Annotated in this window: 50 protein-coding genes, 1 other RNA gene and 1 pseudogene (2 of these 52 running past the window's edge); 15 read left to right on the top strand and 37 right to left on the bottom strand. The window is 67.8% G+C overall.

The features are described from left to right. Positions 1-1,026, top strand: a pseudogene (locus tag AK36_RS10740) (anhydro-N-acetylmuramic acid kinase) (its annotated part extends 84 nt beyond the left edge of the window); the annotation flags it as partial. A gap of 90 nt (positions 1,027-1,116) precedes the next feature. Here AK36_RS10740 and erpA read toward each other — a convergent pair. The 3 genes from erpA to rplM form a co-directional block, all read right to left on the bottom strand. Then, a complete protein-coding gene (gene erpA, locus AK36_RS10745; protein WP_011883284.1) occupies positions 1,117-1,488 on the bottom strand; it encodes an iron-sulfur cluster insertion protein ErpA in 372 nt (123 codons plus the stop codon). Positions 1,489-1,695: 207 nt separating this feature from the next. Beyond that, complete coding sequence (gene rpsI, locus AK36_RS10750) at positions 1,696-2,088, bottom strand: 30S ribosomal protein S9 (RefSeq protein ID WP_011883283.1); 393 nt, start codon at positions 2,086-2,088, stop codon at positions 1,696-1,698. A gap of 11 nt (positions 2,089-2,099) precedes the next feature. Continuing rightward, on the bottom strand, positions 2,100-2,528 hold the full coding sequence (rplM, locus tag AK36_RS10755) for a 50S ribosomal protein L13 (RefSeq protein ID WP_009687896.1): 429 nt from the start codon (positions 2,526-2,528) through the stop codon (positions 2,100-2,102). Between the two features lie 311 nt (positions 2,529-2,839). Here rplM and AK36_RS10760 point away from each other — a divergent pair, with 311 nt between their 5' ends. Together AK36_RS10760 and AK36_RS10765 are read left to right on the top strand one after the other, a co-directional pair. Continuing rightward, a complete protein-coding gene (locus tag AK36_RS10760) occupies positions 2,840-3,181 on the top strand; it encodes a DUF1090 family protein (protein ID WP_045578531.1) in 342 nt (113 codons plus the stop codon). 570 nt (positions 3,182-3,751) lie between these two features. Then, positions 3,752-4,216: an OsmC family protein gene (locus tag AK36_RS10765; protein WP_072465471.1), complete on the top strand. Its 465-nt coding sequence runs from the start codon at positions 3,752-3,754 to the stop codon at positions 4,214-4,216. A 68-nt stretch (positions 4,217-4,284) separates the two neighbouring features. On the opposite strand, the gene rnpB is transcribed toward AK36_RS10765, so the two are convergent. From rnpB to pyrC, 3 genes are all read right to left on the bottom strand, one after another. Continuing rightward, an RNA gene (rnpB, locus tag AK36_RS30335) (RNase P RNA component class A) lies at positions 4,285-4,696 on the bottom strand. Positions 4,697-4,708: 12 nt separating this feature from the next. Beyond that, a complete protein-coding gene (locus AK36_RS10770) occupies positions 4,709-5,590 on the bottom strand; it encodes a DUF3025 domain-containing protein (protein WP_014722450.1) in 882 nt (293 codons plus the stop codon). Beyond that, positions 5,587-6,651, bottom strand: a complete 1,065-nt coding sequence (gene pyrC / locus AK36_RS10775) for a dihydroorotase (RefSeq protein ID WP_034194154.1) — start codon at positions 6,649-6,651, stop codon at positions 5,587-5,589. The genes AK36_RS10770 and pyrC overlap by 4 nt, the downstream gene beginning before the upstream one ends. Positions 6,652-6,860: 209 nt before the next feature. On the opposite strand from pyrC, the gene AK36_RS10780 reads away from it, so the two are divergent. Together AK36_RS10780 and AK36_RS10785 are read left to right on the top strand one after the other, a co-directional pair. Beyond that, positions 6,861-7,772, top strand: a complete 912-nt coding sequence (locus AK36_RS10780; protein WP_045578532.1) for a class II glutamine amidotransferase — start codon at positions 6,861-6,863, stop codon at positions 7,770-7,772. A 627-nt stretch (positions 7,773-8,399) separates the two neighbouring features. Then, the gene (locus AK36_RS10785) at positions 8,400-13,637 is read left to right on the top strand and encodes an autotransporter outer membrane beta-barrel domain-containing protein (RefSeq protein ID WP_045578533.1); all 5,238 of its coding nucleotides are present in this window, start codon (positions 8,400-8,402) and stop codon (positions 13,635-13,637) included. Between the two features lie 116 nt (positions 13,638-13,753). Here the strand turns inward: AK36_RS10785 and AK36_RS10790 are convergent, their stop codons facing one another. From AK36_RS10790 to AK36_RS10815, 6 genes are all read right to left on the bottom strand, one after another. Further along, on the bottom strand, positions 13,754-14,479 hold the full coding sequence (locus AK36_RS10790) for an amino acid ABC transporter ATP-binding protein (RefSeq protein WP_011883277.1): 726 nt from the start codon (positions 14,477-14,479) through the stop codon (positions 13,754-13,756). Next, entirely contained in the window at positions 14,476-15,153 is a 678-nt protein-coding gene (gene gltK / locus AK36_RS10795; RefSeq protein WP_011883276.1) for a glutamate/aspartate ABC transporter permease GltK, read from the bottom strand. Before gltK ends, AK36_RS10790 begins: the two co-directional genes overlap by 4 nt. Next, positions 15,153-15,893 (bottom strand): amino acid ABC transporter permease, encoded by a 741-nt coding sequence (locus AK36_RS10800; protein WP_045578534.1) that lies wholly within the window; start codon positions 15,891-15,893, stop codon positions 15,153-15,155. The genes gltK and AK36_RS10800 overlap by 1 nt, the downstream gene beginning before the upstream one ends. 84 nt (positions 15,894-15,977) lie before the next feature. Beyond that, positions 15,978-16,871: a glutamate/aspartate ABC transporter substrate-binding protein gene (locus AK36_RS10805; RefSeq protein WP_011883274.1), complete on the bottom strand. Its 894-nt coding sequence runs from the start codon at positions 16,869-16,871 to the stop codon at positions 15,978-15,980. A gap of 252 nt (positions 16,872-17,123) precedes the next feature. Continuing rightward, on the bottom strand, positions 17,124-18,410 hold the full coding sequence (locus AK36_RS10810) for a Glu/Leu/Phe/Val family dehydrogenase (RefSeq protein WP_011883273.1): 1,287 nt from the start codon (positions 18,408-18,410) through the stop codon (positions 17,124-17,126). 602 nt (positions 18,411-19,012) lie between these two features. After that, a complete protein-coding gene (locus tag AK36_RS10815) occupies positions 19,013-19,966 on the bottom strand; it encodes a LysR substrate-binding domain-containing protein (protein ID WP_011883272.1) in 954 nt (317 codons plus the stop codon). 202 nt (positions 19,967-20,168) lie between these two features. Between AK36_RS10815 and purB the strand changes: the two genes are divergently transcribed. Then, positions 20,169-21,557 carry an adenylosuccinate lyase gene (gene purB / locus AK36_RS10820; RefSeq protein ID WP_011883271.1) on the top strand — a complete coding sequence of 463 codons (1,389 nt, stop codon included), beginning with the start codon at positions 20,169-20,171 and terminating at the stop codon, positions 21,555-21,557. Between the two features lie 109 nt (positions 21,558-21,666). Here purB and AK36_RS10825 read toward each other — a convergent pair whose 3' ends face one another. The 4 genes from AK36_RS10825 to edd form a co-directional block, all read right to left on the bottom strand. Further along, positions 21,667-22,170: a gluconokinase gene (locus tag AK36_RS10825; protein WP_011883270.1), complete on the bottom strand. Its 504-nt coding sequence runs from the start codon at positions 22,168-22,170 to the stop codon at positions 21,667-21,669. Between the two features lie 13 nt (positions 22,171-22,183). Next, positions 22,184-23,545 (bottom strand): GntP family permease, encoded by a 1,362-nt coding sequence (locus AK36_RS10830; RefSeq protein ID WP_045578535.1) that lies wholly within the window; start codon positions 23,543-23,545, stop codon positions 22,184-22,186. A gap of 220 nt (positions 23,546-23,765) precedes the next feature. Continuing rightward, a complete protein-coding gene (eda, locus tag AK36_RS10835) occupies positions 23,766-24,392 on the bottom strand; it encodes a bifunctional 4-hydroxy-2-oxoglutarate aldolase/2-dehydro-3-deoxy-phosphogluconate aldolase (protein WP_011883268.1) in 627 nt (208 codons plus the stop codon). 19 nt (positions 24,393-24,411) lie between these two features. Then, positions 24,412-26,268 (bottom strand): phosphogluconate dehydratase, encoded by a 1,857-nt coding sequence (gene edd / locus AK36_RS10840; protein ID WP_014722444.1) that lies wholly within the window; start codon positions 26,266-26,268, stop codon positions 24,412-24,414. A 295-nt stretch (positions 26,269-26,563) separates the two neighbouring features. On the opposite strand from edd, the gene AK36_RS10845 reads away from it, so the two are divergent. Continuing rightward, entirely contained in the window at positions 26,564-27,412 is an 849-nt protein-coding gene (locus tag AK36_RS10845) for a MurR/RpiR family transcriptional regulator (protein ID WP_011883266.1), read from the top strand. 87 nt (positions 27,413-27,499) lie between these two features. On the opposite strand, the gene AK36_RS10850 is transcribed toward AK36_RS10845, so the two are convergent. The 9 genes from AK36_RS10850 to AK36_RS10890 form a co-directional block, all read right to left on the bottom strand. Beyond that, positions 27,500-27,922 (bottom strand): CopD family protein, encoded by a 423-nt coding sequence (locus AK36_RS10850; RefSeq protein ID WP_014722442.1) that lies wholly within the window; start codon positions 27,920-27,922, stop codon positions 27,500-27,502. 17 nt (positions 27,923-27,939) lie between these two features. After that, positions 27,940-29,211 (bottom strand): glutamate-5-semialdehyde dehydrogenase, encoded by a 1,272-nt coding sequence (locus AK36_RS10855; RefSeq protein ID WP_011883264.1) that lies wholly within the window; start codon positions 29,209-29,211, stop codon positions 27,940-27,942. Between the two features lie 138 nt (positions 29,212-29,349). Further along, on the bottom strand, positions 29,350-30,444 hold the full coding sequence (holA, locus tag AK36_RS10860) for a DNA polymerase III subunit delta (protein ID WP_011883263.1): 1,095 nt from the start codon (positions 30,442-30,444) through the stop codon (positions 29,350-29,352). A gap of 18 nt (positions 30,445-30,462) precedes the next feature. Further along, on the bottom strand, positions 30,463-31,017 hold the full coding sequence (locus AK36_RS10865; protein WP_014722440.1) for an LPS-assembly lipoprotein LptE: 555 nt from the start codon (positions 31,015-31,017) through the stop codon (positions 30,463-30,465). Between the two features lie 38 nt (positions 31,018-31,055). Next, entirely contained in the window at positions 31,056-33,650 is a 2,595-nt protein-coding gene (gene leuS / locus AK36_RS10870; RefSeq protein WP_034194161.1) for a leucine--tRNA ligase, read from the bottom strand. Positions 33,651-33,931: 281 nt separating this feature from the next. Then, a complete protein-coding gene (locus tag AK36_RS10875; protein ID WP_034194162.1) occupies positions 33,932-34,387 on the bottom strand; it encodes an ExbD/TolR family protein in 456 nt (151 codons plus the stop codon). Positions 34,388-34,409: 22 nt separating this feature from the next. Then, positions 34,410-35,105 carry a MotA/TolQ/ExbB proton channel family protein gene (locus AK36_RS10880; RefSeq protein WP_034194163.1) on the bottom strand — a complete coding sequence of 232 codons (696 nt, stop codon included), beginning with the start codon at positions 35,103-35,105 and terminating at the stop codon, positions 34,410-34,412. A gap of 19 nt (positions 35,106-35,124) precedes the next feature. After that, positions 35,125-35,922, bottom strand: a complete 798-nt coding sequence (dapB, locus tag AK36_RS10885) for a 4-hydroxy-tetrahydrodipicolinate reductase (RefSeq protein WP_011883258.1) — start codon at positions 35,920-35,922, stop codon at positions 35,125-35,127. 66 nt (positions 35,923-35,988) lie between these two features. Then, complete coding sequence (locus AK36_RS10890) at positions 35,989-36,795, bottom strand: outer membrane protein assembly factor BamE (RefSeq protein WP_014722437.1); 807 nt, start codon at positions 36,793-36,795, stop codon at positions 35,989-35,991. A 142-nt stretch (positions 36,796-36,937) separates the two neighbouring features. Between AK36_RS10890 and fur the strand changes: the two genes are divergently transcribed. Beyond that, positions 36,938-37,366: a ferric iron uptake transcriptional regulator gene (fur, locus tag AK36_RS10895; protein ID WP_011883256.1), complete on the top strand. Its 429-nt coding sequence runs from the start codon at positions 36,938-36,940 to the stop codon at positions 37,364-37,366. 94 nt (positions 37,367-37,460) lie between these two features. Here the strand turns inward: fur and AK36_RS10900 are convergent, their stop codons facing one another. From AK36_RS10900 to AK36_RS10910, 3 genes are all read right to left on the bottom strand, one after another. Continuing rightward, positions 37,461-37,991: an ureidoglycolate lyase gene (locus AK36_RS10900; protein ID WP_011883255.1), complete on the bottom strand. Its 531-nt coding sequence runs from the start codon at positions 37,989-37,991 to the stop codon at positions 37,461-37,463. Between the two features lie 14 nt (positions 37,992-38,005). Then, positions 38,006-39,013: an allantoicase gene (alc, locus tag AK36_RS10905; protein WP_011883254.1), complete on the bottom strand. Its 1,008-nt coding sequence runs from the start codon at positions 39,011-39,013 to the stop codon at positions 38,006-38,008. A gap of 108 nt (positions 39,014-39,121) precedes the next feature. Continuing rightward, a complete protein-coding gene (locus tag AK36_RS10910) occupies positions 39,122-40,444 on the bottom strand; it encodes a C4-dicarboxylate transporter DctA (RefSeq protein WP_011883253.1) in 1,323 nt (440 codons plus the stop codon). Positions 40,445-40,656: 212 nt separating this feature from the next. Here AK36_RS10910 and AK36_RS10915 point away from each other — a divergent pair, with 212 nt between their 5' ends. After that, positions 40,657-41,379 carry a FadR/GntR family transcriptional regulator gene (locus tag AK36_RS10915; RefSeq protein WP_014722435.1) on the top strand — a complete coding sequence of 241 codons (723 nt, stop codon included), beginning with the start codon at positions 40,657-40,659 and terminating at the stop codon, positions 41,377-41,379. 169 nt (positions 41,380-41,548) lie between these two features. On the opposite strand, the gene gap is transcribed toward AK36_RS10915, so the two are convergent. Beyond that, positions 41,549-42,559, bottom strand: coding sequence for a type I glyceraldehyde-3-phosphate dehydrogenase (gap, locus tag AK36_RS10920; protein WP_011883251.1), 1,011 nt, complete (start codon positions 42,557-42,559; stop codon positions 41,549-41,551). A gap of 87 nt (positions 42,560-42,646) precedes the next feature. Further along, positions 42,647-44,719, bottom strand: coding sequence for a transketolase (gene tkt, locus AK36_RS10925; RefSeq protein WP_014722434.1), 2,073 nt, complete (start codon positions 44,717-44,719; stop codon positions 42,647-42,649). A gap of 214 nt (positions 44,720-44,933) precedes the next feature. On the opposite strand from tkt, the gene speE reads away from it, so the two are divergent. From speE to AK36_RS10940, 3 genes are all read left to right on the top strand, one after another. Next, positions 44,934-45,791 (top strand): polyamine aminopropyltransferase, encoded by an 858-nt coding sequence (gene speE / locus AK36_RS10930; RefSeq protein ID WP_011883249.1) that lies wholly within the window; start codon positions 44,934-44,936, stop codon positions 45,789-45,791. 133 nt (positions 45,792-45,924) lie between these two features. Next, positions 45,925-46,341, top strand: a complete 417-nt coding sequence (locus tag AK36_RS10935; protein ID WP_011883248.1) for a VOC family protein — start codon at positions 45,925-45,927, stop codon at positions 46,339-46,341. Positions 46,342-46,358: 17 nt separating this feature from the next. After that, entirely contained in the window at positions 46,359-47,126 is a 768-nt protein-coding gene (locus AK36_RS10940) for a 16S rRNA (uracil(1498)-N(3))-methyltransferase (protein WP_011883247.1), read from the top strand. Positions 47,127-47,288: 162 nt separating this feature from the next. On the opposite strand, the gene AK36_RS10945 is transcribed toward AK36_RS10940, so the two are convergent. The 3 genes from AK36_RS10945 to AK36_RS10955 form a co-directional block, all read right to left on the bottom strand. After that, the gene (locus tag AK36_RS10945; RefSeq protein WP_011883246.1) at positions 47,289-47,852 is read right to left on the bottom strand and encodes a barstar family protein; all 564 of its coding nucleotides are present in this window, start codon (positions 47,850-47,852) and stop codon (positions 47,289-47,291) included. 16 nt (positions 47,853-47,868) lie between these two features. Continuing rightward, on the bottom strand, positions 47,869-48,300 hold the full coding sequence (locus AK36_RS10950; RefSeq protein WP_011883245.1) for a ribonuclease: 432 nt from the start codon (positions 48,298-48,300) through the stop codon (positions 47,869-47,871). Between the two features lie 376 nt (positions 48,301-48,676). Beyond that, positions 48,677-51,019 (bottom strand): NADP-dependent malic enzyme, encoded by a 2,343-nt coding sequence (locus AK36_RS10955; protein WP_011883244.1) that lies wholly within the window; start codon positions 51,017-51,019, stop codon positions 48,677-48,679. Positions 51,020-51,119: 100 nt separating this feature from the next. On the opposite strand from AK36_RS10955, the gene thiL reads away from it, so the two are divergent. Genes thiL through AK36_RS10970 form a run of 3 tightly spaced genes read left to right on the top strand, consistent with a single transcriptional unit; the run spans position 51,120 to position 53,221 of the window. After that, on the top strand, positions 51,120-52,154 hold the full coding sequence (gene thiL, locus AK36_RS10960; RefSeq protein ID WP_045578536.1) for a thiamine-phosphate kinase: 1,035 nt from the start codon (positions 51,120-51,122) through the stop codon (positions 52,152-52,154). After that, positions 52,144-52,689 carry a phosphatidylglycerophosphatase A family protein gene (locus AK36_RS10965; protein WP_034194167.1) on the top strand — a complete coding sequence of 182 codons (546 nt, stop codon included), beginning with the start codon at positions 52,144-52,146 and terminating at the stop codon, positions 52,687-52,689. Before thiL ends, AK36_RS10965 begins: the two co-directional genes overlap by 11 nt. Positions 52,690-52,720: 31 nt before the next feature. Continuing rightward, positions 52,721-53,221, top strand: a complete 501-nt coding sequence (locus AK36_RS10970; protein ID WP_011883241.1) for a CinA family protein — start codon at positions 52,721-52,723, stop codon at positions 53,219-53,221. Between the two features lie 275 nt (positions 53,222-53,496). Here the strand turns inward: AK36_RS10970 and pyrF are convergent, their stop codons facing one another. From pyrF to araH, 4 genes are all read right to left on the bottom strand, one after another. Next, on the bottom strand, positions 53,497-54,324 hold the full coding sequence (gene pyrF, locus AK36_RS10975; protein WP_011883240.1) for an orotidine-5'-phosphate decarboxylase: 828 nt from the start codon (positions 54,322-54,324) through the stop codon (positions 53,497-53,499). A gap of 39 nt (positions 54,325-54,363) precedes the next feature. After that, complete coding sequence (locus AK36_RS10980; RefSeq protein ID WP_045578537.1) at positions 54,364-55,425, bottom strand: aldose 1-epimerase; 1,062 nt, start codon at positions 55,423-55,425, stop codon at positions 54,364-54,366. Between the two features lie 73 nt (positions 55,426-55,498). Continuing rightward, complete coding sequence (locus AK36_RS10985) at positions 55,499-56,296, bottom strand: SDR family NAD(P)-dependent oxidoreductase (RefSeq protein WP_034194169.1); 798 nt, start codon at positions 56,294-56,296, stop codon at positions 55,499-55,501. Between the two features lie 23 nt (positions 56,297-56,319). Next, on the bottom strand, positions 56,320-56,841 hold the 3' portion of the coding sequence (gene araH / locus AK36_RS10990; RefSeq protein ID WP_011883237.1) for an L-arabinose ABC transporter permease AraH. The gene runs 495 nt beyond the window's last position; the window shows 522 of its 1,017 coding nt (coding positions 496-1,017); its start codon lies beyond the right edge, outside the window — the gene reads right to left on this strand; its stop codon occupies positions 56,320-56,322.

The following is a 56,841-nucleotide window of genomic DNA, read 5'->3' on the forward strand; positions in this document are numbered from 1 at the left end:
GTCGTGCTCGCCGAAGCGTTCGTCGGCTTCGCGCAATCGCTGCGCGACGCGCTGTTCGCGCTACAGCAGCCGGGCGACGACGAGATCGACCGCGAGTCGGTCGCCGCGAATGCGCTCGTCGCGCGCTATGCGGTGTGCTGCCACGAGCTGCAGCGTACGGCCGGCCTGTCGCGCGACGACGTGCGCGCGATCGGCGTGCACGGCCAGACGGTCCGGCACCGTCCCGAACGCGGCTACACGCGTCAGCTGAACAATCCGGCGCTGCTCGCCGAGCTCACGCATGTCGACGTGATCGCCGACTTCCGCATGCGCGACGTCGCGGCCGGCGGCCACGGCGCGCCGCTGGCGCCGGCGTTTCATGCGACGGTGTTCGGCGCGCCGGGCGACACGCGCGTCGTCTGCAACCTCGGCGGCATCAGCAACATCACGATCCTGCCGGCTGAAGGCAGCGACGTGCGCGGCTTCGACTGCGGGCCGGCGAACGCGTTGATCGACGCATGGGCGACGCGCCAACTCGGCAAGCCGTACGACGACGGCGGCAAGTTCGCCGCGCGCGGCACCGTGCATGCGGCGTTGCTCGACGCGCTGCTGGACGAACCCTATTTCACCGCGCCGCCGCCGAAAAGCACCGGGCGCGACCTGTTCAGCGCGGCGTGGCTCGACGCGAAGCTGGCCGGCTTTGCGCAGGTTGCGCCGGAGGACGTGCAGGCGACGCTGACCGCGCTCACCGCGGTGTCGGTCGCTCGCGAGATCGCGCGGCACGCAGCCGGCTGCAAGGCCGTGTTCGTCTGCGGCGGCGGCGCCCGCAATCCCGTGCTACTCGACGCGCTGCGTCGCGCGCTGCAGGAAGCCGGCGTATTAGCCACGGTAGACACGACGGCCGCGCTCGGCGTGCCGCCGCAACAGGTCGAGGCGCTCGCGTTCGCATGGCTCGCGTACCGCTTCACCGCGCGCCTGCCCGGCAATCTCGCGAGCGTGACGGGCGCGGCCGGCGAGCGCGTGCTCGGCGCGCTGTATCCGCGCTGATCCGATGACGAGCACGGCGCGCGGACATGAAAAACGGGGCATCAAGCCCCGTTTCTTATTCCGGCGAACCGGACAGGATCCGAGTCGCGCTCAGACCGAGAACGACGAGCCGCAACCGCAGGTGGTCGTGGCGTTCGGGTTCTTGATCACGAACTGCGCGCCGTTGAGGTCGTCCTTGTAGTCGATCTCGGCGCCGACCAGATACTGGTAGCTCATCGAGTCGATCAGGAGCTGGACGCCGTTCTTGTCCATCACGGTGTCGTCCTCGTTGACTTCCTCGTCGAACGTGAAGCCATACTGGAAGCCCGAGCAGCCGCCGCCTTGCACGAACACGCGCAGCTTCAGGTCGGGATTGCCCTCTTCGTCGATCAGTTGCTTGACCTTGTCGGCCGCGGCGTCGGTGAAGACGAACGGGACCGGCATTTCGGCCGTCGTTGCTGCGGATTCGTTAACAGCGTTCATGCGAACTCTCCAAAAAGCTTTAGCCGCTATTGTAGGGCGGATCAGAAGATCGTGCCGATGTCCATGAAATCAATAGGTTCTTGTTGATTTCGGTAAAGCGAACGCCATGGGCACCCGCGTCGAGCGGGCATAAAAAAACCGCCAGCGTGAAAGCTGGCGGTTTTTTCGGCGGACACCGCCCGAAAGCGGCGTGGCCATGAAGCAGAATTAACGCTTCGAGAACTGCTTTGCGCGGCGTGCCTTGCGCAGACCGACCTTCTTACGCTCGACTTCACGCGCATCGCGCGTGACGAAGCCTGCGTTCGACAGCGACGGCTTGAGCGTCGCATCGTAGTCGATCAGTGCACGGGTGATGCCGTGACGCACTGCGCCTGCCTGACCCGTTTCACCGCCGCCGTTGACGTTGACCTTGATGTCGAACGTCTGGCCGTGGTTCGTGAGTTCCAGCGGTTGACGCACGATCATCAGCGACGTTTCGCGCGAGAAGTAGTCAGCGATGGGCTTGCCGTTGACGATGATGTCGCCCTTGCCAGCCTTGATGAAGACACGTGCGACTGCGCTCTTGCGGCGGCCCGTACCGTAGTTCCAGTTACCGATCATGTGGGCTCCCCTTAGATCTCGAGCGCCTTCGGCTGTTGAGCCGAGTGCGGATGCGTCGCTTCTGCGTAGACCTTCAGCTTCTTGATCATCGCGTAGCCGAGCGGGCCCTTCGGCAGCATGCCCTTGACCGCCTTCTCGAGCGCACGGCCCGGGAAGCGTTCCTGCATCTTGCCGAACGTCGTTTCATAGATGCCGCCCGGGTAGCCCGAGTGACGGTAGTACTTCTTGTCCAGCGTCTTGTTGCCCGTGACCTTCAACTTGCTCGCGTTGATGATGATGATGAAATCACCAGTGTCGACGTGCGGGGTGAACTCAGGCTTGTGCTTGCCGCGCAGACGGCGTGCCACTTCGCTGGCAACACGGCCGAGAACCTTATCCGTCGCGTCAATCACGTACCATTCGCGCGTCACCTCATGGGCTTTTGCGGAAAACGTCTTCATGATCGATCCAAAAAAAATGCTTTGCCCGATGTGTTCTTCCTGCTTGTCTGAGTGCGCTTCGAGGCGCGGTGCAGGCTCTCCCTGTTCTTTTTCCGTGGGCATGAATGCGGAAAAGCCCTGAATTATAAAGGAAATACCACAGGGCGGTCAAAGAGAATCCGTGGCCCGCGCCGGCGGCGCCCGAAATCGGCGAAAATTCCGGCGTGCCGTGCCGCACCGGGCGATCCGAGCGCCCGGCGGCGCACCCGTCGCGCGTTGCACATGACCTTGCCGCGCGCGACCGGCCGACCACGAAAAAACAACAAGCAAGCATGATGAAACAAGGACTTATGCCCATTTTCGCGGCCGCCCTGCTGGCGGCCGCCGTCCCCGCGAGCGCCGCCCAGCAGGCCTGCGAGGCCAAGCTCGCCGCACTCGACGCGCGCATCGCCGACGCGCGCGAATCCCATACCGAGGAACGCGTCGCCCGCCTGCGCGCGGTGCGCGAGCGCGTACGCCATTTCTGCGCACACGAACAGGGCGACGTTTCGGCCAGCGACGCCCAGGCAACGCCGACGCAGCCGACGCAGCCGACGCAGCCGACGCAGCCGACGCAGCCGACCAGCACGCCGGCACGGCCGGCGCCGCGGCCGGCGGCGAGGCAGCCCGTCTGATCGGTGTCGAACCGCTGTCGAGCGGGGGCCATAGCGGCCCTGAGCCGGTGTCGAACACCTGTCGAGATAGAACCAATGTCGGCGCGCTCGCCCGCTGCCGAAGCGCCGCCCAACCGCCGCAAAAGCGCCGCGGATTCGCCGCTCTCAAAGCGCTTTCAGACCGCGCAACCGGCGCGCCGATGTTTGCATTGGACGAAAAAAAGCCCGAACGTTTGGTTCGGGCTTAATCCACCTTTGGAGGAGGGTGGAGGAGACATTCGGAGGTTGCCGCAGCGCGACAACCAATGGAGCTCATTATACGAATGCCCCTCCGACTTCACAAGAAAATCTGCATTACGAAATCAAAAACCATAATGCGGAATCCCCGACGCACACTGGGCCTCATGGATTTCCCCTTTCAAATCAGTTGCATAGCTGAAAACGCCGCGCCAATCGTCCCGCCCCACCTAGAGTAAAACCCCTAAAGCCAGCAGGGAAATACCAGCCAAATGGCCGACGCGACGCCGCCGAGGCCGGCTCGCCGTTTCGCGTCGTGCAGTGCATCAGCCGACCGTTGCGCAGCGGGCTACAATGCCGGATCGAATCCGAATCAGGCAACGCTGGAGCGCAAGCATGGAATGCAAAGTAAGCTGGATGGGTCAGGACGGGATGGCGTTTTCGGCCCAGACCGGAAGCGGGCACCTCGTCGCGATGGACGGCGCGCCGGAAGGCGGCGGACATAACCTCGCTCCGCGCCCGATGGAAATGGTGCTGGTCGGCACCGGCGGCTGCACTGCGTACGACGTCGTGCTGATCCTGAAGAAGAGCCGCCAGGAAGTCACCGGCTGCTCGGTCACGCTGAAGGCCGAGCGCGCAAGCGAGGACCCGAAGGTGTTCACGAAGGTCCACTTCCACTTCACCGTCACGGGCCGCAACCTGAACCCGGCCACGGTCGAGCGCGCGATCAACCTCTCGCACGACAAATACTGCTCCGCGTCGATCATGATCGCGAAGACGGCCGAGCTCACGCATTCGTTCGACATCGTCGCCGACTAAGCGCGCTGCGCCGACGATACAAAAAGGGCCGGCGCTCCCGATGGAGCGCCGGCCCTTGTGCATTCGAACGGCAAAGCAGGCCGATAAGCCGGATTCTGTGCACGCCGCACGCCGAAGCGCGCCGCGCGTGGCAGCCATTCCTCTAGGCGCGCCATTGCTGACGCGCTCAAGCTTCCTACCCGCAGACGAGACGGGGGCCCCATCCTGCATCCGAAAATGCGCGCCTGCCTACTTGGAATTGCTCCGGGTGGAGGTTACCGTGCCGGCGAACGTCGCCGTCGCCGCGGTGCGCTCTTACCGCACCGTTTCACCCTTACCTGATCCCGGCTTGCGCCGGGCCATCGGCGGTTTGCTTTCTGTTGCCCTGTTCCGCGTGTCGCCACGGATGGCCGTTAGCCATCACCCTGCCCTGTGGAGTCCGGACTTTCCTCGCCCCCGCCTGCCCGAAGGCGGCGAGGCCGCGACTGCCTGGCCTGCTTTGCGACGCGCATTCTAGCACTGCGCGCCGCCGCCCGCAGCGCGCGCGGCGTCCGTCCGTCGACCGCTGCGGAACACGGCCGGGTCGTCGTAGAACGCCGGCGCGGCGTTCGCGTCGCACCAGCCCGGCACGCCGAGCACCGGCAGCGGCGCGAAATCGCGGCTCGTCAGCGCGCGCGTCGCGAGTTCGTCGGCGATCCGTGCGTCGAGATGCGCGGCGCGGCGCGCGTCGGGCCACGAGAAGTAGTCGTCGCTGACTTCGACGATCCACGCGTGCGCGGTACACGACTTGTACGGCGCCACCAGCTTCTCGAGTAGCGCATGGCCGACGAGGCGCGCCTCGCAGCGCGTACCCCACGCGGCGCGCGAGCTCACCAGCAGACGTTGCCAGTCGAAGCCGCGCAGTGCGTCGGCGAGCGCGCGCTCGGCCGTCACGAACAGCGCCGCATTCTCGTCGAACAGCGTGAGCGCATCGCGCAGCGACCCACGCACCGGCCCGACGCCGCCCGCGGCGTCGATCGCCGCGGCCTGCCGTGCGTTCAGCGCGGCCTTGGTGCGTGGATAGGCGAGCCACACGAGCGCATTGAAGAAGTCGTGAAGATTGTGGCGGGTCGGCACGCGCCCCGTGTCGGCGATGTGGGTTTCGTATGCGACGCCGGGCGGCAGTTCGGCCTGCGGCACGAAGCGCAGCGGCCTGCCGCGCCCGCTCGTGCGTGCACCGGCCGCGTCGCCCAATGCATCGAGCAAGGCGGCTTCGCCCGCGAGCGCGGCCACCTGCAGCAAACGGCCCGGCTCGTCGTACTGCGCGAGCCACGGCGCGGACCAGTCGATCCGCGCGAATTGCGCCGCCCCGCCGTCGGCCGCGTGAGCGGCGGCGCACGGCGGCGCGACGCTCACGCGAACTTCCAGCCGATCGTCTCGCCAGCGCGCAGCGGCACGACCGGCGTATCGCCCGCGAACACCTCGGTCGGCAGCTCCCAGGTCTCGCGGCGCAGTGTGACCGTGTCGGTGCTGTGCGCCAGGCCGTAGAAATCGGCGCCGAAGCGGCTCGCGAAATTCTCCAGCTTGTCGAGCGCGCCGGCCTGGTCGAACGCTTCCGCATACAGCTCGAGCGCGTGCAGCGCCGTGTAGCAGCCGGCGCAGCCGCAGGCGGTTTCCTTCGCGCCGCGCGCATGCGGCGCGCTGTCGGTGCCGAGGAAGAAGCGCGGGTTGCCGGAGGTCGCCGCTTCGACGAGCGCGACGCGGTGCGTCTCGCGCTTGAGCACCGGCAGGCAGTAGTAATGCGGGCGAATGCCGCCGACGAACAGCGCGTTGCGGCTGTACAGCAGATGCTGCGGCGTGATCGTCGCGCCGAGCAGGCCCGGCGCCGCATCGGCGTCGCGCACGTAGTCGGCCGCATCCTTCGTCGTGATGTGCTCGAACACGACCTTCAGCGCGGGGAAATCGCGGCGCAGCGGCGTCATCACGCGGTCGATGAACACCTTCTCGCGATCGAACATGTCGATCGACGGGTCCGTCACCTCGCCGTGCACGAGCAGCGGCATGCCGGTTTCCTGCATCGCCTCGAGCGTCTTCGCGCACTTCGCGAGGTCGCTCACGCCGTGATCCGAGTTCGTCGTCGCGCCGGCCGGATACAGCTTCACGCCGTGCACGAAGCCGCTGTCGCGCGCGCGACGAACTTCGTCGGGCGCCGTGTTGTCGGTCAGGTACAGCGTCATCAGCGGCTCGAACGCGCTGCCGGCCGGCAGCGCGGCCAGGATCCGGTCGCGATAGGCCTGCGCGTGCGCGGTCGTCGTGACGGGCGGCTTCAGGTTCGGCATCACGATCGCGCGCGCGAACTGGCGTGCGGTGTGCGGCAGCACCGCGGCCAGCATGTCGCCGTCGCGCAGGTGCAGATGCAGGTCGTCGGGACGGGCGAGCGTGAGCGTCGCCGGGGAGGAAGCGTTCGAGGCAGTCATAGGAGGCGTCGTGAGGAACGGGCTGGCCATCGAGGATCGGCGGGGCCGGAGCACGCGTGCACGGGCCGACTGACGGCAAACCGCAACACGGGGCCTTGGGCCGGCGGAATCCGCTTTTTACCGCTCGAGGCTCGGTGATATGCTAGGAGCCATATTGTACCGGGGTTCACCCGGTTGGTTACCCTGCTTCCGCCCCCGCCCCAAGTAAAATGTGCCAACTCCTAGGAATGAACTGCGCCGCGCCGACGGACGTCACATTCTCCTTCACTGGTTTCGCGGCCCGGGGCGGCCTCACCGATCACCACGCCGACGGCTGGGGCATCGCGTTCTTCGAGGACAAGGCCTGCCGTCTGTTCATCGATCAGCAGGCCTCGGCCACGTCGCCGCTCGCCGAAATGGTGAAGCGCTATCCGATCAAGTCGAAGAACACGATCGCGCATATCCGCAAGGCCACGCAAGGCCATATCCTGCTCGAGAACAGCCACCCCTTCATGCGCGAGCTGTGGGGGCGTCACTGGATCTTCGCGCATAACGGCGATCTGCAGGACTACGAACCCGATCTCGACGGCAGCGTCTACCACCCGGTCGGCACGACCGACAGCGAGAAGGCGTTCTGCGTGCTGATGCAAGGGCTGCGCGAGGCATTCCCCGGCGCACAGCCGCCGCTGCCGGAGCTGTTCGAGCGCGTCAGTGAGTTGACGCGCGACATCACCGATCACGGCGTATTCAACTTCCTGATGTCGAACGGCCAGGCGCTGTTCGCGCACTGCTCGACGCGACTGCACTACATCGTGCGGCGCTGGCCGTTCTCCACCGCGCATCTGGTCGACGAAGACCTGTCGATCGACTTCGCGAAATACACGACGCCCGAAGATCGCGTCGCGGTGATCGCCACGCAGCCGCTGACCGACAACGAAGTCTGGACGTCGTTCGAGCCCGGCGAGCTGATCATGTTCCAGTGCGGCGACGTCGCCGCGCGGACGCGGATTCCGGTGCCGGAGCGCGTGCTCGAGAAGCTGCGCAACCCGGCGCTCGACGCGTCGGCCTCGGCGCCGTGCGGCGGCACGCGTCGCGAGGCGCTGGCCGCCGCGGACGACGCCGACGACGCGATCGATTTCTGAGCCGCACGCGCCGCCCTTCCTTCACCGTCGCAGCATGACGAAGCGACCGCGGAACGACCGCGGAACGACCGGCCGCGCGACGAGCCATTGCCGAACAGCGCGCCGCTCGTTCGCCGGCAATCGGTTTTCGTTTCAATCAAACCACAATGACGCGCGCCAACCCGCGGCGACGCAACATTAACTTTATTTAATCAACATTCACGCGAAAATAATATATACGTGATAAAACGAAACGCCTTTTAAATCCCCGCCCACCTTCCGGAAGCCATATTCTATCGCAGCGCCGTTTTGGAACAGTGCGCCAGCCCACCGTCGAGCGACGGGATTACCCCGCCTCGCACGATATCGCTCAAGCCTTTACCAGAAAGGCTTTCGGTTCGATTCATCACATAATTCAAAAATACCGGACCGAGTCGACATTATCACAACGGCACTCATTTTTTTGATAATCCTTCGCGATTCAGATCAGTAGACTCCGCTCATCCTCGGTATATCGAAAAGCGATTCACGTGACGACGGCAATGCGGCCAATGGCGCGCACGCCGGCTCGAACCATTTTCGGCCGCGGAATGCGCTTTCACCGCGCCGCGGTGGATATCACTTCAAAAAAAGCAAAGAGGGGTTGTCGTGAATCACTCATTTCGATCGATATGGAGCGAAGCCGCCGGCTGCTGGGTCGCGGTTGCAGAGACAGCCCGGGCACGCGGCAAGCGCTCGGGCAGCACATCGGCCACGAGCCGTCGCGCGAGCCGCGACGCGATCCGGCTGGCGCCGCTGCGCGCCGCGATGGCCGGCGCCGCGTTCGCCGCGCTGTCGGCCGGCGCCGCACATGCATCGACCTGCGGCAACGGGTCGGCGGTCGCGAGCGGCGGCAGCTGCACCGTCGGCAGCTTCAGCCCGACCGTGAACGACAACCTGGCCGGGGCGACGACCGTCACGGGCGGCGATACCGTCGCCGCCACCGGCGCATGGACCAGCCAGAACGGCGGCGACGCCGGCTACACGCGCGTCCCGCTCGGCACGACCACGATCGTGACCGGCAATCCCGACCAGCCGCTGGTCTCGCTCGGCGGCAAGACGCAGAGCGTCAGCACGCCCGATTCGATCACCGGCACCCACGCATCGGTCGCGACCTACAACTCGTCCGCGTTCGCCGGATCGACGCTCGGCGCGACCTACGTGCCCCTCTATCACGACGTTGACGGCAACCAGTACCTGAACACGCGGATCGGCACCGTCGAGCGCTCGGGCGGCACACTGAACGTGTCGCTCGGCAACGCGGCGAACGCGCCCGACGCGGCCGGCAACGCGATCACGATCGCGGCGAAGCAGACGGACCTCGCCTTCGCGGACGGCACCGGCACCGCGTCAAGCGTCGTCAACTGGAACTCGCGCAACCAGGTGCTGTTCACGACCGGCGACTACGTCGAGGCCGGCGGCGCGGTGGGCAACCTGCAGCTCGACGTGCCGGCCTACGCGGGCACCTTCACCGCGTTCGACGGCAGCCGCTGGCGCGTCGACGACGCCGCGTCGCTCGCCGCATACAACGACTTTCTCGTACGCTCGGTCCGCAGCGGCGCGCTCGGCTCGCAAGCCGCGTACGACAGCGCGTTCAGCCAGGCCGTCACGTTCTCGCGGCAGACCTTCCAGTACGCGAACGACGTGTCGGCCGGCGACAAGAACACGTTGCCGATCGACCATCTGGCCGCGCTGCACGGCACCGGCGCGAGCGCGACGCTGCATATCGGCCGAGACGGCCAGATCGACTTCCGCGGCACCAGCGCGATCGAATCGAGCTCGGCGGTGCTCGCGGAAAACGGCGCGCAGTTCGTCAACGACGGCAGCCTGTCGGGCGACTTCACGCTCGTGCGGCTGCTCACCGGTGCGAGCGGCGTCAACAACGGCGTGATCTCGTCCGGCTACGCGGCCGGCGAGAACTTCGACACCGCCGGCGCCGCGCCGCCCGAGAACTTCGGCTTCCACGCCTACACCGAGGGCAACGGCGTGTACGCGAACGGCACGGGCACCACGTTCGTGAACAACGGCGTGATGAACGTCGCCGCATGGACGCTCGACGGCAACCGGCCGACCCTGCTCAGCTACGCGATCGCGGCGACCGACGGCGCAACCGCGTCGAACGCCGGCACGCTGAACGTCGGCGTCAACGCAACCACGCTCGACAGCCAGGTGATCGGCGGCCTCGCGGACGGCGGCGCCTTCACCAACGAGGCCGGCGGCACGATCTACGTCGGACGCGCGGCGCAGTACCGGCCGGGCGCGGCGGCGGCCGACGTCGCACTGTCCGCGCACGGCTACGGCATCCTGCTCGGCGCGTCGGGCACGGCCGCGAACCTCGGCTCGATCGTGATCGGCTCGCAGACGCAGAACGGCGCCGCGATGGCGAGCATCGGCTCGTCGTCCGGCACGCTGCGCAACGCCGGCACGATCGTCGTGAACGGTGCGGCGCCCGGCACGCCGCTCGCGAACGTCGGGATGCTCGCGGCCGACACGGCCGCGACCGTGACCAACACGGGCACGATCACGCTGAACGGCGTGAACGGCATCGGCATCATGGTGGTCGGCACCGGCTCGACCGCCACGGCCGCGACGTCGACCGGCACGATCGACGTCGCCGGCGGGCTGGACGCGGCGTCGGACACGCGAAATTACGGCGTCTGGGCCGAAGGCCCGCGCGCGAAGGCCACGCTCGACGGCGCGCTCGACCTGACCGGCAATGGCGCGATCGGCGCCCACGCGCGCGCGGGCGCCGCGATCGACGTCGGCGCGAACGCCGTGCCGCGCTTCACGTCCGGTACGAACCAGATCGGCTTCTACGTGTACGGCGCCGGCTCGACGATCAACGTGGCCGCGCAGCGGCTGAGCGTCGATACCGACGACTCGACGCTGTTCCGCATCGCAGCCGGCGCGGCCTACACGGGCGCGTCGGCCGCCGGCACGCTGACGACCGACGTGAACGGCGAGCGCGCGCGCGGCGTGCTCGCGACCGGCGCCGGCACGACGCTCTCGACCGGCTCCGCGACCTACAACGTGCGCGGCGCGAACGGCATCGCGGTGGCGGTCGAGGGCGGCGCACACGGCACGATCGACGCCGGCGCGACGATCAACCTGAACGCGGCGGGCGCCACGGCGGGCGTGGTCGACGGCCAGGCCCACGACCTGGCCGGCGCGAACGCCGGCGCGCCGGTCGCGACGGTGCTCGGCAACGACGCGGCCGTCATGTCGTCGAGCGCCGGCGTGACCGGGTTCGTTGCGCGCAACCTCGGCACGCTGGAGAACCGCAACGCGGTGCTGCTGACCGGCGCCGGCTCGACCGGCGTCGCGATCGGCGCGCTCGGCACGGTCGACAGCATGTCGACGATCCGCGTGTCGGACGGCACCGGCGCGCTCGTGCAAGGCGCGTCGGCCGTGCTGAACAACGCGGGCACGATCGGCGCCGACGACGGCGTCGCCGGCGTGCATCTGACCGGCGCGGGCGCGTCGGTCGTGCTGTCGGGCGCGGGCACCATCGTCGCGAACGGGAGCGCGCACGGCGTGCTGATCGACTCGAGCGTCGCGAACGGCGCGCTCGCGGCCGGCGCGACGTCGATCGCGGTGGGCGGCGGCGGCGCCGGCATCGACAACCTCGGTACCAACACGACGATCGTGCTGTCGGGCACGCAGATCGGCACGACCGGCAACGGCGCCGACGGCATCTCGTCGACGGGCGCGGGCACGCGCATCGCGACCGATGCGGCGAGCGTCGTGCGCACCGCGGGCGAAAACGCGCGCGGCATCGTCGTGGCCGGCGCCGATGCGACGCTGGCCGCCGACGGCACCACCGTCTCGACCACCGGCGCCGGCGCGCATGGGCTGGTCGTCGGCGGCGGCGCGACCGCGCTGCTGTCGGGCGCGAAGATCGCGGCGGCGGGCGCGGCAGCCGACGGCGTCGTCGCGCAAAACGGCGGCCGGATCGGCGACACCGGCTCGACGCTCACGAGCGCGGCCGGCAACGGCGCGACCGTCGACGGCGGCGGCGTGCTCGCGCTGACCGGCACGACGCTGCACGGCGCGACGGCCGGCTTGCTGAGCGTCGACTCGCGCGCGAGCGGCGCGACGAGTTCGGTGCTGGTCGACGGCGGTAGCGTCGCGTCGGTCGCCGGCCCGGCGTTCGCCGCGCGCGGCGGCGTGGTCGACATCGCGGTACGCAACGGCACCGTCGTGACGGCCGGCAACGGCACGCTGCTCGACCTCGCGAACGGCAGCGTCGCGCGCTTCGACGCTTCGGCCGTGACGCTGGCCGGCGACATCGTGTCGGACGCGTCGAGCACCGGCACCGTGTCGCTGACGAACGGCACGACGCTGACCGGCAAGATCGATCCGGTCGCGCTGAACGTCGACGCGACGAGCGCATGGCGGATCACCGGCAGCTCGGTGCTGAGCAGCCTGAACAACGCGGGCCTGGTCGCATTCGCCGCGCCGTCGGGCGCGCCGACGGCGGCCGGCAGCTACAAGACGCTGACCACCGGCGGCTACGTCGGCAACGGCGGCACGATCGCGCTGAACACCTATCTCGGCGCCGACGCGTCGCCGACCGACCGGCTGATCGTGAACGGCGGCGCCGCGAGCGGCACGACGGCGCTGAAGATCGCGAACACCGCCGGCAGCGGCGCGCAGACGACCGGCGACGGCATTCCGGTGGTGGTCACGGCGAACGGCGGCACGACGGCCGCGTCCGCGTTCCATCTCGCCGGCCCGGTCCAGGCCGGCGCATACGAATACCGGCTCTATCGCGGCGGCCAGCTCGACGCGAACGGCTGGTATCTGCGCTCGCAGCTCGATCCGTCCAACCAGGTCATCGCGGTCGGCCCGCTGACCGCCGGCGGCGGCGCCGGCACGCTCGCGTACCGTCCGGGCGTCGCGGGCTTCGCGATGACGCCGCTCCTGAACGCCGACTACGGCTTCTCGACGCTCGGCAAGCTGCACGAGCGCGTCGGCGACGTGTACAACGTCGACAAGCAGGCGCCCGGCAATCGCGACGGCGTGTGGGGCCGCATCGGCGGACAGAGCTTCGATGCGAACGCGGGCCGCTTCGCGGCCGACGAGCGCACCTTCTTCGCGCAGTTCGGCAAGGACTGGACGCTCGGCCAGGCGCCGGACGGCGGCAGCACGCATGCGGGCGTGACGGCGAGCATCGGCGTGTCGAATGCGAGCTTCAGCGATCCGGCGCGCGTCGATGCGCCCGGCCTGTCGACGTCGACCGGCTCGGTCGAGATGCACGCGCAGAGCGCCGGCGGCTACTGGACGCGCTATCTGGCCGACGGCACCTACTTCGACAGCGTCGGGCAGGTCACGCACTACGGCAACCGCTATCGCGACAGCTACGGCAACGACGCATCGCAGAACGGCTTCGGCATCGCGCTGTCGCAGGAAGCCGGCAAGCCGTTCGGCATCGGCGCCACGCCGATCGCGATCGAACCGCAGGCGCAGCTGATGTATCAGTACCTGAAGCTGAACGGGTTCAACGACAGCGTGTCGGCGGTGTCGGGCACGACGAGCCATGCGCTGCGTGGACGCCTCGGCGTACGGATGTTCCGGCCGAACCTCGGGGCGAGCGCGTTGGGCGCGGCGACGCCGTATTTCACGGCCGACGTGCTGCACGACTTCCTGTCGCCGGGCCAGACCGTCGTCGGCGGCACGCCGTTCGCGACGCATCTGGGCCGCACGTGGTACGAGCTCGGCCTCGGCGTGACCGCGGCCTTCGGCAAGTCGGGCACGCTGTACGCGAACGTCAAATACGCGCGCAACATCGGCGGCGACTACCGGCGCAGCGTCACCGGCCAGGCCGGCTACCGCTACAGCTGGTAACGCAGGACGCGTCGCGTCGCCCGTGCGCCGCTGCCGTTCGGCGGCAGCGGCCGAAAAAAACCGCCCGGCGCTGGGCCGGGCGGTTCGTCGAAGCGGCGTGCGCTACACGGGAGCGTTCAGTGGAGGATTTTCGCGAGGAAGTCCTTCGCGCGATCCGACTTCGGATTCGAGAAGAAATCGTCCTTGCGGTCGTCCTCGACGATCGCGCCCTTGTCCATGAAGATCACGCGATGGGCGACCTTCTTCGCGAAGCCCATTTCGTGCGTGACGACCATCATCGTCATCCCTTCCTGCGCGAGTTCGACCATCACGTCGAGCACCTCGTTGATCATTTCCGGATCGAGCGCGGAGGTCGGCTCGTCGAACAGCATCGCGATCGGGTCCATCGACAGCGCGCGCGCGATCGCGACGCGTTGCTGCTGGCCGCCCGACAGCTGGCCCGGAAACTTGTGCGCGTGCGCCTTCAGCCCGACGCGATCGAGCAGCTTCAAGCCCTTGTCGGTCGCCTCGTCCTTGCTGCGGCCGAGCACCTTGATCTGCGCGAGCGTCAGGTTCTCGGTGATCGATAGGTGCGGGAACAGCTCGAAATGCTGGAACACCATCCCGACCTTCGAGCGCAGCTTCGACAGGTTCGTCTTCTTGTCGCCGACCGACTGGCCGTTCACGAGGATCTCGCCCTGCTGGAACGGCTCCAGGCCGTTGACCGTCTTGATCAGCGTCGACTTGCCCGAGCCCGACGGCCCGCACACCACGACGACCTCGCCCTTGCTGACCTCGGTCGTGCAATCGGTGAGGACCTGAAACTGGCCGTACCACTTCGAAACGTTCTTGATGGAAATCATCTTGTGACCTTTTTCTGGAGACCTTTGACGAGGGCAGAAGCCAACGAGCAAATCACGAAATAGCATGCGCCGGCGAACAGCACCATCTCGACGGTCGTGCCGTCGCGATCGCCGACGTTCGCGGCCGTGCGGAAGAAGTCCGCGAGACTGATCACGTACACGAGCGACGTGTCCTGGAACAGCACGATCGCCTGCGTGAGCAGCAGCGGCACCATCGCGCGAAACGCCTGCGGCAGGATCACGAGGCGCATCGCCTGCGCGTAGTTCATGCCGAGCGCGAACGCGGCGTTCACCTGCCCGCGCGGCACCGCCTGGATGCCGGCGCGAATGATCTCGGAATAATACGCGGCCTCGAACAGCGAGAACGCGACCATCGCCGACGCGAGCCGGATGTCGATCGTCGGCGACAGCCCGAGCACGCCCTGCAGCAGCTGCGGCACGATCAGGAAGAACCACAGCAGCACCATCACGAGCGGGATCGAGCGGAACACCGTCACGTAGCCCTTCGCGAACCACGCGAGCGGCTTCACGCCGGACAGCCGCATCAGCGCCAGCAGCGTGCCCCAGACGATGCCGATCACGATCGCGATCAGCGTGATCTTGAACGTGACGATCGCCCCGGTCCACAGCGTCGGTATCGCGCCGGGAATACTACTCCAGTCGAACTGATGCATCACTTGCCTCCGATGTAGCCGGGCAGCCGCGTGCGGCCTTCGATCCAGCGCATGAACGCCATCACGACGAGGTTGATGACCACGTAGGCGAGCGTCACCGCGATGAACGACTCGTAGGTCTGCGCGGTGTAGTCGACCAGCTGGCGCGCCTGCGCGGACAGGTCGAGCAGGCCGATCGTCGATGCGACCGCCGAGTTCTTGAAGATGTTCAGGAACTCCGACGTGAGCGGCGGCACGATGATCCGGTACGCGACCGGCAGCAACACGTAGCGGTACGTCTGCCATTGCGTGAAGCCCATCGCGAGGCCGGCCGCACGCTGGCCCTTCGGCAGCGCGTTGATGCCCGAGCGCACCTGCTCGCACACGCGTGCGCCGGTGAACAGCCCGAGACAGACGATCGACGCGGTGAAGAACTGCGTGCCGGGCGGCAGCTGCTTGATCCAGGTGCCGATCGACGCGGGCAGCAGCTCCGGCACGACCAGGTACCAGACGAAGAACTGCACGATCAGCGGGATGTTGCGGAAGATCGACACGTAGACGGTGCCGAGCGCGGCGAGCCATTGGTTCGGCACGGTGCGCAGCACGCCGAACAGCGAACCGACGATCAGCGCGATGACCCAGGCGACCAGCGACACTTCGATCGTCACCCAGAAGCCGGACATCAGCCATCCGAAGTAAGTCGTCGGCTCGCCGGTCGAGACGGGGCTCAGGAAGACGCCCCAGTTCCAGTGGTAAGACATGGGCAAGACTCCAGCAAAAAGAAACGGAAGAAGCGTGGCCTCTTCCGTTTCAGTAGCGTCATTTCTGCGTCAACGGCGGCGTGGTCAGTCGAGCGCCTTGTCGTTCGGGTTCGCGTACAGCTTCTTCATCGAATCGGACAGCGGGAAGTTCAGGTTCAGCCCCTTCGGCGGGATCGGGTTCTCGAACCACTTCGCGTAGATCTTCGCGGCTTCGCCCGACTTCTCGACTTGCGAGATCGCCTCGTCGACGACCTTCTTGAAGTCCGCATCGCCCTTGCGCATCATGCAGCCGTACGCCTCTTCCGACTGCGGCGTGCCGACGATCACCCATTCGCCCGGCTGCTTCGCCTTCGCGCGCTCGCCTGCGAGCAGCGCGTCGTCCATCATGAACGCGACCGCGCGGCCCGATTCGAGCGTGTTGAACGAGTCGCCGTGGTCCTTCGCGCTGATGATGCTCATGCCGAGCTGCTTGTCGTTGTTCATCTTGCGCAGCAGGCGCTCGGACGTCGTGCCCGCGGTCGTCACGACCGTCTTGCCCTTCAGGTCGGCGAAGTCCTTCACACCGGAATCCTTCTTCGTCATCAGACGCGTGCCGATCACGAAGATCGTGTCGGAGAACGCGGCCTGCTGCTGACGCTCGAGGTTGTTGGTGGTCGAGCCGCACTCGATGTCGACCGTGCCGTTCTGCACGAGCGGGATGCGGTTCTGCGACGTGACCGGGATGTTCTTCACCTGCAGGTTCGGCAGGTTCAGCTTCTTCTTCACGGCATCCACGACCTTCATCTGGAAGTCGCGCGAATAGCCGACGACCTGCTGGTTCTGGTCATAGTAGGAGAACGGAATCGACGATTCGCGGTGGCCCAGCGCGATCACGCCCGTGTCCTTGATCTTCTTCAGCGTGCCGGTCTCCTGTGCATGCGCGCCGCTCGCGAACGCGCACAGCGCCGCGATCATCAGGACTGCCTTCTGGTATTTCATTTTGGTCATCTCCTTGGCTAAAACCCGCGCCAGTGTATCAAAGTAATATTTTTGAAAGTACTGGTTGTTTACCGCACTACGAATCGTCCTGTGCGTCGCCGTCCTCCCGGCTTCGCGCGGCGCTTTGCGCGCCCGAATGCGCACGCGGGCGACGCCGGATTCGGCATCGCCCGCGAGGGTTCATGTACGCAATCGGGTCGATTGCGTCATGTATCGTTCATAGTGGGCCGAGCGACGCTCGGCCACGCACGATCAGGGGTACAGACCGCGCATTTCGCGCGCCATCAGGATGCGCTTGCACGCGACGATGAACGCCGCCGTGCGCACCGACACGTTGTGCTCTTCCGCGACCGCCCACACGCCGGCGAACGCTTCGCGCATCACGCGCTCGAGGCGATGGTTGATCTCGTCTTCGGTCCAGAAGAAGCTCGAGAAATCCTGCACCCACTCGAAGTACGACACGGTCACGCCGCCCGCGTTGGCGATCACGTCGGGGATCACCAGCACGCCGTTCGCGCTCAGGATGTCGTCGGCCGCGGTCGTGGTCGGACCGTTCGCGCCTTCGACGATGATCTTCGTGCGGATCTTCGACGCGTTCTTCTCGGTGATCTGGTTTTCCAGCGCCGCCGGGATCAGGATGTCGGTTTCGACCGTCCAGAACTCGTCGTTCGGCATCGGCTCCGTGCCCTCGAAACCCGCGACGCCGCCCGTGCGCGCCACGTGGTCGAGCAGCTTGTTCGCGTCGAGGCCGGCCGGCTGATAGATCGTGCCCGTGTGATCCTGCACCGCGATCACCTTCGCGCCCGCTTCCTGGAACAGCTTCGCCGCGATGCCGCCGACGTTGCCGAAGCCCTGCACCGCGATGCGCGCGCCTTCGATTTCGAGGCCCTTCTTCTTCGCCGCTTCGCAGCCGACCACGAACACGCCGCGGCCCGTCGCTTCCTTGCGGCCGAGCGAACCGCCGAGCGAGATCGGCTTGCCGGTCACGACGCCGGTCGACGTCTGGCCCTGGTTCATCGAATACGTGTCCATCATCCACGCCATCACCTGTTCGTTGGTGTTGACGTCCGGCGCCGGAATGTCGGTGTTCGGGCCGATGATGATGCCGATCTCGCTGGTGTAGCGGCGCGTCACGCGCTCGAGCTCACCGCGCGACAGCTTGCGCGGGTCGACGCGAATGCCGCCCTTCGCACCGCCGTACGGCACGTTCACGGCCGCGTTCTTCACCGACATCCATGCCGACAGCGCCATCACTTCCGACAGCGTCACGTCCTGGTGGTAGCGCACGCCGCCCTTGCCCGGACCGCGCGACACGTTGTGCTGCACGCGATAGCCTTCGAAGTGCGCGACGGTGCCGTTGTCGAGCTCGATGGGCACGTCGACGATCAGGATGCGCTTCGGACGCTTCAGCGTTTCGAGCCAGCGCGACAGCGAACCGAGGTACGGCGCGACGCGATCGACCTGCTGAAGATAGTTGCCCCACGGGCCGAGATCGTCGGCGTGCAGGTAGGACGGGATGGACTGCAATTGCGAAGACATGGATGCTCCAACGTTCAACGGATTGCGCACATTGTCGAAAAACCCGTTTTTTTTATCCAATGCCGTTTGCTTATTCGATTATGCGTTTCTTGCATGATCGCGATTTTGCGCAAATCCACGGGCGATTTGCGCAAGAACGGCGGCGAACGGGCAGGGATCGGGTGGGGGAAAAATGCGAGGGATCGGGAGCGCGAGGCGGCTTGCGGCGGCCGGCCGGGGGATTGCAAGGGAGCCGTTAGGTGCGGGGGTGGGCGGGCACTTGGGCACTTGGGCACTTGGGCACTTGGGCACTTGGGCACTTGGGCACTTGGGCACTTGGGCACTTGGGCACTTGGGCACTTGGGCGCTTGGGCGCTTGGGCGCTTGGGCGCTTGGGCGCTTGGGCGCTTGGGCGCTTGGGCGCTTGGCGCTTGGCGCTTGGCGCTTGGCGCTTGGCGGTCGGCGGTCGGCGGTCGGCGGTCGGCGGTCGGCGGTCGGCTGTCGGCTGTCGGCTGTCGGCTGTCGGCTGTCGATGGTCGACGATTGCGCGACCGTTGGTCGTCTCGGTCATCCCGGCCGTCAGCCGGCCCCATGTCCGCCGTCAATCGACCGTCAACCAGCCCTCACCCAGCCGTTTCACGCAGCTCGTCGCGCACGACTTCCCACAGCGCCCGAACCAGCTTCTGGCGCGGGTCGTCGCCCTGCAGCGCGAGCTTGTCGCAGTAGAGGCGGATATCCATCGTCAGCGTGAACGGATGCGTGCCGCCGCGCGCCGAGCGGTCGAGGCGGATCAGGCTGCCGCTCGCGATCGCGTCCTCGACCGCGCTGTGCGGCAGGAACGCGACGCCGTGGCCCGCGAGCGCCATCGCCTTCAGCCCTTCGGCCATGTCGGTTTCGTACACGCGATCGAGGAACAGCGGCGTCGGCGCATTCGCCACGATCACTTCGGTCATCCGGCCGAGATACGCGTTCGGCGTATACGACAGGTACGGCACGCGCGCCTCGGCGGTGCCCGGCAGCGTGTAGCGCGGCCGGCCCGCGCGCGCCGGCGCGGAAAACGCGCTGATCGGCTCGCTGCCGAGCACCAGCATGTCGTAGCGCGCCGGATCGAGCGCGACCGGGTGGCTCGGATGGTGATAGCCCATCACGAGATCGCAGCCGCCTTCGACGAGCGACAGCACCGCGTCGTGCACGTTCAGCGCGCGCAACCGCGTGTGGACCTGCCCCATCTTCGCCTCGATCCGCTGCAGCCAGCGCGGGAAATACGTGAGCGACAGCGTGTGCGGCACCGCGAACTCGATCGTCGGCACCGGCGCGCCGACGTGACCGCGCAGCAGCGTGCGCGCCTCGTGCGCCTGCGACAGCATCGTCAGCGCCTGTTCGTAGAAGATCTGGCCGGCTTGCGTGAGCCGCGTCGGATAGACCGAGCGGTCGATCAGCTCGGTCGCGAGCCACGCCTCGAGCGCCTGGATGCGTCGCGAGAAAGCCGGCTGCGACACGTGGCGCAACTCGGCCGACCGGCTAAAGCTGCGCGTTTCCGCGAGCGAAACGAAGTCTTCGAGCCATTTCAGTTCCATGCGGATCGGGCGCGGCGGGCGGCGGGTCGGGGAGAAGCGAGCATTCTACCGGCCGCCGGCCGCACTCGGCCGCAGTCGGTCGCACGCGGCCGGACGCCGCCACGCTCGGCCCGACCGGTTCGGCCGGCCCCGGCCCGCGCCGATGGTAAAATGCCGGATTCTCCTCCCCTCGTTCGCCCGGCCCCCGAGGCCCCGCCCGACCATGTCCGACACTCGTCCCGATACGCTTTTCGCCCTCACCGCGCTCTCGCCCATCGACGGCCGCTACGCCAGCAAGACCGAAGCGCTGCGCGACTGGCTCTCCGAAGCCGCGTTCATGCGCCACCGCGTCACCGTCGAGGTGCACTGGCTGATCGCGCTGTCGCGCGCCGGCTTCGCCGAAATCCCGCGCTTCTCCGACGCGTCCGAGCAATTCCTGCTGCAGCTCGCCGAGCGCTTCACCGCGCACGACGCCGCCCGCATCAAGGACATCGAGCGCGTGACGAACCACGACGTGAAGGCCGTCGAATACTGGCTGAAGGAATCGGTGAAGGGCCAGGCCGAGCTCGAGAAGGCGAGCGAGTTCATCCACTTCGCCTGCACGTCCGAGGACATCAACAACACGTCGCACGGGATGATGCTCGCCGGCGCGCGCGAGCACGTGATCGTGCCGGCGCTGCGCACCGTCCACCAGCGTCTCGTCGCGCTCGCGCACGCCCTAGCCGATCAGCCGATGCTGTCGCGCACGCACGGCCAGCCGGCCAGCCCGACGACGCTCGGCAAGGAACTCGCGAACGTCGCCGCCCGTCTGGGCCGCGCGATCGCACGCATCGAAAAGGTCGAGATCCTCGGCAAGATGAACGGCGCGGTCGGCAACTTCAACGCGCATCTGTCCGCGTATCCGGAATTCGACTGGGAAGCGTTCTCGCGCGACGTGATCGAAAACCGCCTGAAGCTCACCTTCAACCCGTACACGATCCAGATCGAGCCGCACGACTACATGGCCGAGCTGTTCGACGCGGTCGCGCGCGCCAACACGATCCTGCTCGACCTCGACCGCGACGTGTGGGGCTACATCTCGGTCGGCTACTTCAAGCAGAAGACGAAGGCCGGCGAGATCGGCTCGTCGACGATGCCGCACAAGGTCAACCCGATCGACTTCGAGAACTCGGAAGGCAACCTCGGCCTTGCGAACGCGACGCTGCGCCACCTCGCCGACAAGCTGCCGGTGTCGCGCTGGCAGCGCGACCTGACCGACTCGACGGTGCTGCGCAACATGGGCGTCGCGCTCGGCTACTCGCTGCTCGCGTACGACTCGCTGATCCGCGGCCTCGACAAGCTCGAAGTGAACCCGCAGCGCCTGCACGACGACCTCGACAACTGCTGGGAAGTGCTCGCGGAGCCGGTGCAGACGGTGATGCGCCGCTACGGCATCGAGAATCCGTACGAGCAGCTGAAGGAGCTCACGCGCGGCAAGGGCATCACGCGCGAAGCGCTGCAGGAATTCGTCGCCACGCTCGCGATCCCGCAGGACGCGAAGGACCGCCTGCTCGCGATGACGCCCGCGTCGTACATCGGCAAGGCCGTCGAGCTCGCGAAGCGGATCGCATAAGCACGACCGTCGGCCGACGCAAAAAAGCCCGATGCGAACTGCTTCGCATCGGGCTTTTTGCTTTTCAGACGGTCGGAACGGAATCGTCCGTCCCGGCTCGAGCAGCAGCTCAGTGCTGCTGCGCGAGGCCGATCTTCACCATCACTTCGTCGACGATCTGTTCGGGCGTCAATTCGATGCTGACCTCGATCGCTTCGTCCGCGCCCGGTTCCTCGAGCGTCTCGAGCTGGCTCTTCAGCAGCGACGGATCGAAGAAGTGGCCGGTGCGCGTCTTCAGGCGCTCGCGCAACACGTCGAACGAGCCCTTCAGATACACGAACCGCACGTCGGCGTCGGTGCCGCGCAGCACGTCGCGATACGAGCGCTTCAGCGACGAGCACGTGAACACGGCCGTCTCGCCCGCGCGCTGCTTTTCCTCGATGGCCGCCCGAATGGCGCGCAGCCACGGCCAACGGTCGTCGTCGGTCAGCGGAATGCCGTGGTGCATCTTTTCCTTGTTGGCGGCGCTGTGAAACGCGTCGCCGTCGGTATAGCTGCACGACAGGCGTTCCGCCAGCATTTCGCCGATTCGCGACTTGCCCGCGCCCGACACGCCCATTGCGATCAGAATCATTGACTACCCCTTGTTACAGAACCATGCTGAGCGCCAGCGTGAAGCCCAGGCCAAGCACGGAGATGATGGTTTCGAGCAACGACCAGGTCTTGAACGTCTGACCGACCGTCATCCCGAAGTATTCCTTGATCAGCCAGAAGCCGCCGTCGTTCACGTGCGAGAAGATCAGCGAGCCCGAGCCCGTCGCGAGCACCAGCAGCTCCGGGCTGACCGTCGTGCCGGCCGCCGCGGCGATCGGCGCGACGATGCCGCAGGCCGTCGTCATCGCGACGGTTGCCGAACCCGTCGCGAGACGCATCAGCGCCGCGACGAACCAGCCGAGCAGCAGCGGCGACAGATGCGCGTGCTTCGCCGTCTCGACGATCTGCTGCGAGATACCGCTGTCGCGCAGCACGCCGCCGAAGCCGCCGCCCGCGCCGACGATCAGCGTGATGCCGGCGATCGGCGCGAGACACTCGCTGCAGAACTTCTGGATCTGGTCGCGGTTGAAGCCCTGCAGCTTGCCGAACGTGAAGAAGCTCACCAGCACGGCGATCAGCAGCGCGACGTCGGAGTTGCCGGCAAAGCGCAGCAGGTTGTTCGGCAGCGACTTCGGCGCGAACACGAGACCGGCCCAGCTGCCGACGAGCATCAGCACCACGGGCAGCAGGATCGTGAACAGCGTGAGGCCGAAGCCCGGCAGCTCGCGATTGTCGCCATCGGCGCGCGTATCGACGAACTGCGCGGCCAGCGGATTGTTGTCCGGCAGCTTCACGAACTTCGAGATCGTCAGCGCGAACAGCGGACCGGCGATGATCGCGGTCGGCACGCCGACGATCAAGCCGAACGCGATCGTCTTGCCGATGTCGGCGCCGTATTGCTGAACGGCCAGCAGCGCGGCCGGGTGCGGCGGGATCAGCCCGTGCACGACCGACAGGCCGGCCACCATCGGCAGCCCGACGACCAGCAGCGACTTGCCGGTACGCTTCGCGACGTTGAACGCGATCGGAATCAGCAGCACGAAGCCGACTTCGAAGAACACCGGCAGGCCGACGATGATCGCGACGAACATCATCGCCCAGTGAATGTTCTTTTCACCGAACCAGTCGATCAGCGTGGTCGCGATCCGTTCGGCGCCGCCCGATTCGGCCATCATCTTGCCGAGCATCGTGCCGAGACCGACGACGATCGCAATGTGGCCGAGCGTGCCGCCCGTGCCCGTTTCGAACGACTTGACGATCTTGTCCATCGGCATCCCGACGGCGAGACCGAGGCCCAGCGAAACGATGATCAGCACCAGGAACGGGTAGATCTTGAAGCGCGCGATCATCAGGATCAACGCGGCAATCGCGATCAGCGTGAAAACGAGCAGCATGCTGCCTTGGACAGCCCCCATGTGGCACTCCTCCTAGGATTGTTCGAAACCGGGCGAGTGGTTGCGAGTATGCCCGGCTATGCAGGTCTCCGAAACACCGGGGTACCCCCCCGGTCAGGACGCTGAATTTTACTTATCTTTGCGGCCCGCGGATAGAACCGGTTCCATCAGCAAAAACCCTCGGAAAAACAAGCACTAAGCGCCCGTTTCCCGAGGGTTCGGATGTCATTGCGTACAAGCATCAACGCGGCAGCTGGCTCGCGGCTTGCGCGAGACGCGTGACTTCGGCCCAGTCCTGCGCGGCGAGCGCGGCCTTCGGCGTGAGCCACGAGCCGCCGACGCACACGACGTTCGGCAGCTTCAGGAAGTTCGGCGCGGTTTCGACCGTGATGCCGCCGGTCGGGCAGAACTTCAGCGCCGGGAACGGGCCGTGGAACGCCTGCAGCATCGGCACGCCGCCGGCCTGCTGCGCGGGGAAGAACTTCACGGTCTCGTAGCCGAATTCGAGCGCCTGGATGATGTCGCTCGGCGTCATCACGCCCGGCAGCAGCGGCAGGCCGGCGTCGAGCGACGCGAGGTGCAGGTCCTTCGTCAGGCCCGGCGACACGCCGAACTTCGCGCCCGCGCGCTTCGCCTGCGCGCAGTGCTCGGGCTTCGTGATGGTGCCGACGCCGACGACGATGTCGTCCGCCAGCTGGCTCGCGCGCTGGATCGCCTCGATGCCGGCCGGCGTGCGCAGCGTGATTTCGAGCACCTTGACGCCGCCCGCGTGCAACGCGCGCGACACGTGTTCGCCCTGCTCGACCGAGTCGAATGCGAGCACCGGAATCACCGGGCCCAGCTTCACGATTTCAGCAATCGTCTTCATTGATGGAGCTCCTTGAAATTCATGCAGCGACGTGTGCGGCGGTTTCGCCGACCAGCGTCCCGAAAACCGATGCGCCCTGCTCGGCCGGCGCGGCCGCCGCGCGGAACACGCCGAACAGTTCGCGCCCGAAACCCGTTTCGTTGTCGGCCTGGTGCAGCGGCTGCGCCACCGGGCGCACTTGCCATTCGGCGTCGTCGATCTCGATGTCGAGGACGCCGGCTTCCGCGTCGATCACGAGCGTGTCGCCCGTCTTCACCTTGCCGAGCGGGCCGGCGAGCAGCGCTTCCGGCGACACGTGAATCACCGCCGGCACCTTGCCCGACGCCCCCGACATGCGGCCGTCGGTGACGAGCGCGACATGGAAGCCCTGATCCTGCAGCACGCCGAGCAGCGGCGTCAAACGATGCAGCTCGGGCATCCCGTTCGCACGCGCGCCCTGGAACCGCACGACGGCGACGAAATCGCGCTTGAGCTCGCCGCGATCGAACGCCGCCTGCACGGCCTCCTGCGAATCGAACACGATCGCGGGCGCCTTCACCTTGCGATGCTCGGGCGCGACCGCCGAAATCTTGATCACGCCGCGGCCGAGCCGGCCCTGCATCAGGCGCAGGCCGCCGTCCGGCTGGAACGGCTCGCGAATGCTGCGCAGCACCTTCGTGTCGTGGCTCTCGGCGGTGCCGTCGACCCACGTCAGCTTGCCGTCGATCAGCTTCGGCTCCTGCGTGTAGTGCGACAGGCCCTTGCCGGCGACCGTCGTCACGTCTTCGTGCAGCAGACCGCCTTCGAGCAGGTTGCGCACCAGGAACGCGACGCCGCCGGCCGCGTGGAAATGGTTTACGTCGGCCTTGCCGTTCGGATAGATCTTCGCGAGCAGCGGCACGACCGCCGACAGCTCGTCGAAATCGTTCCAGTCGATCAGGATGCCGGCCGCGCGCGCGATCGCGACGAGGTGCAGCGTGTGGTTGGTCGAGCCGCCGGTCGCGAGCAGCGCGACGATCCCGTTGACGATCGCCTTCTCGTCGATCACGTGGCCGATCGGCGTGTACTGGCCGCGCTCGACCGTCAGGTCGAGCACGCGGCGCGCGGCCTGCGCGGTCAGCGCGTCGCGCAGCGGCGTGTGCGGGTGAACGAAGGCCGAGCCCGGCAGGTGCAGGCCCATCAGCTCCATCAGCATCTGGTTGCTGTTCGCGGTGCCGTAGAACGTGCAGGTGCCGTGACCGTGATACGCGGCCGACTCGGCTTCGAGCAGCGCGTCGCGGCCGACCTGGCCGGTCGCGAACTGCTGGCGGATCTTCGCCTTGTCGTCGTTCGACAGGCCGCTCGTCATCGGGCCGGCCGGCACGAAGATGGTCGGCAGGTGGCCGAACTGCAGCGCGCCGATCAGCAGGCCCGGCACGATCTTGTCGCAGATGCCGAGACACAGCGCGGCATCGAACATGTTGTGCGTCAGCGCGATCGCGGTGCCCATCGCGATCGCCTCGCGCGAGAACAGCGACAGTTCCATCCCGGCGTTGCCCTGCGTGATGCCGTCGCACATCGCCGGCACGCCGCCCGCGAATTGCGCGACGCCGCCGTTCTCGCGCGCGGCGGCCTTGATGATGTCGGGGAAATCCTTGTACGGCGCGTGCGCGGACAGCATCTCGTTGTACGAGGACACGATGCCGATGTTGGGCTCGCGGATCGCCTTGATCTGGAACTTGTCGCTGCCTTCGAGACCGGCGAAGCCGTGCGCGAGGTTCGCGCACGACAGCGCGCCGCGCGCCGGGAACTTGCCTTGCGCGCGGTCGATGCGCTGCAGATAGGCCGAACGGGTCGATTGGCTGCGGGCGATCACGCGATCGGTGACTTTCGCCAGGGTGGGATGCAGCGACGTCATGCTGGGCGCTCCTGTATGCCGGACGACACCGGCGGTTGGAATCGTGGGGACGATCGAGTTGCGTCGAACGAACGAAGGAAGTCTAGTAGAAAAACTACACACATGCAATGCACATGATCCTGCTCGCAACCGCCATTCCCAATACCAGCAAGGCATTACTCAGTGAAAACCCTAATTCGCCCCGACCATTGACCCACAAAGGCATGCCAGATGCGCTAGCATTTTCATGTAGATTTTCTACAATTCGATTGCGATACACTCCGTCATCCGAACCCGATTCCCTTTCCGCCGTCCCATGCTGCCTCGCATCGAAGCGATCCGCCCCGAGTTGCGCCCGTCCGAGCGCAAGCTCGCCGACTACATCCTCGCCGCGCCGCGCGAGGTGCTCGACCTCGCGATGACCGAGCTGTCGACCCGCGCGGGCGTCAGCCAGCCGACCATTGCGCGCTTCTGTCAGGCGCTCGGCTGCAGCGGCTTTCGCGAATTCAAGATCCGGCTCGCGCAGAGCGTCGCGCCCGGCGTGTCGTCGGTGTACCGCGACGTCGAGCCCGACGAGCCCGCGCCCGGCATCATCGGCAAGGTGTTCGACCGCACGATCGGCGCGCTGATCGAAGTACGCAACAGCCTGTCGGCCGGCAGCGTCGCCGACGCGATCGCGCTGCTGTCGCACGCGTCGCGCATCGAGTTCTACGGCGCGGGCGGCTCGGGCATCGCCGCGCAGGACATCCAGCACAAATTCTTCCGGCTCGGCGTGCCGAGCGTCGCGTATTCCGACCCGCATACGTTCTCGATGTCGTCGGCGCTGCTCGGGCCGCACGACGTCGTGGTCGCGATCTCGAACACCGGCCGCACGCGCGACATCGTCGACGCCGCGCGCTCGGCGCTCGCGTGCGGCGCTAAGGTCGTCGCGATCACGCAGAGCCATTCGCCGCTCGCGAAGCTGGCGACGGTGAGCCTCGCGTCGAACGTCGCCGAGGAAACCGACGTGTTCTCGCCGATGACGTCGCGCATGTCGCATCTCGCGATCGGCGACATCCTGGCGGTCGGCGTCGCGCTGTCGCGCGGGCCGGCGCTGATGGAGCGCGTCGGCCGCGCGAAGGAGGCGATCACGCGCCGCCGGATCGACGATCCGGCAAAGGACTAGCGCGCGACGCCACAGCAAAAACGGCGCCCCATCGGAGCGCCGTTGCAGGTCGATAGCCGCGGTTGGCCCGCGGCGCGTGCCGCTCGCTCAGAACGGCTTGATCACGACCAGCGCGACCGCGATCAGCATGCCGAGCACCGGCAGCTCGTTGAACACGCGATACCACTTGTCGGTGCGGCGGTTCTCGCCGCGCTCGAACACCTTCAGCAGATGCCCGCAATACGCGTGGTAGATCACGAGCAGCAGCACCACCGTGACCTTCGCATGAATCCACCCCTGCCCCTGGCCGATGCCGATCACGAGCCAGAGCCACAGCCCGCAAGCGAGCGCCGGCACGGCGATCAGCGTCATGAAGCGGAACAGCTTGCGCGCCATCAGCAGCAGGCGCCGCACCGCGGCCGGATCGGTTTCCATGGCCAGGTTCACGTAGATGCGCGGCAGGTAGAACAAGCCGGCGAACCACGCGGCGATCAGTACGATATGGAAGGTCTTGACCCAGAGCATTGCCATCGGTTGTGCGCCTCGCGTTACTGACGGCCTTCGCCGTGCCCGAGCACGACGTACTTCAGCGACGTCAGCCCTTCCAGGCCGACGGGGCCGCGTGCGTGCAGCTTGTCGTTCGAAATGCCGATTTCCGCGCCGAGGCCGAACTCGAAGCCGTCGGCGAAGCGGGTCGACGCGTTCACCATCACGCTCGCCGAATCGACTTCGCGCAGGAAGCGCATCGCGCGATCGTGATCCTCGGTGACGATCGCATCGGTGTGGTGCGACCCATAGTGATTGATGTGCTCGATCGCCGCGTCGAGCCCGTCGACGACCTTGATCGCGAGCACCGGCGCCAGATATTCGGTGTGCCAGTCCGCGTCGGTCGCGTCGACCAGCGGACCGACGCCCGCATCGGCGAGCACCGCGCGCGCGGCCGCATCGACGCGCAGCTCGACCTGCTTGTCGCGATACAGCTTGCCGAGCGGCGGCAGCAGCGCGGCCGCGATGCCGCTCGACACGAGCAGCGTCTCCATCGTGTTGCAGGTGCCGTAGCGGTGCGTCTTCGCGTTGTCGCACACGGTGAGCGCCTTCGCGAGATCGGCGCGATCGTCGACATACACGTGGCAGATGCCGTCGAGGTGCTTGATCATCGGCACGCGCGCCTCGTTGATCAGGCGCTCGATCAGGCTCTTGCCGCCGCGCGGCACGATCACGTCGACGTATTCGGTCATCGTGATCAGCTTGCCGACCGCCGCGCGATCGGCGGTGGCGACCACCTGCACCGCGTCCTGCGGCAGCCCGGCCGCCTCGAGCCCCTCGCCGATCAGCTTCGCGAGCGCCGCGTTCGATTCGAGCGCCTCGGAGCCGCCGCGCAGGATCGTCGCGTTGCCCGACTTCAGGCACAGTGCGGCCGCGTCGATCGTCACGTTCGGCCGCGACTCGTAGATGATCCCGATCACGCCGAGCGGCACGCGCATCTGGCCGACCTGGATCCCGCTCGGGCGGTACTTCAGATTGCTGATCTCGCCGATCGGATCGGCGAGCGACGCGACCTGGCGCAGCCCTTCGACCATCGTCTTCAATGCCTTGTCGGACAGCGTCAGGCGGTCGATGAACGCCGCGTCGAGCCCCTTGTCGCGGGCACGCGCGACGTCGCGCGCGTTCGCTTCCTTCAGCGCCGAGGCGTCGCGCTCGATCGCGCGCGCGACGGCGTCGAGCGCCGCGTTCTTCGCGGCCGTGCTGGCGCGCGCCATCGCGCGCGACGCGTGCCGGGCCCGGCGGCCCAGGTCCGTCATGTATTGGTCGATATCCATCGTGTGACTCGAGAAACGAGCCGCTTCGCGCGGCGTGAATTCGGGGGAAAGCGTCGGCGCGCGGACAACGCGGGCCGCGCGGCCTGTCGGAGCATTGTAAGCGGGTTGCAGAACGGACGCTGAGCGCGCCGGGCGGGCTTAACGCCGCACGCGACCCGCGGTCGGCGGTCGCTCGCCGCGCTCGCCCGCGACCGTCATCGCGAGCTGGAACAGGCCGTCCCACGGGTCGGGCGGCGGATCGTCGTGCGTGCGGCGGCCGGGCGTGACGGCCGACAGCCCCTTCACCTGCCGGTCGAGCTTCGCGGCGAACGCGAGCGCCTTCTCGAGCATGGCTTCCGACACGCGGTTCAGCGCCGGGGCGATCAGCCGCTCGCGCGGCCCCCACACTCGGTTCTCGCGCAGCAGCGTCGCGAGCGGCTTGCCGGCGCTCGCGCCGCGCTTGATCCGCAACAGCGTGCGCAGTTCCTCGACGACGGCCCACATCACCAGCACGATCGCCTCGCCCTCGCCTTTCAAGCCGTCGATCATCCGCGCGAGCCGCGCGGCATCGCCGGCGAGCATCGCCTCGTTCAGCTTGAACACGTCGTAGCGCGCGACGTTCAGCACCGCGTCGTGCACCTGCTCGAACGCCAGCACGCCTTGCGGATACAGCAGCCCGAGCTTCTGGATTTCCTGATGCGCGGCGAGCAGGTTGCCCTCGACGCGCTCCGCGATGAACTGCAGCGCGCGGCGGCCGTCTTCGCCGGGCGCGACGCGCTGGCCCTGCATCGACAGGCGCTGGCCGATCCAGTTCGGCAGCTGCGCACGGTCGACCGGATCGATCTTCAGCGCGACGCCGCCATTCTGCAGCGCGGTGAACCAGGCGGATTTCTGCGTGGCCGCGTCGAGGCGCGGCAGCGTGACGAGCATCAGCGCGTCCGGATTGGGCGTCGCCGCGAGCGTCTTCAGCGCGTCGGCGCCTTCCTTGCCCGGCTTGCCCGACGGAATGCGCAGCTCGATCAGCTGGCGCTCGCCGAACAGCGACATCGCCTGGGTCGCGCCGAGCAGCACGCTCCAGTCAAAGCCGCGCTCGACCGTATGCACCGAGCGCTCGGTGAAGCCGGCCGCGCGCGCGGCCGCACGAATGCGGTCGCACGCTTCCTGCGCGAGCAGCGGCTCGTCGCCGTAGACGGTGTAGAGTCCGGCCATCCCCTTCGCGAGGTGCGGCTCCAGCGCATCAAGTCGCAATTGCATCGGTGCGTGCGCGGCAGATCAGAGCGGCGGCGGCGGCAGCGGCGCGCGCGGCGCCACGCCCGGCACCACGTCTTCCGGCGCCGGCGTCAGCGAGTGGACGATCGCGAGACGCCGCATCAGCTGGTCGACCGCATCGTTCTGCATGTCGGCGTATAGGATGTCGGCTTCCTGGGCCTTCGCGTTCGTGTACTGATCGCTGTACGTCATCGCGCGGTTCAGCGCGATCGCGCTCGGCGGGATCAGCACGGTGCCGTCCTTGCTCGTCAGCGTGTAGTTCAGCGTGTAGAACAGCGCGTACTCCTGCGCCGAGCCGTACTTGTTCAGCGTCAGCGTGTTCTGGCCGCGCGACTCCCACATGCTCAGCACCGCGTCGGCGTCGTCCGGCGACTTGACGATCTTCGTGTCGCTGCCGGCCTCGACGAGGCGCACCAGGCGCGCCTGCACCGGCGCCGGCGCGCCGGCGATCAGCAGGTGCTTGAACGCGTAGTTCTGCTGGCCGCGCAACTGGAAACCGCATGCCGACAGCGCGAGCGCGCTGCCGGCGGCGAGCATCAAAAACGATCTGCGGATCACCTTCGCTCCTTCTGTGTGCACCCGACGGCCGGCGGCCGTCAGACGACGATGTTCACGAGCCGGCCCGGCACGACGACGATCTTCTTCGCCGGCTTGCCGTCGCTGAACTTCGCGAATGCTTCGTCGGCCACCGCCGCGGCTTCGATCGCTTCGCGCGTCGCATCCTTCGCGACCTTCAGCGCGCCGCGCACCTTGCCGTTCACCTGCAGCACGAGTTCGATCTCGGCCTGCTCGAGCGCGGCCTCGTCGACCTTCGGCCACGGTGCGTCGAGCAGCGGGCCGAATTCGTCCGCGTAGCCGAGCGCCTTCCACAGTTCGAACGTGACGTGCGGCACGACCGGGTACAGCACGCGCAGCAGCACGCCGTACGTCTCGCGCAGCACGCCGGGCGTCGCGCCCTTCGCGCCGTCGATCGCGTTCAGCATCTTCATCGCCGCCGACACGACCGTGTTGTACTGCAGGCGCTGGTAGTCGAAGTCGGCCTGCTTCAGCACGCTGTAGATTTCGCGGCGCAGCGCCTTGTCGGCGTCGCCGAGCGACGCTGCGTCGAAGCCCGCGCGCGCGGCGAGCGCCTCGCGGTTGCCGGCGCCGAAGCTCCACACGCGGCGCAGGAAGCGGCTCGCGCCCTCGACGCCCGCACCCGACCACTCGAGCTGCTGCTCGGGCGGCGCGGCGAACATCGTAAAGAGGCGCGCGGTGTCGGCGCCGTACTGGTCGATCAGCACCTGCGGATCGACGCCGTTGTTCTTCGACTTCGACATCTTCTCGATGCCGCCGAGCACCACCGGCTGGCCGTCGGCGTTCAGCGTGGCGCCCACCGGGCGGCCCTTGTCGTCGTGCGTGACCGTCACGTCGGCCGGGTTGTACCAGGTCTTCTTGCCGGTCGCGTCTTCGCGATAGTACGTCTCGTTGAGCACCATCCCCTGCGTGAGCAGGTTCTTGGCCGGCTCGCCGAACTTCACGAGGCCGAGGTCGCGCATCACCTTGGTCCAGAAGCGCGAATACAGCAGGTGCAGGATCGCGTGTTCGATGCCGCCGATGTACTGATCCATCGGCATCCAGTAATCGGTGCGCGCGTCGACCATCGTGTCGGCGTCCGGCGCGGTGTAGCGCGAGAAGTACCACGACGAATCGACGAAGGTGTCCATCGTGTCGGTTTCGCGCTTCGCGGCCGCGCCGCACTTCGGGCACGTGCAGTTCAGGAACGCCTCGGACTTCGCGAGCGGGTTGCCCGTGCCGTCCGGCACGAGGTCTTCCGGCAGCACGACCGGCAGATCCTGCTCGGGCACCGGCACGTCGCCGCACGACGGGCAGTGGATGATCGGAATCGGCGTGCCCCAGTAGCGCTGGCGCGACACGCCCCAGTCGCGCAGGCGCCAGGTCACCTGCTTGTCGCCGAAGCCGCCGGCCTTCAGGTCGGCCGCGACCGCGTCGACTGCTTCCGTGTAGCGCAGGCCGTCGTACTTGCCGCTGTTCACGCAGACCGCGGCGTCCTTGTCGCCGTACCACTCCTGCCATGCGTCCAGCGAGTACGTCTGCCCTTCGGCGGCGATCACCTGCTTGATCGGCAGCCCGTATTTCTTCGCGAACGCGAAATCGCGCTCGTCGTGGCCCGGCACGCCCATCACCGCGCCTTCGCCATAGCTCATCAGCACGTAGTTGCCGATCCAGACCTCGACCGCCTCGCCGGTCAGCGGGTGCGTGACCGAGAAGCCCGTCGCGATGCCCTTCTTCTCCATCGTCGCGACGTCGGCTTCGGCGACGCCGCCGCGCTTGCATTCGTCGATGAACGCCTGCAGCTCGGGCTTGCCCTGCGCGAGGCGCGTCGCGAGCGGATGCTCGGCCGCGATCGCGCAGAACGTGACGCCCATGATCGTGTCGGCGCGCGTCGTGAACACGCGCAGCAGCGCCTTCTCGCCGTCGAGCTCGTACGGGAACCCGAAGTTCACGCCGAAGCTCTTGCCGATCCAGTTCTGCTGCATGATCTTCACGCGCTCGGGCCAGCCGAGGCCGTCGAGATCGTTCAGCAGCTCATCCGCGTATTGCGTGATGCGCAGGTAGTACATCGGGATTTCGCGCTTCTCGACGAGCGCGCCCGAGCGCCAGCCGCGGCCGTCGATCACTTGCTCGTTCGCGAGCACGGTCTGGTCGACCGGGTCCCAGTTCACGGTGCCCGTCTTCTTGTACGCGATGCCCTTCTCGAGCATCTTCAGGAACAGCCACTGGTTCCACTTGTAGTAGTCGGGCTTGCACGTCGCGATCTCGCGCGACCAGTCGATCGCGAGGCCCATCGACTGCATCTGCCCCTTCATGTAGTCGATGTTGTCGTAGGTCCACTTCGCGGGCGGCACGCCGTTGGCCATCGCGGCGTTCTCGGCCGGCATCCCGAACGCGTCCCAGCCCATCGGCATCAGCGTGTTGTAGCCGTTCATCCGCAGATAGCGGTACATCACGTCGTTGATCGTGTAGTTGCGCACGTGACCCATGTGCAGCTTGCCGGACGGATACGGCAGCATCGACACGCAGTAGAACTTCGGCTTCTGCGAATCTTCCTTCGTCTTGTAGGCATCGGCTGCGCGCCAGTCGCCCTGGGCGGCGGCTTCGACGTCGGCGGGTACGTATCTCTCGTGCATGGTGTGGTTCGGACTAGGCTTTAAGCGGCGCGCGATTCAGGCGGGCACGCGGAAGTGGACGAAATCGGGCAGCCCGGCGGCGGCGGCAGGCACACGGGTCGCGGGCCTGCATCGTGGTTGCCGGATCTTCGCCGGGTAACCCGGCGGTGCTCCGGGTTACCCGGCGAAACCCTGCCGACCGGGCGGAAACGACGATTATACCGTCCGTGACGGCTGGTACGGCCGGTGTCGCGGGCCGGCATGCATTCTTGTGCGGAGCGCGTGCATGCGACGCACGCCGCTCAGGGTTTCGCGCCCGCGGCGGTGGGCGCGGCGGCGCCCGCCGGCGGCGGGTCGGTGACGAAGCCGATCCGCGTCAGGCCCGCGGCCTGCGCGGCGCCCATCACCTGCGCGATCACGTCGTAGCGGGTCGCGCGCGACGCGCGCAGCCGCAACTCGGGCGGCGCGGCGGCGGCGGCGGCCGCCCGCAGGCGCGCGGGCAGCGCGTCGAGCGTGACGGGCGTGTCGTCCCAGTAGAGCTTGCCGGCGTCGTCGATCGACAACGTGACCGACTGCGGCGTATCGCGCGCGACGCCGGCCGCGACCTTCGGCAGGTCGAGCCGGATCGCGTGCGTCATCAGCGGCGCGGTGATGATGAAGATGACGAGCAGCACGAGCATCACGTCGATCAGCGGCGTCATGTTGATCTCCGCCATCGGCGCGGACGTCTTGTGGTGCTCCAGCCCGCCGAATGCCATGGTCGTTCCTCCGGGCCGCGGGTTATGCGGGTTGGGCGGGTTGGGCCGGCCGCACGGGTTGCGCGCACACGAACACGTGCAGGTCGCGCGCGAAGCCGTCGAGTTCCTCGGTGAGCTGGCGCACCAGCCGCCCGAGGATGTTGTACGCGAGCACCGCGGGGATCGCGACGACGAGCCCGAACGCGGTCATGATCAGCGCCTCGCCGACCGGCCCCGCGACGTTCTCGATCTGCGCCTGCCCGCTCACGGCGATGCTGCCGAGCGCATGGTAGATGCCCCATACGGTGCCGAGCAGCCCGACGAACGGCGCGGTGCTGCCGATCGACGCGAGCAGCACCTGGCCGAACTCGAGGCGCCGCTGCGAGCGCAGCATCGCGTGACGCAGCGCGCGCAGCACGCGTTCGCCGCGCTCGACGCGCGCGGCCAGCGCGGCGGGATCGTGTTCGTCGGCCGCATCGCGCGCGGCTTCGGCGAGCGGCACGAACACGCGCTCGCGATCGGCGCCGGCGAGCGCGGCGATGCCCGCGTCGAGCGACGCCGCCCGCCAGAACGCGGCGAGCGCGCGCGGCCCCTGCCGCTTCGCGCGGACCAGCAGCCACGATTTGACGAGCAGGAAGCACCAGCTGGCGACGGACATCGCCAGCAGCACGTAGGCGACGGCGTGCGTGATCGCATCGCCGCTTTCGAGGTAGTGGACAACGCCGGTGGGAATCGCCATCGGAGTTTCCCCGTGAGGATCAGCGCAGGCCGAGCACGTCCTGCATGTCGAACAGGCCGGCGCCGCGCGCCGACAGGAAGCGGACCGCACGCAGCGCGCCCTGCGCGTACGACACGCGGCTCGACGACTTGTGCGTGATTTCGATCCGTTCGCCGATGCCGGCGAACAATACGGTGTGATCGCCGACGATGTCGCCGCCGCGCACCGCCGCGAAACCGATCGACGACGGATCGCGTTCGCCGGTCACGCCGTGGCGGCCGTACACCGCGCAGTCGTCGAGCGAGCGGCCGAGCGCGCCGGCCACCGCCTCGCCCATCATCAGCGCGGTGCCCGACGGCGCGTCGACCTTGTGACGGTGGTGCGCCTCGATGATCTCGATGTCGTAGCCGTGCGAGAAGTGCTGCGCCGCGAATTCGAGCAGCTTCAGCGTGACGTTCACGCCGACGCTCATGTTCGCCGCGAACACGATGCCGAGCTTCGCCGCCGCAGCCTGCAGCTGCGCCTTCTGCTCGGCCGTGAAGCCGGTCGTGCCGATCACGAGCTTCACGTCGTGGCGTAGCGCGGCCTCGATGTGGGCGATCGTGCCCTCGGGGCGCGTGAAGTCGATCAGGTAATCGGCCTGCGCGAACACCGCGTCGAGATCGTCGGTCAGCTTGATGCCGGTGTCCTTGCCGACGAACGCGCCCGCGTCCTGGCCGAGAAACGGCGACCCGGCGCGGTCGAGTGCGCCGACGAGCTGCGCGTCGGCATCGTTGAGAACGGCTTCGATCAGCATCCGGCCCATACGGCCCGATGCACCGGCAATCGCAATCTTCATGGCTTTCTACACGACAGGTCTAAAGGCGGGCGGCGCCTGCCGCCCCCGATTCCGCACGCGGGCCGCTTACTGGGCCGGCGCGGTGAGCGGCTGGTTCTGCAGGTTGTCCGCGCCCTGCGGGCCGACCGGCGGCGACGCGTCGTTCGACACGTTCGGCTGCGGCGGACGATGGAACTGGAACTGCGGCTGGATCGCCGGCGCCGCGCCCGGCGGCTGGCCGCCCGGCACCGGCGCGCCGCCCGAGGCCTGCGCGGCCGGCGTGAAGCGACGGGCCGTCGCGCCCTGCCCCGACACCTGGTTGGTCGCGCGGTTCGCCGCGCGTGCGGCCTGCGCGTTCGCATCCTGGTCGAGCGCGGCGGCGGACGCCGGCTCGGCGGCCGGGCTCGCGGCAGCGCTCGCCTGCGCGGCGCTGGCGGCGGCAGCAGCGGCGGCGGCTTCGGACGCCTTCTTCGCCGCGGCGGCGGCCTTCGCCTTCTTGCCGCCGCGATCGCCGTCGATATCGGCGAGCAGGTCGAGCTCGGACGGCAGGTTATCCGCACCCGTCCAGCTGGCGAGGCGGTCGCCCGCGAACGTCAGCACGAGGTCGCGCTGCTGGACCACGGAAGTCGAGCCGCGCTTGAAGTAAAAGAGGTAATCCCAGCGATCGGCGTGGAACATGTCCGACAGCAGCGGCGTGCCGAGCAGCGCGCGAACCTGTTCGCGCGTCATGCCGGCCTGCAGTTGAGCGGCCTTCTCCTGCGACACGAAGTTGCCCTGCACAACCGTGATCCGATAGGGCGTGATGCTCTGCGCGATGCGCTGCGTCACGCTGTCGTACGACGAACAACCCGCCAGCGCGGCAACGGCGGCGGCAGCGATGATGGCACTCCGCATGCGACTCCTCTGAAAGTGCGAAAGAGATTCCGGGAACATTTCCGTCACCGAGCTGGCCCGCCCCGCGGGCCGCGCGTGTTTCTGGAACGGCCAAAAGCCGGTAACATTGAAGCCCTGCATTGTACTCTAGGGATGCCTAGCCATGACCAATCCGACCGATCTCAAGAATATCGGGCTAAAGGCCACCCTACCGCGCCTCAAGATTCTCGAGATCTTCCAGCAAAGCCCGGTGCGTCACCTGACCGCCGAAGACGTCTACCGCAACCTGCTCAACGAGCAGCTGGACATCGGGCTCGCCACCGTTTACCGCGTGCTGACGCAATTCGAGCAGGCCGGCCTGCTGTCGCGCAGCAACTTCGAATCGGGCAAGGCCGTGTTCGAGCTCAACGAAGGCTCCCACCACGATCACCTCGTGTGCCTCGATTGCGGCCGCGTCGAGGAATTCTTCGATGCCGAGATCGAAAGCCGCCAGCAGACGATCGCGAAGGAACGCGGCTTCCACCTGCAGGAGCATTCGCTCGCGATGTACGGCTCCTGCACGACGGAGAACTGCCCGCACCGCAAGCACTGAGACTGAGCGCTCGTCCGCGCATGCGCGACGGCCCGGCCGGCATCCCGCCGCCCGGGCCGTGTCGTTTTTGGCGTCGCCGCCGGCCGGCGCCGCGTCAGGCCGCGCCCGCGCTCGCTGGGCCTAGCCCGAGTTCGAGCACCCACGGGTCGGCCAGCGCGATCTCGTCGCAGTTCGGCTGGGGGCCGCCGCGGTCGACGATCACGAAGTCACTGACCGCGTCGAGCGCGAGCAGCGGATGGTGCCAGACACCTTTTGCGTAGTTCACGCCCTGCCAGCCCTCGGCGACGAACGCGCGCATCGCGTCGGGCCGGAATTCGCCGGCCGGCGCGACGACGATCGCATAGCGCGCGACCGCCGCGAGCGGGATGAATGCCTGGCTGCCGTGCGGATGGCGCTCCATCAGCGTCAGCGCGACGGGCAGCGCGCGCGGCTGCGCGCGAAACACGCTGACGAGCGGCCGGCCGCCGTCCGCGCAGACGTCGATGGTCGCGAGATCGTGGAAGCGCTCGGTCGTACCGCCGTTGATCGGGAAGTGCCGCGCGCCTTCGAGCGCGATCACGTCGCCGAACGGCGCGAACGCGTCGCGGGTCAGGGGCTGTGCGCGCAGGATACGGGGTCCGCTCATGCCGATACCCTCCGTCAGGCCGGTTCGCCCCACAGACGCAGCCGCGACACGCCGCCGTCCGGGAAGATGTTGAAGCGCACGTGCGTGACGGGGCCGAGCGCCGCCAGCTGGTCGAAGGTGTGCACGCGGTCCATCTGGAGCTTCTGCTCGCCGAGCAGTTCGGCCCAGAACATCGCCTGCGTGACGAGCGAATCGTCGGTGCCGCCCGCGACGCGCGCCGCCTGCAGCGAGCAGCGGTCCGGGAAGTTGCCCTTGAAGAATGCAGTATCGACGTCGACGCGCCGGATGACGCCCGGCCGCGCGAGCGCGACGATCGCCCAGTCGTTGCCGGGCTCGCGGCGGCGCCGCGTTTCCCAGCCGTCGCCCATGTTCGCGCCGCGCCCCGGCATCAGCATCTGCGACGCCGCACCGAAGTGCTGGTTGTTCGCCGCCACCAGGTAGCCGCCGTTCTCGATCGCGGCCAGATCGACGAGTTCGCCGGCCGCCACGTCGTGCCAGTCGCGCTGCGGCTGACCGTACACGCGCAGCCGCGCGAGGCCGCCGTCCGGATACAGGTTCACGCGCAGATGCGTGACCGGCTGCGCGTCGCTCACGCTCACGTAGTGGTGCGCGTTGCCCTGCAGCGTCGTCGCGGGGACGATCGTGCGCCATGCGGCGTCGTCGGGCGGCGTGTCGCCGTCGACGCTGCACGCGTCGATCGACGCGGCCGGCGGAAAGTTGCCGGTGAAGTGGCTGGTGTCCAGATCGACGCCGTGGACCACGCCCGGCCGCGCGAGCCGGATCACGCAGAAATCGTGGCCGGTCGTGCGCTTGCGGCGCGTTTCCCAGCCGTCCATCCACTTGCCGTGGTCGTCGTACTTGCCCGGAATGAACACGGCCGGCTCGGGGTTCAGCATGCGCTCCTTCGGCGCGAAGAACTCGTCGCTGGCGAACAGCGCCTGCGCGCCGAGACGCGGATCGGCGAGGTTCATGTAGCGGCGCGTGAACGCCGGCGCATTCGGATCGAGGATGGGGGCTGCCATGTCGTCTCCACTATCTTGATTTTGGCGGCGGCCGGCGGATCGTCACGCCGGCCGCGGGAAAGGAATTCGCGCGCCGCGGCCGGGGAAGCCGCGACGCGCGCGTGGGGCTCAGAGCGCGTGCGCCTGATCGCCGGCCACCGGTGCGGCGGCGCCCTGCTCGGCCGCCGGCACGTAGCACAGCTCGCGGTTCAGCACGCGCTTGGCGCGCACGCGGTCGATGTCGTTCTCCCAGACCGCAACGACGACCGTCGCGACGCAGTTGCCGATCAGGTTGGTCACGGCGCGCGCGATGCCGACGAACCAGTCGACCGGCAGAATCAGCACGAGGCCGAGCACGGGAATCGCGGGAATCGCCGACAGCGTCGCCGCGAGGATCACGATCGCCGAGCCCGGAATCCCGTGCGCGCCCTTCGACGTGACGAGCGACACGAGCAGCACGACGATCAGGTCGTGCGTCGACAGCGGCGTGTTGGTGGCCTGCGCGATGAACAGCACGGCGAGCGTCAGGTAGATCGAGAAGCCGTCGAGATTGAACGAATAGCCGGTCGGGATCACGAGGCCGACGGTCGAATCCTTGATGCCCATGTATTCGAGCTTGCTCATGACCTGCGGCAACACCGCGTCCGACGACGCCGTGCCGAGCACGATCGACAGCTCCTCGCGCAGGTAGCGGATCAGCTTGAACACCGAGAAGCCGGCGATGCGCATCACGATGCCCAGCACGACCGTGACGAACACGAAGCAGCTCAGGTAGAACACCGCGACGAGGTAGCCGAGCTGCTTGAGCGACGCGACGCCGTACTTGCCGGTCGTGAACGCGATCGCGCCGAGCACGCCGAGCGGCGCGAGCTTGATGATGAAGCCGATGATGCGGAAGAACACGTGCGACAGCTCGTCGATCAGGCCGTTCACCCGCTGCGCCTTGTCGCCGAGCAGCGACAGCGCCGAGCCGAACAGCACCGCGAACACCAGGATCTGCAGGATGTCGCCCTTCGCGAAGGCGTCGATCGCGGTCTCCGGGATGATCTTCATCAGGTAGCCGGCCGTGTCCTTCAGGCTTTCGGCGTTCTTCGCGTACGTCGACAGCGACGCCGCGTCGAGCGAGCGCAGGTCGATGTTCATCCCGACGCCCGGGCGCGTGAGCCAGGCGAGCACGAGGCCGATGCCGAGCGCGAGCGTCGTCATCACCTCGAAGTAGACGACCGCCTTCAGGCCGACCCGGCCGACCTTCTTCAGGTCGCCCGCGTTGGCCATCCCGCTGACCACGACGCAGAACACGATCGGGCCGATGACCATCTTGATGAGCTTCAGGAAACCGTCGCCGAGCGGCCGCAGCGACTCGGCGAAATGCGGGAAGAACGCACCGAGCGCCACCCCGAGAATCAATGCGATGACTACCCGGCCAAACAGCGAATTGAGGAATTTCGACACGGCGCTCTCCCGATCCAACGGTTGCAGTTTCGTCTGTTCATACTGGTATGACCAGTGCTGTTATGGTGGATAGTAGGAAGCCGATATAGTCGCGTCAAGGATGGACAAAATAGGGATTTCCCGCGCTTCGAGCCCGGCACGACGGGGGCCGGAACGCGATGGGCCGTGGCTTACCCGTAGCGCCGTCGTGCGCGGCGCGCGTGCGGATTACAATGCCGGTCAGACCGGCCATTGCACAGATCATGAAAAACGTTCCGCACACCGTGACCGACGCCGCCATCGCGACGATCCGCGACCGGATCGAGGCAGGCGTGTATCCGGTCGGCAGCCTGCTGCCGGCCCAGCGTCAGCTCTCCGAGGAGCTGGAGATCAGCCGCGCGTCGCTGCGCGAGGCGCTGTCCACGCTCGAGGCGCTCGGGATGCTGCGCATCCGCGCCGGCAAGGGCGTCTATGTGGAGAGCGCGCAGGCGAGCGCCGCGCATGCGTGGCAGTTCGCCGAGCAATCGTCGCCGCCCGACACGTACCAGATGCGCTATGCGCTCGAAGGCTTCGCCGCGCGGATGGCCGCGCACGTCGTCACCGACGACGACATCGCGTGGTTCGAGGACAACCTTGCCGAGCTGCACGTCGCCTTGACCGAAAGCGAGCTCGACGAAGCGTCGCGCCTCGACTTCGACTTCCACATGCGGATCATTCATCTCGCCGGCAACGCGGCGATCGAGTCGGTGCTGCGCAGCAGCGCGGACATCATGAAGGAAAGCCAGCGCATGCCGTTCTACCGGCGCGAGCTGCTGCTGTCGACGTGGCAGGAGCACCGCGCGATCGTCGATGCGCTGAGCGCGCGCGACGCGGCCGCGGCGGGCGATGCGATCGAGACGCACATCACGAATGCTGCGCGCCGTGCCGGAATCTTCTTTCCGACGCCGGGCGGTTGACGCACGGCGCGGGCGTCGCATGGCAGTCGCGCACCTGGCGCTCGCGGGCCGGGGAAACGGCTCGGCGCGCTGCTCATGTAGCGCCGGACAATAAAAAACCCGGCCGAATAACCGGGCCGGGTTCGTGCATCGCGCCGGCCGCGTCGCCGCGGCCGCACGATTCGCAGACTTACTTCGCGTTCGCGAATGCGACTGCCGTATCGAGCATGCGATTCGAGAAACCCCACTCGTTGTCGTACCAGCTCGACACCTTGACGAGACGGCCCGACACCTTGGTCAGCGTTGCATCGAACGTCGACGAAGCCGGGTTGTGGTTGAAGTCGATCGACACCAGCGGTGCGTCGTTGTAGCCGAGGATGCCCTTCAGCGCGCCTTCCGAAGCTTCCTTCATGATCGCGTTGACTTCCTCGACCGTCGTGTCGCGCTTCGCGATGAACGACAGGTCGACGATCGACACGTTGATCGTCGGGACGCGGATCGCATAGCCGTCGAGCTTGCCGTTCAGTTCCGGCAGCACCAGGCCGACCGCCGAAGCAGCGCCCGTCTTGGTCGGGATCTGGCTGTGCGTGGCCGAACGCGCGCGGCGCAGGTCTTCGTGATAGACGTCCGTCAGCACCTGGTCGTTCGTGTAGGCGTGGATCGTCGTCATCAGGCCGGTTTCGAGGCCGATCTGGTCGTTCAGCGGCTTGACGAGCGGCGCCAGGCAGTTCGTCGTGCACGATGCGTTCGAGATGACCGTGTGCTCGGCCTTCAGCACGTTGTGGTTCACGCCGTAGACGATCGTCGCGTCGACGTCCTTGCCGCCCGGCGCCGAGATGATCACCTTCTTCGCGCCGCCCTTCAGGTGGGCGCTCGCCTTTTCCTTCGACGTGAAGAAGCCCGTGCATTCCATCACGACGTCGACGCCCAGCTCGCCCCACGGCAGTTCTGCCGGGTTGCGGTTCGCGAGCACGCGGATCTTGTCGCCGTTCACGACCAGGTAGTCGCCGTCGACCGACACTTCGCCCGGGAACTTGCCGTGCGCGGTGTCGTACTGGGTCAGGTGCGCGTTCGTCTTCGCATCGCCCAGATCGTTGATCGCGACGATCTCGAGATCGTGCTTCTTGCCGTTTTCATAAAACGCGCGCAGCGTGTTGCGGCCGATACGGCCGTAGCCGTTGATTGCGACGCGGATCGTCATGGTCTATCTCCTGATGGCTGAAAAAATTCGTTTCGTGCAGCTTCACGGTGCGACGCGCGCGGTTGGCCGCGCGCGCCGCGAATGCTCTTAGGCCAGCACGGCCTTCGCCGTCTCGATCACGTGCTCGACGGTGAAGCCGAAGTACTTGAACAGCACGCCGGCCGGCGCCGATTCGCCGAACGTGTCGATCCCGACGACGCCGCCTTCGAGGCCGACGTACTTGTGCCAGAAGCCGGTCACGCCCGCTTCGATCGCGACGCGGCGCACGCCGTGCGGCAGCACGCGCTCGCGGTACTCGGCGTCCTGGCGGTCGAACACGTTGGTCGACGGCATCGACACGACGCGCGCCGCGATGCCCTGCTGCGCGAGCGGCTCGACGGCCTTCATCGCGAGTTCGACTTCGGAGCCCGTCGCGATCAGGATGATCTTGCGCGCGACGATCTCGTCGTCCCAGTCCTTCAGCACGTAGCCGCCCTTCTCGATGTTCGCGATCTGCGCATCGGTACGCGGGTTGAACGCGAGGTTCTGGCGGCTGAAGATCAGGCTCGACGGACGGTCGGCGGCAACCGCGTGGGTCCATGCGACGGCCGTCTCGACCGTGTCGGCCGGACGCCACACGTCGTGGTTCGGGATCAGGCGCAGGCTGGATACGTGTTCGATCGACTGGTGCGTCGGGCCGTCTTCGCCGAGGCCGATCGAGTCGTGCGTGAACACGAAGATCGACGGCACCTTCATCAGCGACGCGACGCGCAGCGCGTTGCGGCTGTAGTCGGAGAACGTCAGGAACGTGCCGCCGAACGGCTTGTGGCCGCCGTGCAGCGCGAGGCCATTGATCGCGGCGCTCATGCCGAATTCGCGCACGCCGTAGTTGATGTGGTTGCCGAGCACGACGCCCGCGCCTTCCGGATTCGCGCGCACCGCCTTCGACGCCTTCCAGTTGGTCAGGTTCGAGCCGGTCAGGTCGGCCGAGCCGCCGAGCAGTTCCGGCAGCACCGCGGCGAGCCCTTCGATCGCCTGCTGCGACGCCTTGCGGGTCGCGACCGTCTCGCCGCGCTGGTTCGCGCCGGCGACGATCGCCGCAGCCTTCTCGGCCCAGTCGGCCGGCAGCTTGTTGGCCATCCGGCGCTCGAATTCGGCTGCTTCGGCCGGGTACTTCGCGCGGTACTGCGCGAACGTGTCGCTCCAAGCCGCTTCGGCGCGCTGGCCGGCGTCCTTCGCGTCCCACGCCGCATAGACTTCCTGCGGAATCACGAACGGCTCCCAGGTCCAGCCGAGCGCTGCGCGCGTCTTCGCGATTTCTTCCGCGCCGAGCGCCGCGCCGTGCACGTCGTGGCCGCCCGCCTTGGTGGCCGCGCCCTTGCCGATCACCGTCTTGCAGCAGATCAGCGTCGGCTTGTCCGACAGCTTGGCCTTGGCGATCGCGGCGTCGACCGCGTCGACGTCGTGGCCGTTCACGTTCGGGATCACGTTCCAGCCGTACGCCTCGAAGCGCTTCGGCGTGTCGTCGTGGAACCAGTTGACGACGTCGCCGTCGATCGAGATGCCGTTGTCGTCGTACAGCGCGATCAGCTTGTTCAGCTTCAGCGTGCCGGCCAGCGAGCAGGCTTCGTGCGAGATGCCTTCCATCAGGCAGCCGTCGCCGAGGAACACGTAGGTGTGGTGGTCGACGATCTTCGCGCCGTCACGGTTGAACTCGTCGGCCATCAGCGCTTCGCCGAGCGCCATCCCGACGGCGTTCGCGAGACCCTGGCCGAGCGGGCCGGTGGTCGTCTCGACGCCCGGCGTGATGCCGTATTCCGGATGGCCCGGCGTCTTGGAGTGCAGCTGGCGGAAGTTCTTCAGCTCTTCGATCGGCAGGTCGTAGCCGGTCAGGTGCAGCAGCGAGTACAGCAGCATCGAGCCATGGCCGTTCGACAGCACGAAACGGTCGCGGTCTGCCCAATGCGGGTTCGTCGGGTTGTGCTTGAGGTGACGCGACCACAGCGCCACGCCGATTTCGGCCATGCCCATCGGCATGCCGGGGTGGCCGGAGTTCGCTTGCTGGACGGCGTCCATCGCGAGCGCACGGATCGCGTTGGCCATCAAAGTGGTAGAGGCGGGAGACGAAGTCGTCATGTCGAGTCCGGAGAACGAGTCGAGGAAACGGGAGCACGGCGGCATCCGGAAGCTCGAGCGTCGAACGTTCCCGGCGCGCGATGCGGCGCCTGAAGGACGCGAAGCGGACGGAGCCGACGGACGGGGCTGCAAAGCTCGGCATTTTAACAGATGGGCCGACATTTCCCCTGCCGGCGCTCCGTGTTCGGGCACGCATTTCCGGCAAACCGCGCGCCTCCTATAATTCAAGCGTCGGAACTGCCCGCCCCGCGCGCCCCCCGTGAGCACGACCCTCCTTTTTCATCCCACGCCCGACGCCGCGTACGGCTTTCCCAACGCGCGACGGCTCGCGCACGTCGCCTCGCCGCACCAGCACATCGAAGTGTGGGACACCCCGCAGCTCGGCCGCCTGTTCACGCTCGACGGCCGGCCGATGACGTCGGTCGGCGACGAATACGTGTACCACGAGTGCATGACGCACCCGGCCGCGCTCGCGCATCCGTGCCCGAAGAAGGCGCTCGTGCTCGGCGGCGGCGACGGCGGCGCCGCGCGCCAGTTGCTCAAGCACGCGTGCATCGAGCGGATCGTCGTCGCCGAACTCGACGACGAAGTGGTCGGGATGGCGCGCCGCTATCTCGACGACGTGCACCAGGGCGCGCTCGACGATCCGCGCGTCGAGGTCGTGATCGGCGACGCCGCGCAGTTCGTCGCGTCGACCGTCGAGCATTTCGATCTCGTCGTGTTCGACCTCACGCCGCCCGACTCGCCGGCGGCCGGCCTCTATACGCGCGAGTTCTACGCGCGGCTCAAGCGGATCCTGACGCCGCGCGCCGCGCTGTCGATGCATCTGGGCTCGCCGCTGTTCCATGCGGCGCGCATCGCCGCGCTGCTCGACGATCTGCGCGCGAGCTTCGCGTTCGTCGACCCGCTGTCCGCGCACGTGCCGCTGTACGGCTCCCAATGGCTGATGGCGATCGCGAGCGACACGCTCGACGCGGCCGCGCTGTTCGCACACGACGTCGACGAGCGGCTCGCCGCCCGCCGCGTGCACGGATTGCGCTACTACGATGCGCGACTTCATGCGGCCCTCTTTGCCCTGCCGCGCGCGCTGCGCGATACACTGGGCGGGCGCCGCTGAGCTTGGCGCAACGCGTCGTGATGCCGGTTGATCGCGCGCTCGTCGGCGCGCAGCGGGCGGGCGCGGTAAACGCCCGTCGCGGCGGCCGCATGCGGCCGAACGCCCGCGCGACGACCTTTCCACAGGAGATTTGATGACCGATCCACGTCCGGCCAACGTGCCTTGGTTGACGCCTTATCTGGCCGTGCGCAACGCGCGCGCCGCCATCGACTTCTTCAAGGCCGCATTCGGTTTCGCGCTGCGCGACGTCCATGACGAGGACGGCGCGATCATGCACGTCGAGATGACCTATCACGATCAGCTGATCGTGATGTTCGCGCCCGAAGGCGCATTCGGCTCGACCGCGCTCACGCCGAAGCATGCGAACGCGACCGCGCCGCAGTCGTTCTATCTGTACGTCGACGACGTCGACGCGACCTGGCAGCGCGCGCTCGATGCGGGCGCGAAGTCGCTGAGCGCGCCGCAGGACCAGTTCTGGGGCGACCGCTTCGCGCAGATCGAGGATCTCGACGGCTACCGCTGGGCACTCGCGTGCCGGGTGCGCCCATGAACGGAGCCGCAATCGAGATGAACGAGGCGACCACCACCGCGGCCGTGCCGCGCTTTTTCGTCGAAGCGACGCTGCGCGCCGGCGCGACGCTCGCGTTGCCGGCCGACGTCGCGCGTCACGCGCAGGTGCTGCGGCTGGAGCCCGGCGACGCGCTGGTGCTGTTCGACGGCAGCGGCGGACAGTACCGCGCGCAGCTCGTCGAGATCGACAAGCGCAACGCGCTTGCGCAGCTCGACGCGTTCGAGCCGGTCGAGGCCGAGCCGCCGTACCGTGTGACGCTCGCGCAAGGCATCGCCGGCGGCGACAAGATGGACTGGGTGATCGAGAAGGCCGTCGAGCTCGGCGTCGCGGCGGTCGTGCCGCTGACGACGGCGCGCGGCGTCGTGAAGCTGTCGGGCGAGCGCGCGGACAAGCGCGTCGCGCACTGGCGCGGCGTCGTGCGCGCATCGTGCGAGCAGTGCGGGCGCAACCGCGTGCCCGAGGTCGCCGCGGTGCGCGGGTTCGGCGCGTGGCTCGACGCGCTGCCCGCGGCGCCGGCCGACGGCGAGTTGCGGCTGCTGCTGTCGCCGCGCGCGAGCATTCCGTTCGCGTCGCTGCCGGATCAGCCGCCCGCGGCTACGGTCACCCTGCTGATCGGGCCGGAAGGCGGGTTGTCGCCGGACGAGGAAAACGCGGCGCGTGCGCACGGCTTCACCGCGCTGTCGCTCGGCCCGCGCGTGCTGCGCACCGAAACGGCCGGCGCGGCCGTACTCGCGGCGCTGGCCGCGCGCTGGGGCGGGTGGTGATGCGGCGGGCCGCCGCGCGTGGCAAGCGGCGGCCCCGAACTCTCGGCGAGTCGCATATCGAGCACCGGCTGCGCCCGGCCCGCGCGAGCGCGGACGCAAAAAAGCCCGCTCGACGCGGGCTTCCTGCAGGATGGGCCGCGTAGGCGGCCGCCGCACCTGCGCTTACGCGAACGAATAGAACACGCGGAACGCGACCTTGCGCTCGGCCCAGAACTCCGCGGCCTCGCGGAACACGTCGAGCAGCGTCTCGCGCCCTTCCTTGTCGAACTTCTGCGCGATCGGCAGCCCTTCGAGGACGATCACGAAACCGGGCTGTGCGCCGGCCTTCGCGACGAGGTCGGTCAGGCAGTCGTACAGCGCGTCGTAGTTCTTGCCGAAATGCTTTGGAAACAGAAACGACGTCGCGATCGTCTCCATCACTTCCTGCTTCGACTGCGCGGCGCCGCAATACGCATACAGGAAATGCTGGCCGAGCCGACCGGCTTCGTCGGCGAGATCCTGCACGCGGAACGCGCGGATCGACTGCACGAGATTGGGTCGGACGGTCGTGAAAAGGCTCATAGGCTCCTCGTTCGATGAAAGCCCGGGCTCGGCCGCCTGTTGCTCAGGCGCGCCGCCGGCCTGTGCCGCCGCGTGTAGTTGCATCACGCGCTGAAACAGATTGCCGTCGCCGGCCGCGAACAGTTCCGCCGCCGCCGTATCGTGCGCGTAGATGGAGTCGCTCATGCCGTTCATCCCGAAGTCATTCAACAATACGTTTAAAACTGTTGTAGTGGTCGTCTGTGTAATAACAGTTGTCGGTCCGGCGCAGCGGCCCGCCACAGACGATCCGACGCGCGCCGCGATTGCGCGCGCGCGGCGTCGGGACCGTGTACTCGTGGTAGTAGCCGCGCTTCGCCTTGGGCAGGATCCGTTCGCGATTGCCGAACACGACGCCGTCCTTCTCGTAAGGATAGGGGCCGCCGTCGGCGATCAGGCCAAGCGTGGTCACGGCCTCGCGCGGCAAACGCGCCGCCGGGACCGTATCGACCCCGGCTGCGGCCACGTCGGCCGAAGCGGCCTGCCGTGCGTATGCGGCGGAAACCAGACTGCCCGTCGGCGCGCCGACGATACCCATCGCAAACATCGCGAAGACGGACGCGAGCGCGCCGTTGCGGAGCCACTTGCGTGCCATGAACCAGGGTTCCCGCTGTTAAATCAAGTAGTTGACGACCAACCAAAGGCGTTAGCGTAGCGCTATTGTTCCCGCGAATCAATGTTCGTTTGGAAACCGAAAGCCCGATGCCCCGCCGCAACGGGCATTTTTTACCTAAATCACATCACTTTTATCTTTCATAGGATAAAATGGCGGCGGCATCTGTCACCTGGCGAGATCTGCCTCCTTGCCACGCTCATTACCCGGAGTGGAGAGATGCCGTTGTTGATTAGGGAAAGCGCCTTCGCGCGATACCCGACGGCGTGCCCGTTGCGGGCACGCCTCTTTTTGCCTTTGTTGACAATTTCATCCGCGGTGCCGCGCCGGTTCGACCGGGCGGCACCCGCGTGTTGGCTCAGCGCGACGCGTTCACGTCGGCGACCAGCAGCGCCGCCATATTGACGATGCGGCGAACGGTCGCCGATTCGGTCAGCACGTGCACCGGCTGCGCGGCGCCCAGCAGGATCGGCCCGATCGCGATGTTGTTGCCGGCGGCCGTCTTCAACAGGTTGTACGCGATGTTCGCCGAATCGATGTTCGGCAGGATCAGCAGGTTCGCGTCGCCCTCGAGCGTCGATTCGGGCAGGATTTCCTTGCGCAGCGCCGCGTCGAGCGCGACGTCGCCGTGCATCTCGCCGTCGACCTTCAGTTCCGGCGCGCGTTCCTGCAGGATCGCGAGCGTATCGCGCATCTTCTGCGCGGACGGCGCGTTGCTCGTCCCGAAATTGGAGTGCGACAGCAGCGCGACCTTCGGCTCGATGCCGAACCGGCGCACTTCCTCGGCGGCCATGATCGTGATCTCGGCGAGTTCCTCCGGGGTCGGATCGACGTTCACGTGCGTGTCGACCAGGAAGATCTGGCGGCCCGGCAGCACGAGGCCGTTCATCGCCGCGTAGACGCTGCAGCCCGGACGCTTGCCGATCACCTGGTCGATGAAGTGCAGGTGGCGGTGCGTGGTGCTGATCGTGCCGCAGATCATCCCGTCCGCTTCGCCCTTCTTCACCAGCATCGAGCCGATCAGCGTCGTGCGGCGGCGCATCTCGACACGCGCGAGCTGCTCGCTGATGCCCTTGCGCGCCATCATCTTGTAGTACGTCTGCCAGAAGTCGCGGTAGCGCTCGTCGTGCTCGGTGTTGACGACGGTGAAATCGGCGCCCGGCGTCAGGCGCAGCCCGTAGCGCTGGATACGGTGCTCGATCACCGACGGGCGGCCGATCAGGATCGGCTTCGCGAGCTTCTCGTCGACGATGATCTGAACCGCGCGCAACACGCGCTCTTCCTCGCCCTCCGCGAACACGACGCGCTTCTTCTCGCCGGGCGCGGCGCGCGCGATCTGGAAGATCGGCTTCATCGTCGTGCCGCTGTGATAGACGAACTGCTGCAGATGCTGCTTGTACGCGTCCATGTCCTCGATCGGGCGCGTCGCGACGCCGCCGTCCATCGCGGCCTGCGCGACGGCCGGCGCGATCTTGACGATCAGGCGCGGGTCGAACGGCTTCGGAATCAGGTATTCGGGGCCGAACGACAGATCCTGGATCCCGTACGCGGTCGCGACGATGTCGCTCTGCTCGTGCTGCGCAAGCTCGGCGATCGCATTGACCGCCGCAATCTCCATCTCGCGCGTGATCGTCGTCGCGCCGACGTCGAGTGCGCCGCGGAAGATGAACGGGAAGCACAGCACGTTGTTGACCTGGTTCGGATAGTCGGTGCGGCCGGTGGCCAGCACGGCGTCCGGACGCACTTCGAGCGCGAGTTCGGGCAGGATCTCGGGCGTCGGGTTCGCGAGCGCGAGGATCATCGGCCGTTCGGCCATGCCCTTCACCATCTCCTGCTTCAGCACGCCGCCGGCCGACAGGCCGAGGAAGATGTCGGCGCCTTCCATCACCTCGGCGAGCGTGCGTGCGTCGGTTTCGCGCGCGAACCGCTCCTTGTCCGGGTCCATCAGCTCGGCGCGGCCCTTGTACACCACGCCGGCCAGGTCGGTCACCGTGATGTTCTCGAGCGGCAGGCCGATGTCGACCAGCAGGTCGAGACACGCGAGCGCGGCCGCGCCGGCGCCCGACGCGACCAGCTTCACCTTCTTGATGTCCTTGCCGACGACCTTCAGGCCGTTCGTGACGGCCGCGGCCACGACGATCGCGGTGCCGTGCTGGTCGTCGTGGAACACCGGAATCTTCATCCGCTTGCGCGCTTCGCGCTCGACGATGAAGCAGTCGGGCGCCTTGATGTCCTCGAGGTTGATCCCGCCGAAGGTCGGCTCGAGCGCGGCGATCACGTCGACGAGCTTGTGCGGGTCCGACTCGTTCAGTTCGATGTCGAACACGTCGATGCCCGCGAACTTCTTGAACAGCACGGCCTTGCCTTCCATCACCGGCTTCGACGCGAGCGGGCCGATGTTGCCGAGCCCGAGCACGGCGGTGCCGTTCGTGACGACGCCGACCAGGTTGCTGCGCGCGGTGAAGCGCGCGGCGTTCAGCGGATTCTCGACGATCTCCTCGCACGCGAACGCGACGCCGGGCGAATACGCGAGCGCGAGGTCGCGCTGGTTGATCATCTGCTTGGTGGGGGCGATCGCGATTTTCCCGGGCGTCGGGAATTCGTGATAGTCGAGGGCGGCTTCGCGGAGCTTGGCTTTGGAGGAGGCTTGAGTCGACATGTGTCTCGTGGCGGGCGGATTAGAATGACTGTTCCACGGCATTGTAGCGCCAATCCAACCCCGTCAGACCGGCGTTTCGGGTGCAACAGCCGCGACAAAAATGGACTGAACGGTGCAGAAACGGCGCCGTTCGCCTCGTACAATGCCGTTCCTTTCACCGCTTCCGGGTCCGTCCGCCGTGCCAGCCGCCCTGTCCGAGTTTTCGCTGATCGATCGCTTCTTCGCGCGCCGCGCGGCCCGCGGCACCCGCACGTCGACGCTCGGCATCGGCGACGATTGCGCGCTGCTCGAGCCGCGTTCCGGAAAACTGCTGGCCATTTCGACCGACATGCTGGTGGAAGGCCGCCACTTCTTCCCCGACGTCGCGCCCGACGCGCTCGGTCACAAGACGCTCGCGGTCAATTTGTCCGACCTCGCCGCGATGGGCGCCGCGCCGCGCGCGTTCACGCTCGCGTGCGCGCTGCCGCGCGCGGATGCCGCGTGGCTCGACGCGTTCAGCCGCGGGCTGTTCGCGCTCGCCGACCGGTTCGGCTGCGAGCTGATCGGCGGCGACACGACGAGCGGGCCGCTGAACCTGTGCGTGACGGTGTTCGGCGAAGTGGCGCCGGACGCCGTGCTGCGGCGCGATGCCGCGCGCCCCGGCGACGACGTCTGGGTGTCCGGCACGCTCGGCGACGCGCGCGCGGGCCTCGGCGTCGCACGCGGAGAATGGCGCGCCGGCGCCGACGACGCAGCGGCGTTCCGCCGCGCGCTCGAGCGTCCCGAGCCGCGCATTGCGCTCGGGCTCGCGCTCGCCGGCGTCGCGCATGCGGCGCTCGACATCTCGGACGGGCTCGCCGGCGATCTCCAGCACATCCTGACGCGCTCGAACGTGGGCGCGGACGTCGACGCCGATGCGGTGCCGCGCTCGGCGGCGCTCGCGGCGTTGCCGGCCGACGTGCAGCGGCGCTGCGCGCTCGCCGGCGGCGACGACTACGAGCTGTGCTTCACCGCGCCGCCCGCGGCCCGCGCGGCGGTCGAGGCAGCCGGCGCGAGCGCGGCGGTACGGGTCACGCGAATCGGTACAATACGCGCGTTGTCTTCGCCGTCGGAGCGGCCCGCGATCGCGTGGCGCGACGCCGCCGGCGCGCCCCTCACCCTCACGTTGCACGGCTTCGACCACTTCGATGCACACTGATCCGACGCACGCGCAAGCCGAGGCAGCGCCCGGCGCCGCCCCGCTCGCCCCGCGGCGCGCGAGCGCGCGCTTCATGCTGTCGCACCCGGCGCACCTCGTGTCGCTCGGCTTCGGCAGCGGGCTCGCGCCGTTCCTGCCCGGCACGTTCGGCACGCTGTTCGGCTGGCTGACGTTCGTCGTGCTCAACCGCTATCTGACGGTGCCCGAATGGTGGGCGCTGATCGCGCTCGGCTTCGCCGCCGGCACCTGGCTGACCGGCTTCACCGCACGCAAGATGGGCAACGCCGATCCGGGCCCCGTCGTCTGGGATGAAATCGTCGCGATCTGGCTCGTGATGCTGTTCGTCACGCCGGCGACCTTCGTCGGCCAGCTGTGGGCGTTCGTCGTGTTTCGCCTGTTCGACATGTTGAAGCCGCCGCCGATCCGCTACTTCGACCGCCGCGTGAAAGGCGGGCTCGGCATCATGGTCGACGATCTGGTCGCCGCGTTCATGACGCTGCTCGTGATCGCGCTGTGGCGCTCGGTCGTCGGCTGACCGATTTCCCGACTCCCGTTTCCCGACGCGCATGCCAACCGATTCCGTCGTCCATCAGCTTGCGATCCGCGCAGGCAACAAACTGCGTGACGAGCACCTGTCGCTCGCCACCGCCGAGTCCTGCACGGGCGGCATGATCGCCGCCGCGATCACCGACATCTCCGGCAGCAGCCAGTGGTTCGAGCGCGGCTTCGTCACCTATTCGAACCAGGCCAAGAGCGAGATGATCGGCGTGCCGCCCGACCTGATCGAGAAGCACGGCGCGGTCAGCGAGCCGGTCGCCCGCGCGATGGCCGAAGGCGCGCTGCGCAACAGCCGCGCGCAGGTCGCGCTGTCGGTCACCGGCATCGCCGGGCCGGGCGGCGGCAGCGAGAAGAAGCCGGTCGGCACCGTGTCGTTCGCGTGGAGCAACCGGCTGCACACCGACGTCGAGACGCTCGTGTTCAAGGGCGACCGCGAGCAGATCCGCACGCAGGCGGCCGCGCATGCGCTGCGCGGGCTGTTGAAGCTGCTCGACGAACGCGAGGGCTGATCCGCCCGCCCCGCCCGCTCGGCGGATCGCGCCGTGCTTAACGACGATCCGGTTTCCGTCTGCCGTCTCACCGGCGTGCCGTCGTTACGGATCGATGACAAGCGCGAGCGACGCGCGCTGGCCGCGCAACGATGCGGCAGGAATCCGACGGGAAGATATTCGTCGCGTGCGCCAGGACGGCGCACGTTGCGATCGACGCGCGCAGTTCGCGGTCCGCGGATGCGGCTGCGCACGCCGACGCGGCGAGCGGCCGCCCGAACGGGCGGCCGGCAAGGTCAGCGATACGCGTTGATCGCGTCGCGCGTCTTCTGCGCGGCGAGCGCGGCGGCTTCGGCGAAATCCTCGTCGCGGCTCGCGTACAGGATCGCGCGCGACGAGTTGATCATCATCCCGGTGCCGTCGGCGGTGCGGCCCGCGGTGACGGTCGCCTGCACGTCGCCGCCCTGCGCGCCGATGCCCGGAATCAGCAGCGGCATGTCGCCGACGATCCCGCGCACGACCTCGATCTCGTTCGGGAACGTCGCGCCGACCACGAGGCCGAGCTGGCCGTTCTTCGCGTTCCACTTGTTCGCGGCCAGATCGGCGACCACCTGGTACAGCGGCCGGCCGTTGGTGTCGAGGAACTGCAGGTCGGAGCCGCCCGGGTTCGACGTGCGGCACAGCACGATCACGCCCTTGCCTTCATGCTCGAAGTACGGCTCGACCGAGTCGTAGCCCATGTACGGATTGACCGTGACCGCGTCCGCGCGATAGCGCTCGAACGCTTCGCGCGCGTACTGCTCGGCCGTGCTGCCGATGTCGCCGCGCTTCGCGTCGAGGATCACGGGCAGGCCCGGATGCTGCAGATGGATATGGGCGATCAGCCGCTCGAGCTGGTCTTCCGCGCGATGCGCGGCGAAGTACGCGATCTGCGGCTTGAACGCGCTCGCATACGGCGCGGTGGCGTCGACGATCTGCCGGCAGAATTCGAAGATCGCATCGGGCTGGCCGTCGAACTGCACGGGAAAGCGCGACGGCTCGGGATCGAGGCCGACGCACAGCAGCGAATTCGTGCGCTGCCACGCGGCGCGCAGCGATTCGATGAAAGTAAGCGGGGAAGACATGGCGGATACTCGCGGCAAACCGTTGGTAGACCGCGTATTTTACCCGCGTCGCCAGCGCGCTTCGCGCGCGGCCGCGTCGACCCGCGCATCGGTGCGCGCGACGGTGAACGAAAAGCGCCGCGTGAGCCGTTCGCCGGGCGCGAGCAGCGTCATCCCGTGCGCGGCCGCGCCGCCCGGCAGGTTCACCGCATTGATCGGATGATCGACCGGCTCGAAGCAGAAGAAATCCTCGCCGGGCGGCGTGTACAGCACATACGCGTCGACGTCGGCGGCGATCGTCAGCGACAGCGCGCGGCGCGGCCAGCCGATCGTCGCGTGGCCGCCCCAGCCGGTGAACGCGTGATTGACGAGCGTGGGCGGCAGCGGATACGCGACGCCGAACTGCCACGCGGGCGGCACGCTCACGTGCCGCACCGGCAGGAAATCGGCGCCCGACAGCCACAGTCCGCCGGCGGCGGCGGCCAGCTCGGTGGTGTCGTCGCGCACCACGAACGGATGCAGGCCGAGCCCGAACGGCAACCGCGCGCGCCCGGCGTTCTCGATCGACAGCACGATCGACAGCGTCGCGTCGTCGAGCTCGAACGACTGGATCGCCCGGAACGCATACGGCGCGCCGCTCGCGCGATCGAGCGACAGCTGCAGCGACGTGGCGGTCGCGTCGTCGACCTGCCACCGCGCGAGCCAGCCGTCGCCGTGAATCGGCAGCGGCTCGTCGCGCCGGTTGCGCGGCACCGCGACGTTGCGCCCGTCGCATTCGAAGCGGCCGTTGCCGATCCGGTTCGAGTAAGGCAGCAGCGGATAGCACGCGAGCGCGTTCGGATCGGTCGCGCTATCCGGCTGCTCGCAACGGCGGAACACCGGCACCGCCACGCCGTGATCGCCGCGCCAGTCGAAGCGCGCGATGCCGCCGCCGAGATGCGGCAGCACGTCGAGCCGCAGCAACGCGTTCGACAGCGTGACGGCCGCCGCATGCGCGGCGCCGACGCCCTGCGCGAACGCGGCGGTCTGCGGGCCGGCGCTGACCGGCTGCGCGGCGGCAGCCAGGCGCGCGCGGCGCGTCTGGCTCGTGGACGACGATGCGCGCGAGGGCGTGGCAGTCATGTCGAACTCCTTTCCTTCGTCGATGAAACGATACGGCGCGCTCGCGCGGCGCCGTGCGAACGCGACGTCGCAATCAGGCCCAGCCGCCGTCGACCACCACGTCCTGCGCGGTGATCATCCGGCTGTCGTCGGCCGCGAGAAACAGCGCCATGCGCGCGAGATCGTCCGGCAGCAATTCGGCGTCGATGCACTGGCCGGCCTTGATCGCCGCGCGGCCCGCGTCGTCGAGCCACAGCCTGCGCTGCTTGTCGGTCATCACCCAGCCGGGCACCAGCGAATTCACGCGGATCCCGAACGGCCCGAGATCGCGTGCGAGCCCGCGCGTGAGCCCCTGCACGGCCGCCTTCGCCATCACGTAGACGGGGTAGCCGCCGTTCTTGAGCATCCAGCTGATCGAGCCGAGATTGATGATCGCGCCGCCGCCCTGACGCTTCATGTCGTCGATCACGGCTTGCGCGGCGAAGAACTGGTGACGCAGGTTCACCGCGATGCCGGCGTCGAACGACGCGGGCGTCACGTCGGCGATCGCGTGGCGCGCATCGTTCGCCGCGTTGTTCACGAGCACGTCGATCGCGCCGAGCCGCGCGCGGATCGCGTCGATCGTGCCGCGCAGCGCGTCGATGTCGGTCAGGTCGCACGCGACGAACAGCGGCGCGTGGCGTACCTCGGGCTCGCCGGCGAGGCGTTCGGCCAGCGCCGCGCCGGCCGGCGCGTCGAGGTCGACGAACGCGACGCGCGCGCCCTGCCGCGCGAAGTGCTCGACGAACGACGCGCCGATGCCGGTCGCGCCGCCCGTGATCAGCACCGCGCGATCGGCGAGGCTCGGGTAGCGCGCATAGCGCGCGTGCTGCGCGGAAGTGTCGAGAGTCATGCGGATCGTCTCCGTGGAATCGGTCAGTCGCGTACGCCGCGGTTCTTCAGCTGGTCGAGCAGCACGGCCGCGAGCAGGATCGCGCCGCGCACCAGGTACTGATAGAACGCGTCGATGTTCAGCAGGTTCATCACGTTCTCGACCGTGCCCATGATCAGCACGCCGATCACGACGCCCGAGATCGTCGCGCGGCCGCCCATCAGCGACACGCCGCCGAGCACGCACGCGGAGATCACGTTCAGCTCGAAGCCCTGCGCGGCGTTCGGCTGGCCCGACGTGATGCGCGACGCGAGGATCACGCCCGCGAGCGCCGTCACCGCGCCCTGGATCAGGAAGATGTAGACGCGCGTGCGCTCGACGTTGATCCCGGCGAGGCGCGACGCCTCCGGGTTGCCGCCGATGGCGAGCGTGTTGCGGCCGTACACGGTCTGGTTCAGCAGCACGCCGAACACGATGAAGCACAGCAGCGTGACCCAGATCGGCAGCGACACACCGAACAGCGACAGCCCGCCCAGCGCGATGAAGGTATCCGACGACACGCCGAC

It is taken from the genome of Burkholderia vietnamiensis LMG 10929, assembly GCF_000959445.1.
Lineage (GTDB): Bacteria > Pseudomonadota > Gammaproteobacteria > Burkholderiales > Burkholderiaceae > Burkholderia > Burkholderia vietnamiensis.

Excerpts from the sequence above, each read along its gene's own strand:
- AK36_RS10955 (WP_011883244.1), bottom strand. The coding sequence starts at position 51,019 with ATGCCGTGGAACAGTCATTCTAATCCGCCCGCCACGAGACACATGTCG.
- AK36_RS10980 (WP_045578537.1), bottom strand. The coding sequence starts at position 55,425 with ATGACTGCCACGCCCTCGCGCGCATCGTCGTCCACGAGCCAGACGCGC.
- AK36_RS10875 (WP_034194162.1), bottom strand. The coding sequence starts at position 34,387 with ATGGCATTCGGCGGGCTGGAGCACCACAAGACGTCCGCGCCGATGGCG.
- AK36_RS10780 (WP_045578532.1), top strand. The coding sequence starts at position 6,861 with ATGTGCCAACTCCTAGGAATGAACTGCGCCGCGCCGACGGACGTCACA.
- leuS (WP_034194161.1), bottom strand. The coding sequence starts at position 33,650 with ATGCACGAGAGATACGTACCCGCCGACGTCGAAGCCGCCGCCCAGGGC.
- AK36_RS10900 (WP_011883255.1), bottom strand. The coding sequence starts at position 37,991 with ATGAGCGGACCCCGTATCCTGCGCGCACAGCCCCTGACCCGCGACGCG.
- AK36_RS10830 (WP_045578535.1), bottom strand. The coding sequence starts at position 23,545 with ATGGGGGCTGTCCAAGGCAGCATGCTGCTCGTTTTCACGCTGATCGCG.
- AK36_RS10945 (WP_011883246.1), bottom strand. The coding sequence starts at position 47,852 with ATGAGCGACTCCATCTACGCGCACGATACGGCGGCGGCGGAACTGTTC.
- holA (WP_011883263.1), bottom strand. The coding sequence starts at position 30,444 with ATGCAATTGCGACTTGATGCGCTGGAGCCGCACCTCGCGAAGGGGATG.
- AK36_RS10880 (WP_034194163.1), bottom strand. The coding sequence starts at position 35,105 with ATGGCGATTCCCACCGGCGTTGTCCACTACCTCGAAAGCGGCGATGCG.
- purB (WP_011883271.1), top strand. The coding sequence starts at position 20,169 with ATGTCCGACACTCGTCCCGATACGCTTTTCGCCCTCACCGCGCTCTCG.
- AK36_RS10815 (WP_011883272.1), bottom strand. The coding sequence starts at position 19,966 with ATGGAACTGAAATGGCTCGAAGACTTCGTTTCGCTCGCGGAAACGCGC.
- AK36_RS10765 (WP_072465471.1), top strand. The coding sequence starts at position 3,752 with ATGCCGGATCGAATCCGAATCAGGCAACGCTGGAGCGCAAGCATGGAA.
- edd (WP_014722444.1), bottom strand. The coding sequence starts at position 26,268 with ATGACGTCGCTGCATCCCACCCTGGCGAAAGTCACCGATCGCGTGATC.
- AK36_RS10915 (WP_014722435.1), top strand. The coding sequence starts at position 40,657 with ATGCCGGTCAGACCGGCCATTGCACAGATCATGAAAAACGTTCCGCAC.
- alc (WP_011883254.1), bottom strand. The coding sequence starts at position 39,013 with ATGGCAGCCCCCATCCTCGATCCGAATGCGCCGGCGTTCACGCGCCGC.
- rpsI (WP_011883283.1), bottom strand. The coding sequence starts at position 2,088 with ATGATCGGTAACTGGAACTACGGTACGGGCCGCCGCAAGAGCGCAGTC.
- thiL (WP_045578536.1), top strand. The coding sequence starts at position 51,120 with ATGCCGTTCCTTTCACCGCTTCCGGGTCCGTCCGCCGTGCCAGCCGCC.
- fur (WP_011883256.1), top strand. The coding sequence starts at position 36,938 with ATGACCAATCCGACCGATCTCAAGAATATCGGGCTAAAGGCCACCCTA.
- AK36_RS10805 (WP_011883274.1), bottom strand. The coding sequence starts at position 16,871 with ATGAAATACCAGAAGGCAGTCCTGATGATCGCGGCGCTGTGCGCGTTC.
- eda (WP_011883268.1), bottom strand. The coding sequence starts at position 24,392 with ATGAAGACGATTGCTGAAATCGTGAAGCTGGGCCCGGTGATTCCGGTG.
- AK36_RS10940 (WP_011883247.1), top strand. The coding sequence starts at position 46,359 with ATGAACGAGGCGACCACCACCGCGGCCGTGCCGCGCTTTTTCGTCGAA.
- AK36_RS10970 (WP_011883241.1), top strand. The coding sequence starts at position 52,721 with ATGCCAACCGATTCCGTCGTCCATCAGCTTGCGATCCGCGCAGGCAAC.
- AK36_RS10890 (WP_014722437.1), bottom strand. The coding sequence starts at position 36,795 with ATGCGGAGTGCCATCATCGCTGCCGCCGCCGTTGCCGCGCTGGCGGGT.
- AK36_RS10790 (WP_011883277.1), bottom strand. The coding sequence starts at position 14,479 with ATGATTTCCATCAAGAACGTTTCGAAGTGGTACGGCCAGTTTCAGGTC.
- tkt (WP_014722434.1), bottom strand. The coding sequence starts at position 44,719 with ATGCCGCCGTGCTCCCGTTTCCTCGACTCGTTCTCCGGACTCGACATG.
- AK36_RS10935 (WP_011883248.1), top strand. The coding sequence starts at position 45,925 with ATGACCGATCCACGTCCGGCCAACGTGCCTTGGTTGACGCCTTATCTG.
- erpA (WP_011883284.1), bottom strand. The coding sequence starts at position 1,488 with ATGAACGCTGTTAACGAATCCGCAGCAACGACGGCCGAAATGCCGGTC.
- AK36_RS10850 (WP_014722442.1), bottom strand. The coding sequence starts at position 27,922 with ATGGCAATGCTCTGGGTCAAGACCTTCCATATCGTACTGATCGCCGCG.
- pyrF (WP_011883240.1), bottom strand. The coding sequence starts at position 54,324 with ATGTCTTCCCCGCTTACTTTCATCGAATCGCTGCGCGCCGCGTGGCAG.
- AK36_RS10950 (WP_011883245.1), bottom strand. The coding sequence starts at position 48,300 with ATGGCACGCAAGTGGCTCCGCAACGGCGCGCTCGCGTCCGTCTTCGCG.
- AK36_RS10800 (WP_045578534.1), bottom strand. The coding sequence starts at position 15,893 with ATGTCTTACCACTGGAACTGGGGCGTCTTCCTGAGCCCCGTCTCGACC.
- dapB (WP_011883258.1), bottom strand. The coding sequence starts at position 35,922 with ATGAAGATTGCGATTGCCGGTGCATCGGGCCGTATGGGCCGGATGCTG.
- rplM (WP_009687896.1), bottom strand. The coding sequence starts at position 2,528 with ATGAAGACGTTTTCCGCAAAAGCCCATGAGGTGACGCGCGAATGGTAC.
- AK36_RS10855 (WP_011883264.1), bottom strand. The coding sequence starts at position 29,211 with ATGGATATCGACCAATACATGACGGACCTGGGCCGCCGGGCCCGGCAC.
- AK36_RS10760 (WP_045578531.1), top strand. The coding sequence starts at position 2,840 with ATGATGAAACAAGGACTTATGCCCATTTTCGCGGCCGCCCTGCTGGCG.
- gap (WP_011883251.1), bottom strand. The coding sequence starts at position 42,559 with ATGACGATCCGCGTCGCAATCAACGGCTACGGCCGTATCGGCCGCAAC.
- AK36_RS10985 (WP_034194169.1), bottom strand. The coding sequence starts at position 56,296 with ATGACTCTCGACACTTCCGCGCAGCACGCGCGCTATGCGCGCTACCCG.
- AK36_RS10810 (WP_011883273.1), bottom strand. The coding sequence starts at position 18,410 with ATGTCTTCGCAATTGCAGTCCATCCCGTCCTACCTGCACGCCGACGAT.
- gltK (WP_011883276.1), bottom strand. The coding sequence starts at position 15,153 with ATGCATCAGTTCGACTGGAGTAGTATTCCCGGCGCGATACCGACGCTG.
- AK36_RS10845 (WP_011883266.1), top strand. The coding sequence starts at position 26,564 with ATGCTGCCTCGCATCGAAGCGATCCGCCCCGAGTTGCGCCCGTCCGAG.
- pyrC (WP_034194154.1), bottom strand. The coding sequence starts at position 6,651 with ATGACTGCCTCGAACGCTTCCTCCCCGGCGACGCTCACGCTCGCCCGT.
- AK36_RS10825 (WP_011883270.1), bottom strand. The coding sequence starts at position 22,170 with ATGATTCTGATCGCAATGGGCGTGTCGGGCGCGGGCAAGTCGCGAATC.
- AK36_RS10965 (WP_034194167.1), top strand. The coding sequence starts at position 52,144 with ATGCACACTGATCCGACGCACGCGCAAGCCGAGGCAGCGCCCGGCGCC.